The sequence below is a fragment of the Lactobacillus apis genome (assembly GCF_002837055.1).
Lineage (GTDB): Bacteria > Bacillota > Bacilli > Lactobacillales > Lactobacillaceae > Lactobacillus > Lactobacillus apis.
The window spans coordinates 1-57,671 of record NZ_PDKP01000002.1 but is presented as its reverse complement, the minus strand read 5'-3'; the positions used below and the strand labels follow the sequence as shown (position 1 = coordinate 57,671).

General features: G+C 37.0%; 64 protein-coding genes, 1 other RNA gene, 2 pseudogenes and 1 other annotated feature (1 of these 68 running past the window's edge). Of the genes and pseudogenes, 8 read left to right on the top strand and 59 right to left on the bottom strand.

Translation table 11 applies throughout. The annotated features are described in order from the left end of the window. Positions 1-201, top strand: the end of a protein-coding gene (locus tag CRG87_RS04155) for a GNAT family N-acetyltransferase (protein WP_074426272.1). Its footprint begins 204 nt before the window's first position; only the last 201 of its 405 coding nucleotides appear in the window; the start codon falls outside the window, past its left edge; the stop codon is at positions 199-201. Positions 202-245: 44 nt separating this feature from the next. Here the strand turns inward: CRG87_RS04155 and tsaD are convergent, their stop codons facing one another. From tsaD to CRG87_RS03950, 41 genes and pseudogenes are all read right to left on the bottom strand, one after another. Continuing rightward, entirely contained in the window at positions 246-1,295 is a 1,050-nt protein-coding gene (gene tsaD, locus CRG87_RS04150) for a tRNA (adenosine(37)-N6)-threonylcarbamoyltransferase complex transferase subunit TsaD (RefSeq protein WP_074426273.1), read from the bottom strand. Further along, entirely contained in the window at positions 1,288-1,860 is a 573-nt protein-coding gene (rimI, locus tag CRG87_RS04145; RefSeq protein ID WP_074426274.1) for a ribosomal protein S18-alanine N-acetyltransferase, read from the bottom strand. Before rimI ends, tsaD begins: the two co-directional genes overlap by 8 nt. Then, positions 1,844-2,584: a tRNA (adenosine(37)-N6)-threonylcarbamoyltransferase complex dimerization subunit type 1 TsaB gene (gene tsaB, locus CRG87_RS04140; RefSeq protein WP_074426275.1), complete on the bottom strand. Its 741-nt coding sequence runs from the start codon at positions 2,582-2,584 to the stop codon at positions 1,844-1,846. Before tsaB ends, rimI begins: the two co-directional genes overlap by 17 nt. Positions 2,585-2,610: 26 nt before the next feature. After that, positions 2,611-3,129, bottom strand: a complete 519-nt coding sequence (locus CRG87_RS04135) for a folate family ECF transporter S component (RefSeq protein WP_074426276.1) — start codon at positions 3,127-3,129, stop codon at positions 2,611-2,613. Between the two features lie 53 nt (positions 3,130-3,182). Then, positions 3,183-3,920 carry an acyl-[acyl-carrier-protein] thioesterase gene (locus tag CRG87_RS04130; RefSeq protein ID WP_074426277.1) on the bottom strand — a complete coding sequence of 246 codons (738 nt, stop codon included), beginning with the start codon at positions 3,918-3,920 and terminating at the stop codon, positions 3,183-3,185. Positions 3,921-3,929: 9 nt separating this feature from the next. After that, positions 3,930-4,784 carry a 16S rRNA (cytidine(1402)-2'-O)-methyltransferase gene (gene rsmI / locus CRG87_RS04125; RefSeq protein WP_074426278.1) on the bottom strand — a complete coding sequence of 285 codons (855 nt, stop codon included), beginning with the start codon at positions 4,782-4,784 and terminating at the stop codon, positions 3,930-3,932. A 13-nt stretch (positions 4,785-4,797) separates the two neighbouring features. Further along, on the bottom strand, positions 4,798-5,136 hold the full coding sequence (gene yabA, locus CRG87_RS04120; RefSeq protein WP_046307404.1) for a DNA replication initiation control protein YabA: 339 nt from the start codon (positions 5,134-5,136) through the stop codon (positions 4,798-4,800). An 8-nt stretch (positions 5,137-5,144) separates the two neighbouring features. Further along, a complete protein-coding gene (locus tag CRG87_RS04115; RefSeq protein ID WP_074426279.1) occupies positions 5,145-6,005 on the bottom strand; it encodes a DNA polymerase III subunit delta' in 861 nt (286 codons plus the stop codon). Continuing rightward, positions 6,005-6,328 carry a cyclic-di-AMP receptor gene (locus CRG87_RS04110; RefSeq protein ID WP_046307408.1) on the bottom strand — a complete coding sequence of 108 codons (324 nt, stop codon included), beginning with the start codon at positions 6,326-6,328 and terminating at the stop codon, positions 6,005-6,007. Before CRG87_RS04110 ends, CRG87_RS04115 begins: the two co-directional genes overlap by 1 nt. A 5-nt stretch (positions 6,329-6,333) precedes the next feature. Further along, a complete protein-coding gene (gene tmk / locus CRG87_RS04105; RefSeq protein WP_074426280.1) occupies positions 6,334-6,981 on the bottom strand; it encodes a dTMP kinase in 648 nt (215 codons plus the stop codon). Between the two features lie 102 nt (positions 6,982-7,083). Next, on the bottom strand, positions 7,084-7,314 hold the full coding sequence (locus CRG87_RS04100; RefSeq protein ID WP_074426281.1) for a YaaL family protein: 231 nt from the start codon (positions 7,312-7,314) through the stop codon (positions 7,084-7,086). Further along, positions 7,314-7,913: a recombination mediator RecR gene (gene recR, locus CRG87_RS04095; RefSeq protein WP_074426282.1), complete on the bottom strand. Its 600-nt coding sequence runs from the start codon at positions 7,911-7,913 to the stop codon at positions 7,314-7,316. Before recR ends, CRG87_RS04100 begins: the two co-directional genes overlap by 1 nt. After that, on the bottom strand, positions 7,914-8,243 hold the full coding sequence (locus CRG87_RS04090) for a YbaB/EbfC family nucleoid-associated protein (protein WP_074426283.1): 330 nt from the start codon (positions 8,241-8,243) through the stop codon (positions 7,914-7,916). A 19-nt stretch (positions 8,244-8,262) separates the two neighbouring features. Then, the gene (gene dnaX / locus CRG87_RS04085) at positions 8,263-10,086 is read right to left on the bottom strand and encodes a DNA polymerase III subunit gamma/tau (RefSeq protein ID WP_074426284.1); all 1,824 of its coding nucleotides are present in this window, start codon (positions 10,084-10,086) and stop codon (positions 8,263-8,265) included. Between the two features lie 57 nt (positions 10,087-10,143). Beyond that, positions 10,144-10,237: signal recognition particle sRNA small type (gene ffs / locus CRG87_RS04080), an RNA gene on the bottom strand. A gap of 28 nt (positions 10,238-10,265) precedes the next feature. Continuing rightward, positions 10,266-10,784: a tRNA adenosine(34) deaminase TadA gene (tadA, locus tag CRG87_RS04075; protein WP_074426285.1), complete on the bottom strand. Its 519-nt coding sequence runs from the start codon at positions 10,782-10,784 to the stop codon at positions 10,266-10,268. Next, on the bottom strand, positions 10,784-11,404 hold the full coding sequence (locus CRG87_RS04070; RefSeq protein ID WP_074426286.1) for a class I SAM-dependent methyltransferase: 621 nt from the start codon (positions 11,402-11,404) through the stop codon (positions 10,784-10,786). The genes tadA and CRG87_RS04070 overlap by 1 nt, the downstream gene beginning before the upstream one ends. A 107-nt stretch (positions 11,405-11,511) precedes the next feature. Then, a complete protein-coding gene (locus CRG87_RS04065; RefSeq protein ID WP_074426287.1) occupies positions 11,512-12,399 on the bottom strand; it encodes an SLAP domain-containing protein in 888 nt (295 codons plus the stop codon). Positions 12,400-12,649: 250 nt separating this feature from the next. Next, positions 12,650-13,015: a 50S ribosomal protein L7/L12 gene (gene rplL / locus CRG87_RS04060; protein WP_046307428.1), complete on the bottom strand. Its 366-nt coding sequence runs from the start codon at positions 13,013-13,015 to the stop codon at positions 12,650-12,652. 48 nt (positions 13,016-13,063) lie between these two features. Next, positions 13,064-13,573 carry a 50S ribosomal protein L10 gene (rplJ, locus tag CRG87_RS04055; RefSeq protein WP_074426288.1) on the bottom strand — a complete coding sequence of 170 codons (510 nt, stop codon included), beginning with the start codon at positions 13,571-13,573 and terminating at the stop codon, positions 13,064-13,066. A 35-nt stretch (positions 13,574-13,608) separates the two neighbouring features. Beyond that, positions 13,609-13,733 (bottom strand) — a sequence feature (ribosomal protein L10 leader region). 80 nt (positions 13,734-13,813) lie between these two features. After that, a complete protein-coding gene (gene phoU, locus CRG87_RS04050; RefSeq protein ID WP_074426289.1) occupies positions 13,814-14,545 on the bottom strand; it encodes a phosphate signaling complex protein PhoU in 732 nt (243 codons plus the stop codon). A 15-nt stretch (positions 14,546-14,560) separates the two neighbouring features. Beyond that, positions 14,561-15,316, bottom strand: coding sequence for a phosphate ABC transporter ATP-binding protein PstB (gene pstB / locus CRG87_RS04045; RefSeq protein WP_074426290.1), 756 nt, complete (start codon positions 15,314-15,316; stop codon positions 14,561-14,563). Between the two features lie 12 nt (positions 15,317-15,328). Next, complete coding sequence (gene pstB, locus CRG87_RS04040) at positions 15,329-16,129, bottom strand: phosphate ABC transporter ATP-binding protein PstB (protein WP_074426291.1); 801 nt, start codon at positions 16,127-16,129, stop codon at positions 15,329-15,331. Between the two features lie 10 nt (positions 16,130-16,139). Beyond that, positions 16,140-17,033 (bottom strand): phosphate ABC transporter permease PstA, encoded by an 894-nt coding sequence (pstA, locus tag CRG87_RS04035; protein ID WP_046307436.1) that lies wholly within the window; start codon positions 17,031-17,033, stop codon positions 16,140-16,142. A 7-nt stretch (positions 17,034-17,040) separates the two neighbouring features. Beyond that, positions 17,041-18,033, bottom strand: a complete 993-nt coding sequence (gene pstC / locus CRG87_RS04030) for a phosphate ABC transporter permease subunit PstC (RefSeq protein ID WP_074426292.1) — start codon at positions 18,031-18,033, stop codon at positions 17,041-17,043. 1 nt (position 18,034) lies between these two features. Next, positions 18,035-18,901 carry a phosphate ABC transporter substrate-binding protein gene (locus CRG87_RS04025; protein ID WP_074426293.1) on the bottom strand — a complete coding sequence of 289 codons (867 nt, stop codon included), beginning with the start codon at positions 18,899-18,901 and terminating at the stop codon, positions 18,035-18,037. Positions 18,902-19,045: 144 nt separating this feature from the next. Next, positions 19,046-19,738, bottom strand: a complete 693-nt coding sequence (gene rplA / locus CRG87_RS04020; protein WP_046307439.1) for a 50S ribosomal protein L1 — start codon at positions 19,736-19,738, stop codon at positions 19,046-19,048. A 71-nt stretch (positions 19,739-19,809) separates the two neighbouring features. Further along, a pseudogene (locus CRG87_RS04015) lies at positions 19,810-19,938 on the bottom strand (50S ribosomal protein L11); the annotation flags it as partial. Position 19,939: 1 nt separating this feature from the next. Beyond that, a pseudogene (locus CRG87_RS04010) lies at positions 19,940-20,158 on the bottom strand (50S ribosomal protein L1); the annotation flags it as partial. Positions 20,159-20,229: 71 nt separating this feature from the next. Beyond that, complete coding sequence (gene rplK, locus CRG87_RS04005) at positions 20,230-20,655, bottom strand: 50S ribosomal protein L11 (protein WP_046307440.1); 426 nt, start codon at positions 20,653-20,655, stop codon at positions 20,230-20,232. Positions 20,656-20,781: 126 nt separating this feature from the next. Continuing rightward, positions 20,782-21,330 carry a transcription termination/antitermination protein NusG gene (gene nusG, locus CRG87_RS04000; RefSeq protein WP_046307441.1) on the bottom strand — a complete coding sequence of 183 codons (549 nt, stop codon included), beginning with the start codon at positions 21,328-21,330 and terminating at the stop codon, positions 20,782-20,784. A gap of 100 nt (positions 21,331-21,430) precedes the next feature. Continuing rightward, entirely contained in the window at positions 21,431-21,601 is a 171-nt protein-coding gene (secE, locus tag CRG87_RS03995; RefSeq protein WP_046307442.1) for a preprotein translocase subunit SecE, read from the bottom strand. A gap of 5 nt (positions 21,602-21,606) precedes the next feature. Then, positions 21,607-21,756: a 50S ribosomal protein L33 gene (gene rpmG, locus CRG87_RS03990; RefSeq protein ID WP_074426294.1), complete on the bottom strand. Its 150-nt coding sequence runs from the start codon at positions 21,754-21,756 to the stop codon at positions 21,607-21,609. A gap of 183 nt (positions 21,757-21,939) precedes the next feature. Then, positions 21,940-22,158, bottom strand: coding sequence for a P8 family protein (locus CRG87_RS03985; protein WP_046307443.1), 219 nt, complete (start codon positions 22,156-22,158; stop codon positions 21,940-21,942). 67 nt (positions 22,159-22,225) lie between these two features. Continuing rightward, complete coding sequence (locus tag CRG87_RS03980; protein WP_074426295.1) at positions 22,226-22,804, bottom strand: sigma factor; 579 nt, start codon at positions 22,802-22,804, stop codon at positions 22,226-22,228. Positions 22,805-23,001: 197 nt separating this feature from the next. Then, on the bottom strand, positions 23,002-23,757 hold the full coding sequence (rlmB, locus tag CRG87_RS03975) for a 23S rRNA (guanosine(2251)-2'-O)-methyltransferase RlmB (protein ID WP_074426323.1): 756 nt from the start codon (positions 23,755-23,757) through the stop codon (positions 23,002-23,004). Then, complete coding sequence (locus tag CRG87_RS03970) at positions 23,744-24,187, bottom strand: Mini-ribonuclease 3 (RefSeq protein WP_074426296.1); 444 nt, start codon at positions 24,185-24,187, stop codon at positions 23,744-23,746. Before CRG87_RS03970 ends, rlmB begins: the two co-directional genes overlap by 14 nt. Beyond that, entirely contained in the window at positions 24,180-25,604 is a 1,425-nt protein-coding gene (cysS, locus tag CRG87_RS03965; protein WP_074426297.1) for a cysteine--tRNA ligase, read from the bottom strand. Before cysS ends, CRG87_RS03970 begins: the two co-directional genes overlap by 8 nt. A 146-nt stretch (positions 25,605-25,750) precedes the next feature. Further along, complete coding sequence (gene gltX / locus CRG87_RS03960) at positions 25,751-27,256, bottom strand: glutamate--tRNA ligase (protein WP_074426298.1); 1,506 nt, start codon at positions 27,254-27,256, stop codon at positions 25,751-25,753. A 75-nt stretch (positions 27,257-27,331) separates the two neighbouring features. Continuing rightward, positions 27,332-28,708, bottom strand: a complete 1,377-nt coding sequence (radA, locus tag CRG87_RS03955; protein ID WP_046307452.1) for a DNA repair protein RadA — start codon at positions 28,706-28,708, stop codon at positions 27,332-27,334. Continuing rightward, on the bottom strand, positions 28,709-29,257 hold the full coding sequence (locus tag CRG87_RS03950; RefSeq protein ID WP_074426299.1) for a dCTP deaminase/dUTPase family protein: 549 nt from the start codon (positions 29,255-29,257) through the stop codon (positions 28,709-28,711). A 198-nt stretch (positions 29,258-29,455) separates the two neighbouring features. Between CRG87_RS03950 and CRG87_RS03945 the strand changes: the two genes are divergently transcribed. After that, the gene (locus CRG87_RS03945; protein ID WP_074426300.1) at positions 29,456-29,764 is read left to right on the top strand and encodes a hypothetical protein; all 309 of its coding nucleotides are present in this window, start codon (positions 29,456-29,458) and stop codon (positions 29,762-29,764) included. A 145-nt stretch (positions 29,765-29,909) separates the two neighbouring features. Continuing rightward, positions 29,910-31,256: an aminopeptidase C gene (pepC, locus tag CRG87_RS03940; protein ID WP_046307458.1), complete on the top strand. Its 1,347-nt coding sequence runs from the start codon at positions 29,910-29,912 to the stop codon at positions 31,254-31,256. An 86-nt stretch (positions 31,257-31,342) separates the two neighbouring features. Here the strand turns inward: pepC and CRG87_RS03935 are convergent, their stop codons facing one another. The 8 genes from CRG87_RS03935 to CRG87_RS03900 all read right to left on the bottom strand — a co-directional run bounded on the left by CRG87_RS03935 (position 31,343) and on the right by CRG87_RS03900 (position 38,614). After that, positions 31,343-32,956, bottom strand: a complete 1,614-nt coding sequence (locus CRG87_RS03935; RefSeq protein WP_101138674.1) for a UDP-glucose--hexose-1-phosphate uridylyltransferase — start codon at positions 32,954-32,956, stop codon at positions 31,343-31,345. Positions 32,957-32,969: 13 nt separating this feature from the next. After that, complete coding sequence (locus CRG87_RS03930; RefSeq protein ID WP_074426302.1) at positions 32,970-34,136, bottom strand: galactokinase; 1,167 nt, start codon at positions 34,134-34,136, stop codon at positions 32,970-32,972. Between the two features lie 146 nt (positions 34,137-34,282). Further along, complete coding sequence (locus CRG87_RS03925; protein ID WP_074426303.1) at positions 34,283-35,218, bottom strand: AAA family ATPase; 936 nt, start codon at positions 35,216-35,218, stop codon at positions 34,283-34,285. Positions 35,219-35,323: 105 nt separating this feature from the next. Next, positions 35,324-35,998 (bottom strand): 2,3-bisphosphoglycerate-dependent phosphoglycerate mutase, encoded by a 675-nt coding sequence (locus CRG87_RS03920; protein ID WP_074426304.1) that lies wholly within the window; start codon positions 35,996-35,998, stop codon positions 35,324-35,326. Positions 35,999-36,000: 2 nt separating this feature from the next. Further along, on the bottom strand, positions 36,001-36,183 hold the full coding sequence (locus tag CRG87_RS03915; RefSeq protein ID WP_074426305.1) for a DUF308 domain-containing protein: 183 nt from the start codon (positions 36,181-36,183) through the stop codon (positions 36,001-36,003). 1 nt (position 36,184) lies between these two features. Then, a complete protein-coding gene (locus CRG87_RS03910; RefSeq protein ID WP_074426306.1) occupies positions 36,185-37,081 on the bottom strand; it encodes a cation diffusion facilitator family transporter in 897 nt (298 codons plus the stop codon). 54 nt (positions 37,082-37,135) lie between these two features. Beyond that, positions 37,136-37,816 carry a histidine phosphatase family protein gene (locus CRG87_RS03905; protein WP_074426307.1) on the bottom strand — a complete coding sequence of 227 codons (681 nt, stop codon included), beginning with the start codon at positions 37,814-37,816 and terminating at the stop codon, positions 37,136-37,138. 36 nt (positions 37,817-37,852) lie between these two features. Continuing rightward, complete coding sequence (locus CRG87_RS03900; protein WP_046307464.1) at positions 37,853-38,614, bottom strand: sulfite exporter TauE/SafE family protein; 762 nt, start codon at positions 38,612-38,614, stop codon at positions 37,853-37,855. A 73-nt stretch (positions 38,615-38,687) separates the two neighbouring features. On the opposite strand from CRG87_RS03900, the gene CRG87_RS03895 reads away from it, so the two are divergent. Together CRG87_RS03895 and CRG87_RS03890 are read left to right on the top strand one after the other, a co-directional pair. Beyond that, positions 38,688-39,344 (top strand): HAD family hydrolase, encoded by a 657-nt coding sequence (locus CRG87_RS03895; RefSeq protein WP_074426308.1) that lies wholly within the window; start codon positions 38,688-38,690, stop codon positions 39,342-39,344. Between the two features lie 36 nt (positions 39,345-39,380). Then, positions 39,381-39,965: a DJ-1 family glyoxalase III gene (locus CRG87_RS03890; RefSeq protein WP_074426309.1), complete on the top strand. Its 585-nt coding sequence runs from the start codon at positions 39,381-39,383 to the stop codon at positions 39,963-39,965. A gap of 44 nt (positions 39,966-40,009) precedes the next feature. On the opposite strand, the gene CRG87_RS03885 is transcribed toward CRG87_RS03890, so the two are convergent. From CRG87_RS03885 to CRG87_RS03860, 6 genes are all read right to left on the bottom strand, one after another. Beyond that, on the bottom strand, positions 40,010-41,146 hold the full coding sequence (locus CRG87_RS03885) for a hypothetical protein (protein ID WP_165775962.1): 1,137 nt from the start codon (positions 41,144-41,146) through the stop codon (positions 40,010-40,012). Positions 41,147-41,436: 290 nt separating this feature from the next. Beyond that, positions 41,437-41,907 (bottom strand): nucleotidyl transferase AbiEii/AbiGii toxin family protein, encoded by a 471-nt coding sequence (locus CRG87_RS03880; RefSeq protein WP_074426311.1) that lies wholly within the window; start codon positions 41,905-41,907, stop codon positions 41,437-41,439. Then, complete coding sequence (locus tag CRG87_RS03875; protein WP_074426312.1) at positions 41,904-42,494, bottom strand: type IV toxin-antitoxin system AbiEi family antitoxin domain-containing protein; 591 nt, start codon at positions 42,492-42,494, stop codon at positions 41,904-41,906. Before CRG87_RS03875 ends, CRG87_RS03880 begins: the two co-directional genes overlap by 4 nt. Before the next feature lie 350 nt (positions 42,495-42,844). Further along, positions 42,845-43,888 carry a hypothetical protein gene (locus tag CRG87_RS03870; RefSeq protein ID WP_074426313.1) on the bottom strand — a complete coding sequence of 348 codons (1,044 nt, stop codon included), beginning with the start codon at positions 43,886-43,888 and terminating at the stop codon, positions 42,845-42,847. A 4-nt stretch (positions 43,889-43,892) separates the two neighbouring features. Further along, positions 43,893-45,056, bottom strand: coding sequence for a hypothetical protein (locus CRG87_RS03865; protein ID WP_074426314.1), 1,164 nt, complete (start codon positions 45,054-45,056; stop codon positions 43,893-43,895). 2 nt (positions 45,057-45,058) lie between these two features. Beyond that, positions 45,059-45,673, bottom strand: a complete 615-nt coding sequence (locus tag CRG87_RS03860) for an ABC transporter ATP-binding protein (RefSeq protein ID WP_074426315.1) — start codon at positions 45,671-45,673, stop codon at positions 45,059-45,061. Between the two features lie 601 nt (positions 45,674-46,274). Here CRG87_RS03860 and CRG87_RS03855 point away from each other — a divergent pair. Both CRG87_RS03855 and CRG87_RS03850 read left to right on the top strand, forming a co-directional pair. After that, a complete protein-coding gene (locus tag CRG87_RS03855) occupies positions 46,275-46,469 on the top strand; it encodes a P-loop NTPase family protein (RefSeq protein ID WP_101138673.1) in 195 nt (64 codons plus the stop codon). A gap of 163 nt (positions 46,470-46,632) precedes the next feature. Continuing rightward, positions 46,633-47,634: an SLAP domain-containing protein gene (locus CRG87_RS03850; RefSeq protein WP_165775961.1), complete on the top strand. Its 1,002-nt coding sequence runs from the start codon at positions 46,633-46,635 to the stop codon at positions 47,632-47,634. A 781-nt stretch (positions 47,635-48,415) separates the two neighbouring features. On the opposite strand, the gene CRG87_RS03845 is transcribed toward CRG87_RS03850, so the two are convergent. The 3 genes from CRG87_RS03845 to CRG87_RS03835 all read right to left on the bottom strand — a co-directional run bounded on the left by CRG87_RS03845 (position 48,416) and on the right by CRG87_RS03835 (position 51,886). Next, positions 48,416-49,045, bottom strand: coding sequence for a hypothetical protein (locus CRG87_RS03845; protein WP_074426318.1), 630 nt, complete (start codon positions 49,043-49,045; stop codon positions 48,416-48,418). Between the two features lie 129 nt (positions 49,046-49,174). Then, positions 49,175-50,506, bottom strand: coding sequence for a PTS sugar transporter subunit IIC (locus tag CRG87_RS03840; RefSeq protein ID WP_074426319.1), 1,332 nt, complete (start codon positions 50,504-50,506; stop codon positions 49,175-49,177). Between the two features lie 18 nt (positions 50,507-50,524). Beyond that, entirely contained in the window at positions 50,525-51,886 is a 1,362-nt protein-coding gene (locus tag CRG87_RS03835; RefSeq protein ID WP_074426320.1) for a glycoside hydrolase family 1 protein, read from the bottom strand. Positions 51,887-52,009: 123 nt separating this feature from the next. Here CRG87_RS03835 and CRG87_RS03830 point away from each other — a divergent pair, with 123 nt between their 5' ends. Continuing rightward, positions 52,010-52,726, top strand: coding sequence for a GntR family transcriptional regulator (locus CRG87_RS03830; protein ID WP_228150051.1), 717 nt, complete (start codon positions 52,010-52,012; stop codon positions 52,724-52,726). Between the two features lie 99 nt (positions 52,727-52,825). Here the strand turns inward: CRG87_RS03830 and CRG87_RS03825 are convergent, their stop codons facing one another. Beyond that, entirely contained in the window at positions 52,826-57,439 is a 4,614-nt protein-coding gene (locus CRG87_RS03825) for an SLAP domain-containing protein (protein WP_074426322.1), read from the bottom strand. Positions 57,440-57,671 lie beyond the last annotated feature (232 nt).

Sequence of the window (57,671 nt, the reverse complement as noted above, 5' to 3'; positions counted from 1 at the left end):
CAAGACTTACTGGTTTTACCTGCGTATCAAAACAAGGGAATTGGCTCAACATTGATTAATAAAGTACGTAAAGAATTTCGTCACGTGCGCCAACAAGTGCTTTTGACAATGGAAGAACCTGAGACACGTGCCTTTTATGAAAAAAATGGCTTTTCATCTTGTGATCAAGGTGAATTAGTTGCTTTTTATCACGAATATTAACCATAACAAAAAGACTCAACCTTAAAAGTTGAGTCTTTTTGTTTTTACTTTAACATTTCTGCTGCGTAAGGTAATTCGAGCGAAGGATCTGCATTTAAAGTTAAATCTGAAAATTCACCTTCGTTATACAGATTATAGGCAGCAGCACCTATCATTGCTGCATTGTCACCACATAATTTTAGACTTGGCAAAATAACTTTAGGAGTTAAATTCTCTGGTAGATTAGCAATTTCAGCTTCCATTCGATCACGTAAACCTAAATTAGCAGCAACACCCCCACCCATAATGAAGGTTTTCGGTTGATACTGCTTGATTGCCCTGATTGTTTTATGAGCTAAAACATCAACCACCGCAGCTTGAAAACTAGCCGCCAAATCATATTTATTTAATTCTTGATGAATCTGATCCGCATGGTGACAGGTGTTAATAAACGCACTCTTTAGTCCAGAAAAAGAAAAATCATAATCGTCGTCTTCCATCATTGCACGTGGAAAATTGAATGTATCTTTACCCTGATGTGCCCATTCATCAATAGTTTTACCAGCCGGATAATTAACACCAAGAACGCGTCCAATCTTGTCGTATGCTTCCCCTGCAGCGTCATCTCTTGTGTCACCAACAATTTCAAAATGAGTTGGGTCTTTCAAAAGAACAATTTCAGTATGACCGCCAGAGACTTGAAGTGCCAATGCAGGATAAATAATTTCATCTGTTAATTGGGCTGCCATAATATGACCCATGATATGGTCGACACCAATCAAAGGTAACCCTGTTGCCATTGAAGCAGCTTTAGCAGCACTAAGACCAATTAGCAATGCACCAACCAGTCCAGGACCATAAGTTACAGCAATGGCATCAATATCATTCCAAGTAGCATTAGCTTCAGCCAAAGCTTCTTTAGTAATTTGACTAATTACTTCAATATGATGGCGACTTGCCACTTCAGGCACAACACCACCAAAACGCTGGTGGCTCTTAATTTGTGTAGCAACAATTAAACTTTCAATTTCGCGACCATTTTTGACAACTGAAGTTGAAGTCTCATCACATGAGCTTTCATATGCCAAAATACGGATATCTTTTTTACTATCCAAAGTCAATCCCTTTCTTTTGTGTTGTTAAATCCAGCACCATATTCAATCCATCTTTATGCACGTCTTGATAATAATTTGGGCGAACTAACTTAACTGTAAATCCCAAAGCCTGATAGAGTTTTTTGGCATTTTCATTGTCAATTCGCACTTCTAAACTAATAAAACTGCAGTTAGCTTTTTGCGCGTAGTCAATCATTAGTTTCATCAAGTAAGTACCTAACCCTTGGTGTTGCCACTCCGGATCAACCATTATGTTGGTAACATGGGCTTCAGTATTCATCTTGCGCATCCCAATCATTGCCACTAATCTCGAACCGTGATAAACCACTAAATACAGTGAATCCTCTTTAATCAGTTCAACTTGCAAAATTGCGGCTGACCATGGTGTTGCCCCACTATAAACTTTTTCTTCGAGAAATAGCAGATTAGTAATTTCATCAGTTTTTGCCTTCATTACTTGAAGCGTTTCTTGCTGCAATTTAAAGGCAAATGGCCTGAAGTGAAAATCACTTGAATCATTTGTTAAATGCGGAAACGTAACTAGCTGTTTAAACTTCTTCCACATAATTACTATCTGGACCAAACGGATTACCCGTCTTTTTATGCCAATCTACTTCAGCTTGTGTCCGTCTCAAATAGTTTGGTAACAATAAATCAGGATCAACTGGTTCCTTGTTGAGTGCAAGCTTGCCAATTAAACCTGCATGAATTGCATTTTGCTCAGCAGAGCCAAATGAATATGGCAGTTCAAGCGTATCAAGTTGCTCGATCTGCTTATCAAAACCAGATCCAATAAAAAGAAGCTTTTTCGGCTTATGATCATTTAAATACTCGTTGATTGCAGTAAGTAAAACATCGATGTGGTAATGTCCATCGGGAATGACATTAACTGGCTGCCCATTTTCATTAAGGTATGCTCCTGCAAAGAAGTTGTCATTTCTGGCATCAATTCCAGCCACCACTAAAGTATCTTCTTCAGAGTAGCTGGCTGCTAAAGCTTGTAAAGTAGAAACGCCAACTACTTCTTTATTTAAAATGCTGGCAAACATTTTCACTGTTGTGACACCGATACGTAGACCTGTGTATGAACCTGGACCAATTGCGACTGCAAAACGGTCAATATCCTTTAACTTAAGCTTATTTTTGTTCAGAATTTCATCAATAATTGGATCGAGATGTTCACTGTGGTTCCGCTCATCCAATTCATTCTTTTCTACTATTAAGCGTTCATCTTCATTTAAAGCCACACTCAACTCATTAGTTGCCGTTGATATGCTTAAAATTTTCATTTCAGATTACTTCTACCTTTTTAAAACTATCTTCTAATTTTTACCCGCGAAATTGCTTGTAAAACAAAGTAAGTAACAACCATTTCGATCCAAGGCACAATCGTCTCTTTAGGGATGCGCTGAATTAAAGCTGCCTTGAGATCCATGCCATACATCAGATGAACCCATAGTGTATTCAATCCAATATTGACTATAACTGTAACCAAAATCGTTGCAAGAATAATGCGCCAAATTTTAACTGGTTTCTTGTAAAAAAGCAAACCATAAATAAGTGGCCCGATCATTGTACTCAATGTGAAGCCAATAAAAAAGCCCCCTTGGTTGCCAAATAACGCTGAGGACACAAAGTCACTTATTCCTCCGCCAATTGCACCCCAAACTGGGCCAAATAAATAGCCAAGCATGACGCTTCCAATAAAACCTAAACTAACATGAACAACTGTTGTTCCAAGACTAAAGCGACTAAGAACAACTTTGATGGCAACAACAAAGCCTAAAAGGACTAGATCGCGCAATTCAACCTTAAACATTTCCTTTGTAGTCATTTTGCAGCACTTCTTTCATAATAAACTTGGTTTAATAACCTCGTCTAATTATATTATAATTTACGCCAAGTTAGTTCACAAACGGCTTTATCATTCCGTTCTTCATCAGCAATTGTGTGATATGACTTAATTTCATCTTCATTTTCAACCAATTTTACACAAGCAAATGGCGTCTGCGAATAGCGTACTTCAAGGTTAAACTTGATGTCAATCCCACTAATAACATGAGTCTTAAGAAAATCACGATCCAAAGTATCAATAAACCAATTAAAGTAGTGTCCGTTTGTCATATGATGATTAGTATCTAAATCGTCATAGCGAACGCGGTACTGACGCTTATCTTGATATTCATCTTGTGGCTTCAAACGTGGAAAGCGTGGCAACTTTTTCAATAAAGGAATGCCTAAATCATCCATCATTTCTTTATCGGTTGAAACCAATTTACGTTTACTTAAATCAAATAAAACCCATTCGCTTTTACCAGTAATCAGGGGATTGCCCTTTTCATCAGTAAATTGGTAATCACGATACTCCAGGAACCGGTTATAACCAATTGGTTCAGTCGTTAGAGTAATTACTTCACCAGGCTCAGGCCATCTATTAACATCTAAATGATACTGTGTTACTACCCAGCCCAGGCCGCGACGTGTCAACTCTTCGGTGCTACCAGAGCTATCGGCTAGTTGATTCTCAGAAACACACATCATCAAGTTAATCATTGCTGGTAATCTTAAATGCCGGTTTTCATCACATTCATAATAATTTACTGTATGTTGTTCACTATATTTCATATTACTTGCCTACTTTTGATGATATCGATCATATAACTCATTCTTCGAGACATTATTTGCCTGAGCAACTTCTTTGATTGCAACTTTCTTACTATCGCCAAGCTGTACACGCTGATCAACTAATGCAATTAATTCATCCCAGGAGAGTTGCTCTTGCTTCTTGGCATTTGGTGATACCAATATTACAAATTCGCCTCGTGGAGCATTCTCCTCAAAATAATCATTTAATTCAGTAATCGTACCGCGAACAAATTCTTCATGAATTTTGGTTAATTCTCTAGCAGCAACAATTTGTCGGTTAGAATCAAAAACTGTTGCCATGTTTTTAAGCGTTTTAACCAAGCGATGAGGTGCTTCATAAAAAATTGACGTTGCTCTTGCCTCATTCATTTGTTCAAAAAACGGCTTCTGCTCGCTAGCTTTTCGTGGTAAAAAGCCGTAGTAAGTGAAAGGTTGCGCATCAAAACCTGAAGCAATCAGGGCTGTCGTAAAGGCAGAAGCTCCTGGAAGTGGTACAACTGGAATATCGTTTTTGATACATTCTTGCACCAATTCATAACCAGGATCAGAAATAACTGGCATACCAGCATCACTGATTTCAGCAATTACAGCTCCTTCTTGCATTAGTTTAATTAGTTCCGGAGCACGTTGTTTAGAATTATATTTATGAAAAGACAGCATATGATTATGAACGCCAATCTTTTCCAATAAAATTCCACTTGTTCGTGTGTCTTCGGCTGCAATATAATCCGCGCTCTGTAAAACTTTTTTGGCCCGAATGGTTATATCTTCTAAATTACCAATCGGAGTTGGTACTAAATAAAGTTTACCCTTGTCTGTCGCATAGCTACTTTGCCGCTGCATCTATCTCAAGTCCTTAATGTTTTTTCTTCTTCTCACCAAAATTGTCTAAAATATCTAAGCAAAACATGCAATCCGAACTAGGGTCACGATGAGAACCATAGTACATATTGCAGATGTGATAACCTGAATTGTATATTTTGCGTAAAGATTCAAGACCACTTTGCGTCTTAATCGTGTTGTTATGGGCATTGCTCATCTTATCCATTTTTTCACGCAACAACTGATTTTCGACTTTAAGTTCTGTATTTTCTCTAAGTGTATCCAAGATACTATTTTCCAAGCTTTCAATGGTTTTAGTCATACTAACCATCGATTCATGGAGCTGCTCTAATTTTGAATAAGAATCAACCATAAAAACACCTACCTTTTCCACTGCAAAGCAAGATAATCAAGAAGATTACGAAAACTAACATTGCTATATTGCATTTTGTCAATTTCCACTAAGTACTTCAGCATTCTTGCACCAGCCTGTTGATTACCACTATTTAAATCTTTTTGCGCCATTTGTTTTAGCATAACCAGCAAGTAATTTTGCTCGGACTTGCCTTTAGCCAATTCAGCCAATTTATGCGCACTTACCAATGCCAATGAATTGTGCTCTAGCATTTCTTGATAAAAATACTTGATTGCCTGATCAAGACTACTAGTATTACCTAATTCATCAATCTCATCTTGGCTAAAACCATTTTCCAACAAAAGTGTCGTTTTATTATCAGGTTTCTTGCCATCAGTAAAATTAACAATCTGGGTACGCGATCGAATTGTTGGTAAAATTTGATCCGTATTATTAGTAATCAAAATTGTAACCACTGGAGCGACTGGTTCCTCTAACAAGTTAAGAAGAGCATTAGCTGCAGCTAGAGTCAGCTTTTGTGCCTCATCAATGATGAAAAAGCGCGTGCTACTTTGAACTGGGCTCTTTGCTAATTCTTCTTTTAGTATTCGAACCTGATCGATTCCTAAACTCTGTTTATTTTCAGGTGTAACTAACAACACATCTGGATTATTTTCAGAGATAATTTGGCGACAATTTTGACAAGTACCGTCCGGTTTTTGCTCACCTGTACAATTGAATAAACACGCTAGCCAATATGCCGTATTTAAGGCTTGCTTTTCATTTGCATCAACAAATAAATAGCTATGAGCCAACTTGTTTTCTTCATAAGCATGTTGTAAAAACTGAGCTTGTTTCTTGTCCCTTTTTGCTAGTTCGATTTTCATTAAAATTGCTTAAATTCTTCTACAGGTAGTACAAAGCATGTTGCACCGCCAACTGTAATTTTTACTGGTTGACTGCTAACATCAAATCCAGTCATTGATAAATTAGGATTCATGTACTCTTCACGTCCTTGTGATTCGCCTTGAATTAAGCGCATCACTTTCTTGACGTGTTTTTCATCAATTCCGATTAAGAAAGTTGTATTACCTTCACTTAAAAAGCCACCAGTTGTCGCCAACTTAGTTGCACGAATGTTTTCTTTAGCAAAAGCATGTTGCAGCCGGCTAGCATCTTCTCTTTGAACAATTGCAATTATTAATTTCATTCAAATCAGTCCTTTAGCAAATCTTTTGGTATCCGTTTTTTAATAATATTAACACAGTCTTCTACTACTCGATTAACCGGTCGATCTCCATCGACAATGGCAATTCGCTCTGGATGTTTACGGTTAATTTCAAGATAACCTTCATAAACCTTTTGATGAAAGGCTAATTTTTCCTGTTCCAAACGGTCTTCCTGACCCGCGCGAGCACGTTCAATTCGTGCAAGACCAACTTCAGGCTTAACATCTAAGAAAAGAGTTAGATTCGGTTCGATGCCACTAGTTGCAAAATTATTAATTTGCTTAACTGCATCGATTCCAAGATCACGTCCTGCACCCTGGTATGCCAATGAACTATCAACAAAGCGATCAGAAAAAATCACCTTACCTGCTTTAAGTGCTGGAATTACTGTTTCACTCATATGCTGGCTACGAGCAGCTGCATATAATAGTGCTTCAGTTTTTGCACCCATTTTTTCATTAGTCGGATCCAAAATAAGCTGCCGAATTTTTTCAGCAATTATTGAACCGCCTGGTTCGCGCGTTACTAGATATTGTGTTTTGAGCAGCGGCGCAATTTGGGCAACCACTTGTTCTAAAACCGTGCTTTTACCGGACCCATCAGGCCCTTCGAAATTGATAAAATAGCTATTCATAAAACTCTCCATGAGTCTATTTTACAAGAGATTGTCTTATATTAACACCCCAAGGTCCTTTAATTTTAGTAAAAATAAAAAAGCCCTTAAATTAGAGCTTTTTTATTCTGAAATTGCATTTGTAAAACCACTAAATCTTGTATGTCGGTGACGTGCTTCATCATATAAAAAAGAATACTTGGCCTGCAGTATTTTACCTACAATGATATTGTCCTCTGACATGTCAAGGGTAGTTGGATCTAAACTCTTTTGAATTGCAATTTCTTCTTGTAGTTCTTCAATTGTAGCGATCAGACGTTGATCGCCTAGTTTTTTAATCTTATCGTGTGCCATTAGATTGAGGTTCTCCCTTGCACCGCTCTTTTTAGAGTAATTGCATTTGCATATTCAATATCACTACCAACTGCCAAACCGGCTGCTAAGCGCGTAACTTTGATACCAGATGGCTTAATTAATTTACTAATATACATTGCGGTAGACTCGCCTTCCGGCGTTGAGTTTAGTGCCAAAATCACTTCTTTAACCTGCTCCTGTTTTTGCAATCGAACAATCAAGGATTTGATGTTGATTTCTTCAGGTCCAATGCCATCCATTGGCGACAAAATCCCATGCAGAACATGGTACAAACCGTTATATTCACCCATTTCTTCAAATGCCATTACATCTTTGGGTTGTTCAACCACCATAATTGTTGATTGCTCACGGTTTGGATCACTACAAATTGTACATGGATCTTGCTCGGTAATATTGCCACAAATTGAACAGCGATGAAGTTTTTCTTTTACTTCATTTAAAGCAGTACTAAAGTCATGAACATCTTCATCAGGCATATCTAAGGTATAAAAAGCTAACCTGGTTGCTGTTTTTTCACCAATTCCAGGTAATTTCATATAAGAATCTATCAAATGTGCAATTGGTGCTGGATATTGCAATTAAATCATACCCTTCGTATATTTACCTAAACTTTGTTGTGTCGCTTCATCAATTTCTGATAAGCCTTTATTAACAGCATCAATAATCAAATCCTGCAACATATCCGGATCATCAGGATCAATTGCATCCTTATTAATGCTAATATCCTTCAATTTACGGTCACCACTAAAGGTTGCAACTACCATATCATCTGCAGATTTTCCAACGAATTCTTGGGCAGTGATAGTTTGTTGCTCTTGGGCCATCTGCTCTTGCAACTTTTTAGCTTGTTTCATCATTTGTTGCATGTTCATGCCGCCCATACCACCAAAATTAGGTCTTTTACTCATTATTTTTCTCCTTTAAATTTTAATCCTTAATATTAACAGCGTCACCAAATAAGTCTTTCGCTTTTTGAACAACTTCATCGTTATTCTCTTGCACTGGTTCCTCTGCTTCCGGCTCTTCAATACCAGATTTTTTCTGCCGTTTAAGTAGTTCATCCCTGTGCGATTGTAAAAATTCCTTCCGAACTGTGAACCAGTCCTTATCCGGAACAAGCACAATTTGGTACTCGTGCTTAGTAAATTTCGCAATCTGATCAGTCAAAATATCGAGCAGATCATCATCAGAGCTAGCTTTTTCAAACCAAAGCGCATATTTGCATTTCATCACTACCTGATCCTGACTAGCCGCCACAGGCTCAAGCACATCAAGAAGTGCTCGCTGAGAAACAGCTAAAACAGATTGCAAATCTGGCCATACATCTTTGATTGCTTGTAGATCTTTTTTAGTAGCATTTTCCAAAACATGATAGACCTGTTTGCGATTCTGCTCGTCTGCGTGTTGATCGTTGCGAACCTTCTTTTTATGATTTTTAGGTTTAGCAGCTTCTTCAGAAGGTTGGGACATTTTACCTACATTTGATATTTCAGTATCAAGGTGGAAAATGCGGTCGCTGTTTACGTTTTGCGTTTTACCAAGCTTAGCAATTTTTTCAGTTAATTCAACCACTTGCTTTTTAAGCGCAGTTACTTCAGCTTGCAGTTCTTGACCATCAGCTGCCTGCTTTTCTACTACTGGAGAAGTAGCTGGCGCGGCTGCAGTGGTTGGCGCTACTTCCTGATTGGTACTTTCAACCAAGAAGACCTCTAAGGGAATTTGCTGCTGATTAGTATACCGCAAATCATTTAGCGCAGTGTTGGCAGATGCAATTAAATTAAAGTAGCGTTGTTCAGGAATATCCTTAATCTGCTCAACGAAATCCTGACTTAAAAAGTTACTTTTATTTTCACCACCAGCTTTTAGCAAAATCAAAGCGTTCGTGGCCATATCAATTAACTCATCTAATATATTTTTTGAGCTCGCACCATTCTGCAATTCTGTCTGGGCTAAAGCAAGAGCTTGGCTTGCATCTTTATTTAAAATTGCTAATAAAATCTGTTCAATTTTTTCTTTAGCAGCAAAGCCTGTGATTTCAAGTGCCGCATCGTACTCAACCGAATCATTTTCATAACTGAGCAATTGATCAAGGATACTAAGAGCATCCCTCATCCCACCGTCAGCTACTTCGGCGATTACAGCAAGTGCTTTATCATCATATTTGATATTTTCTTGATCAAGGATATACTTCATTCTCTTTTCAAGGTCAGCTTGCGAAATTCGCTTAAAGTTATAGCGCTGCGTTCTAGAAATAATTGTAGCTGGGACTTTTTGTAATTCAGTAGTCGCTAAAATAAAGACAACATGCTCAGGTGGCTCTTCCAAAGTCTTCAATAGAGCATTAAATGCTCCCATTGAAAGCATATGAACCTCATCGATAATGTAGACTTTGTATTTCCCCTGAGTCGGAGCGTATTTAACCTTATCACGTATCTCACGGATTTCATCGACCCCATTATTCGAGGCCGCATCAATTTCCATGATATCAGCCATTGCGCCCTTATCAGCAGCAAGACAATTTTCACACTCATTGCATGGTTCACCATCTTGAAGGTTAGTACAGTTAAGTGCCTTGGCAAAAATCTTGGCACACGAAGTCTTACCTGTACCGCGCGGTCCTGCAAATAAAAAAGCATGTGAAATCGTGCCGCGCTTAATCGCATTTTTTAAAGTATTTGTAATATCTTCTTGACCGATAACACTGTCAAAAGTGCGTGGTCGCCATTTGCGGTATAACGCTTGATAAGCCATTGATTTATCTTTCTCTAGTAAAAAACTCTTAACTCTTTGAAAGAGTTAAGAGTTTGTTAATGTCTAATAAAAGGCACATGCCTGAACGACCTTAGTGCTGCTACCTTCCGGTCCTGACACGCTTTGGAAGCCAAACATTGCCCAATAGATATACTAACGTACTTTGAGATTTTTTTCCACTAATTTACAGAATTTTTGCTATTTTCCATTCCCTTTTTAGCTTCTTTTTGCTTGTTTCTGATCTCCCTGAAAAAGGACTTGAGCATCTGACTTGCTTCATCTCGGTATAAGCCTCGAATTACATTGGGATGATGATTAAACTTGTTCACTTCAAACAAGTTAACCACGCTCCCAGCAGCACCTGCCTTAGGATCAAGCGCACCATAGAAGACGTTTTTTATTCTAGAATTAATGATTGCCCCTGCACACATTGGGCATGGTTCCAAAGTTATAAAAAGACTGCAATCAAGCAGACGCCAAGTTTTTAGTTTTTCACATCCCTGCCGGATTGCCATCATTTCAGCATGCTGGGTTGCATCTTGATCAAGCTCTCTACGATTATAACCCTCACCAATTACCTGTCCTTCAGGGTCAACCAAAATTGCACCAATCGGAACTTCTCCTTTTGCCTCAGCTTTTCGAGCCTGTTCAAAAGCTAACTGCATGTATTTTTTCTTTTCTTCACTTGAAAAAGACATTAGGGATTCACCGCCTGCAAAACGTAGTAACCCTTATCACGAATTAGAATTGTGCAGTTGCCAAAAGTTTCTTTCAGCAATTTACGTACGCTTGGTTCTCCCTGCTTTTTCTGGATAACGACCAGTAAAACACCATCTTCAACTAAATGGTCCTTTGCACCAGCTAAAATACTTGAAACAACCTTTTTCCCTGCCCGAATTGGAGGGTTGGTAACAATCAAACCAAATTTCCGTTCACTGGGAACTTCATCATACACATCCGATTTGTAGATATTAACATTAGTAATGCCATTCAGTTCAGCATTTTGGGCTGCCAAGTTAAGACCACGTTCATTTACATCAACTAAATCAACAGTTTGCTCAGGCCAAAACTTGGCTGCAAAGAGGCCAATCGGACCATAGCCAGCACCAACGTCTAAGATGTTACTACTTGGGAAATCAACTTCGGCCATTTGTTTGATTAAAACACCTGAGCCATAATCTACACGCATTTTTGAAAAAACGCCTGCATCTGTTGTAAATTTTAGATCAATATTGTTTATCTGATAATCAATTATATGCTCGTCATGTTTAGCTGTAGGATTAGCAGCATAATACATTTGATTTTCTTGGTCACTCATTATTTACTCGTTTCTTTTTTAAACAGTTTTACTGTAAATAATTTTAACGAACCATTTTACTTTTGCAAATTAGAAAGAACAAAAAGCCTATTTCACTATTGACTTATTTAATAAGTAACTCCTACAGATGAATAAATTTTATCACTTTGTCCGATAACTGCACCCAAACCAATCGTCTTGTCTTTTGGATTTAGCAAGATATCACGGTGACCCCAATTTGAAGCTGCATCGTTATAAATATATTCGTAAAGCATCCCCTGAGCAACTAAAGCACTTGAAGCATTCTTTTCTTGGACTAGCTCATTAGTAGAATGGTCAACACTTGCGCCCCATGGGAACATTGCGATACATTCTGCAACACTTGCACTTTTAATATTTGCATCTTCAAAGCACTTTTCAAGAATGAACTTATTGTTTGAGTCAAAGTGAGAAAAATTATTTGGCAACAGCTTTGTTCGTTCCTGAACTACTTCATCGTAGTGAGAATCCTCTGTTACCGGTGAAAGGCCGCGATCTGCCCTTTCAGCATTTAAACCATCCAAAAATGCTTTTCTAAAATCAGAAATTGAAAAATTGCTTACCGCATCATCCCTAGACTTACTTGGTGTCTTCGGTGTAGTTGGTGTTATAGGTGTGCTTGTACTTGGGTTGGTAGTATCTTGTTGTGGTGTTGGCTTGATAATAGTTACATACTTAGCTAAAACATATTTATTGTAGCCAACCCTATAGTACTTCTTCTTATTAATCTTTACTTTACCAACTAATGCTAATTTTCCACCCTTTTTTAAGGTTGATTTTTTTATTTTGCGGCCTTTTCCATTATACAAACTTGTCTTTTTGGTAATACGGCCTATCTTTGCGGCCGGAACAGTTAGCTCAGTTATACCAGTTACCGTTTTAGCTTCTGAAAGCTCTGCATTTAATGCTAGGCAGCTTCCCAAACTTGTAATTGCCACAAGTGCTGTTAAAGCTTGGCGACATTTGCTTTTTCTCATTAGTTTTCTCCATTCTTGATTATTTTTAATAAAAAAACTCCTAGTAAATACAAATACACTAACTGTTTTGTATACTTTTACTATAAATCCAATTATATTACAAACTAATGATTATGATTAATTATTTTAAAAATTAAGCTGACTAGATTATCCTAATTATAAAAGTTTATATTTTTACAAACAAAAAAGCGCAACCCCAAACATATTGGGATTACGCTTTTTCTATTTAGCTTGTCCAGTTGGACTGTAACTATTTCAAAGTTACTGAAGCACCAACTTCTTCAAGCTTAGCCTTGATGTCGTTAGCTTCATCTTCAGAAACGCCTTCTTTAACGTTCTTAGGAGCACCATCAACAAGGTCCTTTGAGTCCTTAAGGCCAAGTCCAGTAAGGTCACGAACAACCTTAATAACTTTAACCTTTTCTTGACCAGCTTCTGTTAATTCAACATCGTAGCTTGACTTAGCAGCAGCTTCACCACCGGCAGCACCTGCAGCAGCAACTGGTGCAGCAGCAGAAACGCCAAATTCATCTTCAATAGCCTTTACAAGGTCGTTTAATTCAAGAATTGAAGCATTTTTTAAATCTTCAATAATCTTTTCAGTATCTAAAGCCATATTTATATATCCTCCGAAATATTTTTATTAGATATAAATTACATTATATTATTCAGCAGATTCATCTTTTGAATCTGCAACAGCGTTAATAGCATATGCGACGTTACGTACAGGTGCTTGTAATACAGAAACAAGCATTGATAGTAATCCTTCGCGTCCTGGAATAGCAGCAAGAGCTTTGATATCTTCTTTAGAAGTTACCTTACCTTCAAGCACACCACCCTTAATGTCAATAACTTCAAAGTCATCTTCGTATTTTGAAACAATACGAGCTGGTTCAGTGATGTCATCAGCATTATCAGTATAAACAACAGCTGTAGGTCCAACAAAAGTATCTTCAAGGCCTTCAATGCCAGCCTTAACAGCAGCACGTCTTAGATAAGTGTTCTTGACAACCTTCATCTTAACACCGTTATCACGAAGTTCCTTACGCATGTTAGTAACTTCTTCAACAGTTAAACCAAGATAGTTAATTACCAAGACAGCTTTTGCAGCTTTAAGCTCTTCAGCAAACGCATCAACGAACTTTTCTTTTTCAGCAATAGCAGCTTTACTCAATCGAATTCACCTCCGTTAATTTTTTTGATAAATTCTATAAGGCCTAAAAAACTCCATGCCAACAAAGACATGGAGCATTTGAAATCTTCATAATCTTCTGGCCTCGGCGGGATATTAAGGCGTTAACCACCCGAGTCTTAGGTAGAATTCACTTTAATAACTATAGCAGGGTTACTTTTTAAATGCAAGCAATAATTCTGCTAATAAAAAGGAACTACTGTAAATAGTTCCTTTTAAGCTTTATTTCTTTTTAGTCTTTTTGCTCTTCTTTGGGACCTCTTCCTTGATTTCCTTTTCAGAAGAAGTTTCCTTCTCTGAATTGATTAATTCAAATAAATCACCGGAAGACTTGTAAATAACCCAACTTGCTAAGTTAACAATGTGATCACTGATTCGTTCTAACAAACGAATGATGACAAAGTAACTTGCTGAAGCAACAGCAACATTAGGATCTTTTTTGACACCATCAATAATCATTTTTCTGGCCTTACGATAGTCATAGTGAACATCTGCATGCCCATCAAGCATTTCACGAGCAGTCTTCTCATCGTCTTGAACATATGCTGTCAATACTTTGATTAACATGGTCCGCACTTGGTGTGTCATTCGTGAAATGATTTCCTCAACATCAGGAATACGAGGATTACCCTTCACTCTAACTGTTTCAACGGCAATACTATTGGCATTCTCACCAATTCGTTCTAAGTCGGTAGTTGCTTTTAAAATACTGATTACCACACGGAAGTCAGTCGCAACTGGCTGTTGCAATGCCATCAGGTCAAGTGCCTTTTTTTCGATTGTAATTGCTTCTTTAGCAACAATCTTATCTTGTTCAATCATTTCTTGAGCCATCTTTTTATTATGATCGACAAAAGAACGCGTACCCTTGTCAATTAATTCATTGACTTGGACTCCCATTTCCATAAATTGTGTATTTAACTTTTTCAGCTCATCCAAAAATATTTCGTGCATAATCCACCTCCAAATTTAGCCAAAACGACCATTAAGATAATTACTAGTTATTTCCTTCTTAGGGGCCAAAAACATTTGCTCGGTTGGCCCAGACTCAATCAACTCACCATCCATTAGAAAAGCAACCTGATCAGAAACACGACTCGCTTGTTGCAAGTTGTGTGTAACCATAATGAATGTATATTTCTTTTTTAAGCCCATCAAAGTTTCTTCAATTTCAGCACTTGAGATTGGATCAAGCGCTGAGGTCGGCTCATCGAGTAAAACCACTTCTGGTCTAACAGCTAACGCACGTGCGATACAGATTCGTTGCTGTTGTCCTCCAGAAAATTCCTGAGCATTCCGCTGCAAGTTATCCTTGGTTTCATCCCAAATCGCCGCCTGCTTCAAGCTCTCTTCAACTCGTTGATCAATTAATTGCTTATCCTTAACTCCTGCAACTCTCAAGCCATAGGCAACATTGTCGTAGACAGGAAAAGGAAAGGGGGTAGGTTGTTGAAAAACCATTCCCACTTTTTTACGTAATGCAACTAAATCGAGTTTGGCACGATAAATATCTTTACCTTCAAGCAAAATCTTACCTGTAATGTTGATATTATCAATGTCATCATTCATGCGGTTCAAGCATCTTAAAAAGGTTGATTTTCCGCATCCTGACGGACCAATCAAAGCTGTTAACTGCTTTTCTGGAAAGTTAAGACTGATGCCATGCAACGCCTCAAATTTGCCATAACTTAATTTGACGTTTTGGGCCTCCATAATATTTGTCATATGATCGCTCCTTTAGCCAAAACTACCTTGAATGTACTTTTCAGTAATCTCACCTTGTGGATTAGTGAAAATATTTGTAGTCGTATCATATTCAAGTGCATGCCCCAAATGAAAGAAAGCAGTGTACTCACTGATTCTGGATGCTTGCTGCATATTGTGCGTAACCATTACCATCGTGTACTTCTTGCGCAATTGCTTTAAAGTATCCTCCAACTTAGCAGTTGAAACTGGATCTAGCGCACTTGCTGGCTCATCTAAGAGCAGAATTTCGGGTTTGAGTGCAATTGCCCGTGCAATACACAAACGCTGCTGCTGCCCGCCAGAAAGAGCTAAGGCACTTTTATCAAGTTTATCTTTAACTTCATCCCACAATGCAGCAGCTCGCAAACTCTCTTCAACAATTTGATCAAGCTTTTGTTTGTCCTGTTGACCATTAGCCTTTAGCGCATATGTTATATTTTCCCTGATTGACTTAGGAAACGGGTTAGGCTTTTGAAAGACCATCCCAATCGCCTTGCGCAATTCATAAACATTGATTTTCTGCTGATTTACATCAAGATCATGAAACATAATCTTGCCATCTACACGCGCTACACGGTCATTCATGCGATTTAACGATCGTAAAAAAGTTGATTTCCCTGAACCTGAAGCACCAATTAGTGCTGTAATCGTGTTTTTCTTAAATCCTAGACTTACATCAAATAATTTTTGAATTGTACCGCCATAAAAAACACTTAAGTCCTCAGTGTAAATAGCACAATCTTCGTCTTTAAAAGTCTTAATGTAAGTCTTTTGAGTTTGCCAATTTTCCATAGAATTTTCCTTATTTAATTTTAGCGGCGGTCAAGCGATTGTATAACCAATTACCCAACGCACGAGCGCCAAAATTAAAGATAATGACTACAATAACCAATAAGGCAGAAGTAGCAGCTGAAACGACTGTAACATCGGGAATGATTCCTTCAGTATTAACTTTCCAGATATGGACAGCCAAAGTCTCAGCCGGACGCATCACGTTTAAAAAGCTGGTTGGACTGAACATATTCCAATTAGAATAATCAACAGTTGAACCACTTTGTCCTGCAGTATAAATTAAAGCAGCTGCCTCACCGAAAACGCGTCCAGCACTTAGGATGATACCCGTGATAATGCCTGGAAGTGCCGCAGGCAAAACAATGCCGCGGATTGTTTTCCAGTTAGATAAGCCAAGTGCCCAACCAGCTTCACGCTGGGTTTGTGGCACACCTTTAATTGCTTCTTCAATGTTACTGGTCAAAATTGGCAAATTAAAAAAGGTTAGCGCTAACGCACCGGCAATAATTGAAAAGCCGAGACCAAATTGAACAACAAACAGTAAATAGCCAAAAAGCCCAACAACGATTGAAGGAAGTGAACTAAGAATTTCTATCGTAGTTCTAATTAATTGGGTTACCCAATTGTCCTTTGCATATTCAGCTAAGTAGATTGCTGCACCCAAAGCAATTGGTAGTGAGATCAATAAAGTTAAAATCAACAAATAGAGTGAATTAAACAGTTGATCTCTTATTCCCCCGCCAGCTTCAAATGAAGAAGAAGCAGAGGTCAAAAAGTGCCATGATAAGTGTGGTACACCGGAAATCAAGATGTTTCCAATAATACCAACCAAAAGTAGGATTACGATGCCAACTAGCAAATAGATTACGCCAGTAGCGATACGATCATTTCTCTTTGAATTCATTTTGCTACTAACTCTTCTTTCCAATTAAGTGTACTAAGAAGTTGAACACTAACGACATTATTAATAGTAGTAATGCCAAACTCCATAATGCATTGTTAGGCAATGTGCCCATAACTGTATTACCCATTTGACTAGTTAATTGACTAGTTAAGGTTGCTGCTGGACTAACCAAGTTGTAAGGCATTAAGACTGCATTACCAATCGCCATCTGAACAGCTAAGGCTTCACCAAAGGCACGCGCCATTCCGAAAATAATCGCTGTCATAATACGTGCTCGAGCAGCTCTTAGAACGACATGGTAAATAGTTTGCCATTGCGTTGCTCCTAGCGCAGCAGAAGATTTACGTAGCTCCTTTGGAACTGCCTTAAAGGCGTCAACTGTTAAAGAAGTGATTGTTGGTAACACCATAACAAAAAGAATTAAGGTGGCCGTCAAAATACCAAAACCTGTTCCACCAAAGACAGTTCTAACAGCGGGAACAACAACAGTTAAACCCAAGAACCCATATACAACTGATGGAATACCAACAAGTAGTTCCATAACTGATTGCAGAAGGTTTGCTTTCTTGCCTGATTCGTATTCAGTCATAAAGAGTGCTACTGCGATTGCAAATGGAGTAGCAATAAGGGCTGCAAGCAACGTAACTGCAAAAGAAGTAACAATCATTGCCGCAGCACCAACGTGATTAGGACCAGCACTTGGATTCCAATCAGTTGAGAACAGAAAATGAAAGATGTTAACTTTATCAGTAAAAAAGGTTGCTAAACCATGACTACCAACAAAACCAATAATGGAGACAATCAAAATACCGATTAGTAAAATTGCTAAAGCAGTTAAACCTTTGCCCCAGCGTTCTTGTCTGGTTTCCTTAGAAGGTTTAGTTAACCGCGCAATATCAATACTATGCGGATCAATCCCCTTAATTTTGACGTGAGGAACTTTTTGTTGAGCAATTGCTTGTTCAACAACTTCCTGCAAGTCTTGTTCTTTTTTTGACATACTAATTACCTATTTTCGTAACTTTATTTTCACTATCGCGCGAAACTTTCATTTCATGAATACTTAGATAGCCAATTTTAGGTACTAAATCTCTTTGTACCTTTTTACTTAAGACATAGTTAATAAACTTAGCAGTTGCCTTGTTAGGCTTACCTTTAGTGTACATGTGTTCATATGACCAAAGTGACCACTTATTAGTTGGTATGTTCTTATTGATTGGTTGAACATGATCTATACTGATTTTCTGAATGTTCTCATCATTTGCATACGGAAATGAAATATATGAAATTGTTCCTGGTGTAGAATTAACAATCTTTTTAACCGTTCCGTTAGAATCCTGTTCCTGCGAATTGACAGCATCCTTACCATTTAAAATCAGATCTTCAAAGGTTGTTCTTGTACCACTACCACGAGAACGGTTAATCACAATGATTGGCAAGTTTTTACCACCAACTTGTCGCCAATTAGTTATTTTTCCCGTAAAAATGGCAGCTAGTTGCTTCTTGGATAAGTTCTTAACACCGACACCTTTATTGGCAATTGGAACAATTCCAACAATCGCAACAGGATAGTCCTGCAGCTTCTTTTCATCAATTCCTTTTTGGGTTTCAGCAAAAACATCGGATGTTCCTACTTGAACTGCACCCGCTTGAACTTGGCTAAGTCCTGTTCCTGAACCACCGCCTTGAACAACGATATTACTATCAAGATGAGCCAGATGATAGTCATTACCAGCTTGCTCAATCAATGGTTGCAAAGCACTGGATCCAACAATGGTAATCTTTTCCTTACTTTGACCGCAACCCACTAAAAACAGCGGCACAACCAAAAGGACTACCAGCAATTTGCTCACATTCTCTTTACGCATTGTATTTTCCTCAATTTGACAATAGGATTATGCTTAGTTTAACAAATATCTTGCAATTGATAAATATTTAAGGTCAAAAAGTCGATAAAAAAAGCAACTCGCGCGTGTAGCAGAGTTGCTTTCCTATTTTCTTCGAATTAATCCTTAATCCAAGTTTAATGGGTCAAGCTTGATCCCAGGACCAAAGGTTGCAGCAACTGCAACGCTCTTGATGTATTGGCCCTTAGCAGCTGATGGACGTGCACGTAAAATCACGTCACGTAGAGCATCAAAGTTCTCAATTAATTGTTCATCAGTAAATGATACCTTGCCGATAGCAGTATGAATAGCTGCTTGACGGTCAACACGGTATTCAACTTGACCAGCCTTAACGTTCTTAACGGCTTTTTCGATGTCCATTGTTACAGTACCGGTCTTAGGGTTTGGCATTAAACCTTTAGGTCCAAGCACACGACCCAAACGACCAACTTTAGCCATCATTGTTGGTGTTGCAACAACAACGTCAAAGTCTAAGTAACCGTTTTGAACTTTTTCTACTAAGTCGTCAGAACCAACTTCGTCAGCACCAGCAGCCTTAGCTTGTTCAGCTTGAGCACCTTCGGCAAAGACAATAACCTTTTGGGTCTTACCAGTACCGTTTGGTAAAACAAGTGAGCCACGAATTTGTTGGTCTGCTTGCTTAGGGTCAACGCCTAAGTTGTATGAAACTTCAACTGATGCATCAAAACCAGCATATGAAGTTTCTTTAACTAACTTAATTGCTTCAGCAACTGAATATAATTTCTTTGAATCTACTTTTTTAGCAGCTTCTAAATATTTTTTACCATGCTTTGGCATGTGATTTCCTCCTTAATATGTGGTCAAACGAGCCTCAAACTCTCCCACCTAAATTGTTATAAATAACAGGATTAGTCTTCGACTTCGATACCCATGCTTCTAGCAGTACCTTCGATCATTCGCATAGCAGCTTCAACATCTGCAGCGTTAAGGTCCTTCATCTTTGTTTCAGCGATTTCCTTAACTTGATCCTTAGTTACNTTGGGTCTTACCAGTACCGTTTGGTAAAACAAGTGAGCCACGAATTTGTTGGTCTGCTTGCTTAGGGTCAACGCCTAAGTTGTATGAAACTTCAACTGATGCATCAAAACCAGCATATGAAGTTTCTTTAACTAACTTAATTGCTTCAGCAACTGAATATAATTTCTTTGAATCTACTTTTTTAGCAGCTTCTAAATATTTTTTACCATGCTTTGGCATGTGATTTCCTCCTTAATATGTGGTCAAACGAGCCTCAAACTCTCCCACCTAAATTGTTATAAATAACAGGATTAGTCTTCGACTTCGATACCCATGCTTCTAGCAGTACCTTCGATCATTCGCATAGCAGCTTCAACATCTGCAGCGTTAAGGTCCTTCATCTTTGTTTCAGCGATTTCCTTAACTTGATCCTTAGTTACCTTACCAACTTTCTTGGTGTTAGGTTCACCGGATGCCTTGTCGATCTTAGCAGCTTGCTTCAAAAGAACTGGAGCTGGTGGAGTCTTAGTTATGAATTCGAATGAACGGTCTTCATAAACTGTGATGACTACAGGAATAATCATGCCTTTTTGGTCAGCAGTTCTAGCATTGAAGTCCTTAGTAAAACCTACAATGTTAATTCCTGCTTGACCTAAAGCAGGACCAACTGGAGGAGCGGGTGTTGCAGCACCAGCTGGTATTTGTAATTTGACAACGTTAATAACTTTTTTTGCCACGGTCAAAACCTCCTTGATTCCGTGCGTGGTTAAAATGGAAAAGTTACCTACTTTTCCTCCCACAATAATAAAAGTACTTTAATATGGTACCATCGTTTTTTTAAATTTGCAATCTCTCGTAAAAGTTTAGCTAATTTTTTCTACTTGATCGTAGTCAAGCTCGGTTGTAGTTGCACGGCCAAACATATCAACTGAAACAAATAACTTGTATTTATCAGGTTGAATTTCAGTAATCTTACCTTCAACGCCGTTAAATGCACCATCAATAATAGTGACAGTTTCTCCAACTTCGTAATCAACTTGAGGACGTTTTGCAGGTTCCCCTTGTTGACGCAACAGACGATTAACTTCTTCTTCAAGAAGTGGCGATGGCTTAGAACCACCACCGTGTGAACCAACAAATCCAGTTACGTTAGGTGTATTTCGAACAACGAACCAACTTTCGTCAGTCATGACCATTTCAACTAATACGTAACCAGGGAAGATTTTTTCTTCAACTTCTTTTTTCTTGTCGTTGACCTTCTCGATTTTTTCTTGTTCAGGAACCATTACCCGAAAGATATAATCTTGCATCCCCATGCTTTGTGCACGCGATAACAAGTCAGATCTAACCTTATCTTCGTATCCTGAATAAGTATGAAGCACGTACCATTGCTTCTTTGTTGTTTCAACCATTACAAATTTCTCCTTTTATTTTGGCAAACAAAAAAACCTCCACTCAGAGGTTTTTTCTTTAACTTTATTTATTATATCACGAATAGAATTTCATTTCTATTTACATGAACATTTGTGTTAAAACGCTGAATAAGTAGTCTAACACTCCTAGAAACAAGGCGAATAAAACTGAAGTAGTAATGACTGTTCCAGTATCATGACGGTTTTGTTTAGCTGTTGGCCATGTTACCAAGTGCATTTCGTGTGCTACGCTCTTAAAAAACTTAATCATTCAATTTACCTCGTTTCCTTGTGTAATGTCATTTTGCCACAATGTTTACAAAATTTATTCAATTCAAGCCGCTTCGTGCGATTCTTGCCTGCGGTGATTGAGTAGTTACGCGAGCCGCATACGCTGCAAGCTAATGATGCTTTTTTCACTGCCATAATCTCACTTCCAAACTATTGTATTTTAGCAAAAAATACAGGTATAAGCAATTCATTTAATAATTGCCCTAAAATTCAAGTCAATTTTTCTCTTTAAATAAAAAGCAGCTACTTATAAGCAGCTGTTTTTGGTGGTCAAACAAAAGCGTAACCACCGGGCGTAGAACATTGTAATAGTCGGATTTACTTCTTAAGATTTTCATTTACGAAGGATTCGATTTTATCGTCAGAATAATCAAGGAACGGAAGCATATCTTCTTCCGTCTTCATGGTATCTCTACCATTCTTTTCCATGAAATAGTCCCAAAGAGCATCCCTAACTGGCATGTCTGAATCACTCCAGTCAAAAACCTCTTTCATGTGACGATCTAACAATGCAGTCTTGATAACATCTTCTGCCATCTTAATCTACCTCCTATAAAATAATTCTACAGTTATTAATTATACGCTAAATTCTCATCATTTTCTATTAAACAGAGTCTAATAAAATTAACCGTGCTTTTTGCAGCAGACGCGAGCGTGCCCTTACTAAGGTCATTGGCAAAATTTGCCAATCTTTAATTATCTGTTCTTGTTGACAAAGTCCGAGAATAATTAATAAAGCCGTAACTTCTAAAATCGATAGCTTGTTGACTAATTCAGCTAGTTTTATGCTTAGCGGCACTTCTGGTAAAAAAGTTTCTGGCCGCCGAATAGGATTCATTCCTTTAGTAGCTGCTGCTTCAAAAGAAATTGCTTTGGCCCAAGCCTTTCTGCGGTATGCCATTTCACGTCTAAGAAGCGTATTGGCATGATTTACCAGCCGAACTTTGTAATAGCTAGCGAAATTTCCCTTTTTTGGGTCAAAATCTTTCACAGCTAAATAACAAATGATCATCGCATCCTGATCCCAATCCTGATTATCGTAAGAGCGAAGATGATATTTTTTCTTAATATTCGTAATTAGTGGACGATACAAAAAGCAAAGCTTACGTAGTGCATCAGTCTGTCCACTTTTGATTTGCATAATTAACTCTGTTTCTTCCCTTGCTACTTCTATTTTAGCCATATTGCTATTCTCCTTTAGTTGATATCTGAGCTAAAGAATACTGAGAAGCAAAATTCAATTTAAACGAACCAATGTTTAAATTTTTCACTAACAGGTAAATGTAACGGTTAATAACAGCAAAATTCACTTTAGGTTGTCAGAACAAAATTTGCAAAAAAAAATGAGCGCACATTTTGTATGGGCACCCATTTAACTTTTTATTTATGATGATTTCTAGTATCCAGCATTTGATATAGCAAAACACCAGTTGCAACACTTGCATTGAGAGATTGCACATGGCCAACCATTGGCAAAGTAATCATTTGATCCATTTGCTCTTTCAGTAAGCGAGAAATGCCTTTACCCTCATTTCCGATTACAAGAACAGTTTTACCATTGCTATCCCACTGACGATAGTCTGTTCCGTCCATATCTGTGCCAAAAAGCCAGTAACCGCGTTTTTTCAACATTTGACTAGTTTGTACAAGGTTATTAACGCGGGCAACCGGAACGTAATCAATCGCACCAGTTGAGGTTTTAGCCACAACAGACGTCAAACCCGTTGCGTGTCTTTTCGGGATAATGATTGCATCGACCCCAGTTGCATCAGCTGTTCTCAAAATCGAGCCCAGGTTGTGCGGATCTTCAATTGAATCAAGCATTAACAAAAATGGTTGTTTCTCCTCTTGATCAAATTGATCAAGCAAATCATCCAAATCCGCATATTCAAAACTAGCAACAGTCAGAACAAGTCCCTGATGATTGCCGCCTTGAACTAGGCGATCAAGCTTATTTTTAGGAACAGTTTGAACAACAATTCCTTTTTCCCTTGCCAAACCGAACACTTCATCTGCAAAGCTTTCCTGCACACCTTGTTGCAAAAAAACCTTATTGATTCTGCCAGCATCCTGCGTTTTTAAAAAATCAATTCCAGCATGTCTACCGAAAACAAAATCACTATCATTTGAAGTCATATTCATCAATGCCACCATTCTCCACTGTTTCAATGCACCAAGAAGTTAATTCTTGAAGCCGCTTTCTTTTACCAAGTAATTCCAAATAGCCCCAAACTGCTTCAAATCCTGTCGACAATTGGTATGTGGCTAAACTAGTATTCTTGGCCTTGCTATAAGTTTTGGAATTACGACCGCGACGAAAAGTTGCTAGTTCATCCTCACTCAATAAGCCATCTTCCTGCATCTTAGTAATCAAAGCCGCTTGAGCCTTGGCTGACACATAATGTGTTGCTCTTAGCTGCAAGGCTTGTGGCTTAACAATGCCACATTTAACTAAATGCCGCCGAATATCAACTTCATAAACAGCATCCCCTAAATAGGCTAACGTCTGCCCGTTTAATGTATCTGGATTAATTTCGTTTTCGACCAACTTTTTACTATTACTCACGAATCCACCTTGTTCCTTGTGGAGTATCTTCAATGATTACTCCCATTTGTTTTAATTGATCACGCAACTGATCACTTTTAGCCCAGTCTTTGTTCTTTCTTGCTTCATCACGCTGCTCAACCAAGGCAACAATTTCATCATCACCTTGCGTCTCATTTTGCTTAATCAACTTGGCGGTATCAATACCAAAGATACCCAACCATTCTGTTAATAAAACTTGCGCTTTTGTTAATGCTTCTTTATCGACACTTTCAGCCGCAATATTGGCATTTAACACTGGTAATAAATCATAAATTGCTGTTAAAGCGTTTTGAACGTTAAAGTCATCATCCATTGCGGTAACAAAATCTGCTTCCGTTTTAGCCAAAATTTCACGTAAATTAGCGTCTTCAACATTAGAAGTGTCGTCTTTTAAACGATAATTTAAGTTGATCAACGTGTTCTTAAAACGCTGCAAAATAATCTGTGCTTGCTTAAGGTTTTCTTCTGAATAGTTAATCTGACGCCGATACTGAACACTGGCCATGAAGAAACGAAGAACCTGCGGATCAACTTCCTTCAAAATTTCATGAACCGTTACAAAATTATGTAACGACTTCGACATTTTTTCCTGATCAGCACCTACAGTAACAAAACCGTTATGCATCCAATAATGAACAAATTTTTTACCTGTAGCGGCTTCACTCTGAGCAATTTCATTTTCATGATGTGGAAATTCAAGATCTTGTCCACCACCATGAATGTCAATTGTATCGCCCAAGTATTTGGTTGACATGACGGAACATTCGATATGCCAGCCTGGCCGTCCCTTGCCCCAAGGAGACTCCCAGGCAATTTCATCAGGCTGTTTTTGCTTTTTCCAAAGGGCAAAATCAATTGGATCTTCTTTACGATTCTGTTCTTCCTCGTTAACGTGTTCCGAAGCGCCCTCTTCTAATTCAGCAATGTTCTTACTACTTAATTCACCATAGTGCGCAAATTTCTTTGCTCGATAATAAACATCACCAGCAGATTCATAAGCATAACCTTTTTTAATTAGCTTTTCAATAAAACTGATAATTGAGGCAATTTCACTAGTTGCACGGGGATTCTTAGTTGCGGGCTCGATATTTAAAGCGGCCGTATCCTCTTCATAAGCTTCAATGTAGCGATCAGCTAATTCGGGCACAGTAATGCCTTCGGCACGTGCTTCATTAATCATTTTATCGTCAACGTCAGTAAAGTTAGACACATAATTAACTTTATACCCGCGGTATTCAAAATAGCGTCTAATGGTGTCAAAAGCGATTGCACTTCGTGCATTACCGATGTGAATGTAATTGTAAACCGTTGGGCCACAGACATACATCGTAATCTGCCCAGGGTTAATTGGTTGAAATTCTTCTTTAGTTTTCGTCAGAGTATTATATATTTTCACGACGGCTAACTTGCCTTTCTAAAACTTTATCTCCATTCTAACAGAAACAATAGTAGTTTCTAGCTTTTAAAAAATAATTTATCGGAAAACGGCAAAACAAAAGAGCGCCTATCAATCAAAAATAGGTGCTCTTTTATTGCATTAAATTATAAGCCGTTTTCGCTCATTTGTTTCAAGGTTAAGTCAAGGTGCTCATGAACTTTTTCTTTACCCAAAAGCTCCATTGCTTCGCCAATTCCAGGGCCAACCATTGATCTAGTAGTTGCGATTCTGATTGGCATGAATAGGCGTCTACCCTTAATGCCAGTTTCCTGACGAGTTGCCTGAACCGCCTTCATAATTTGTGGTGAAGTAAACCGAGGAATTAAATCAATTTGCTTCTTGAATTCTTCAATAACAGGTCTTGCTTCATCCTTGCGGATTTCGTCAATTTCTTCATCGCTCAAATCTTTTGGTGCGTCAAAGAAAATCTTAGCTAAATCAACAATTTGCTTAGTATATGACATTTGCACAGAGTAAATGTTAACTAATTGACGTACCCATTCCATCTTTTCAGGGTTTGGATCTTTTTCAACTAAACCAGCTTCTTGTAAATTGTTAAGTGCTAAGTCTAGTAAAGTATCACGATCTGCCTTCTTGATGTATTGGTTGTTAATCCACTCTAACTTTCTTCTGTCAAAAGCCGCAGGTGAATTTGATAAACGAGCAGGATCAAATTGCTTAATCAATTCGCGTTGAGTAAAGATTTCGTTTTCACCAACAGGTGACCAACCAAGAAGTGTAATGAAGTTAAACATTGCATCTGGTAGGTAGCCTAAATCACGGTATTGCTCAATAAACTGCAATACTGACTTGTCTTCTTCACGCTTAGATAACTTCTTACCAGTTTCCGCATTGATAATTAAAGTCATGTGACCAAACTTAGGTGGCTCCCAGCCTAATGCCTCATAAACAGCAAGCTGTTTAGGTGTGTTAGAAACGTGATCATCCCCACGTAAAACGTGAGTTATTTCCATTAAATGATCATCGACAACAACTGCAAAGTTGTAAGTTGGCATGCCATCACGTTTTTGGATAACAAAATCGCCACCAATTGTGTCAGACTCAAAGCTTAAGTGACCCTTAACGATATCTTCCCAAGAATATGTTTCCATTTCAGGAATGTGAATTCGCACAACTGGCTTTAAGCCCTTTGCCTTTGCCTCTTCTTGCTTTTGCGCAATTTCATCGGCAGTCAGGCCTTCATACTCGTAAGTATAGTGTGGAGCAATTCCCATTGCCCGTTGCTCTTCACGTTGTTCTTCAAGCTCTTCTTCTGTTTTGTATGAATAGTAAGCTTTACCTTCATCTAACAGTTGTTGAATGTACTTATTATAGATATCTTTACGTTCAGATTGACGATATGGGCCAAAATCGCCGCCCTTGTCAGGACCTTCATCCCAGTCAATACCTAACCAACGTAAGTTTTCCATTTGTGATTTAGAACCACCTTCGACATTACGTTTTTGGTCAGTATCTTCAATTCTTAAAACAAAAGTACCTTTATTATGACGCGCAAACAAGTAGTTGAATAGTGCAGTTCGCGCATTACCTATATGTAAGTGCCCTGTTGGACTTGGGGCATATCTTACCCGAATTTTTTGTTTTGCCAAAATTCATGCCTCTTTCAAAAAGTAAATATAAACATTTTTAGTTTACCCGTAATAACGGAAAAGTTCAATCTTTCCTTAAGCCAAAACCAATTTTAACGCTTGGGGGATGCTTGAAACAGGAATTACTTCTATTCCCATATTTTGCAAGCTTGAGCGCATATTATGCTTAGGAATAAAAATTCGCTTAAAACCTGTTTTAGCTGCTTCTTTAATCCGCGCATCAATTTGGTTAACTCGTCTAACTTCACCAGTTAAACCAACCTCACCCACGAAGCAATCAGTTGGTAAAATTTCTTGGTTTTTATAGCTTGAAGCAATCGCCATCACTACCGCCAAATCAACTGCAGGTTCATTCAAGCGAATACCACCGGTAGCAGTTAGATAAACATCTTGATTTTGTAGCATCAAGTTGCCACGCTTTTCCAAAACGGCTAACAAAAGTCCTGCTCGGTTGAAATCAATACCAGCAGTAGTTCTTTTGGCGTAGCCAAATGCGGTCGGTGTAACTAATGCTTGGATTTCCGCTAGAATCGGCCTTGTTCCCTCAAGCGAGACGACAATCGCAGATCCCGTTGAGTTAGGTAATCGCTCATCAAGAAAAATTGCAGATGGATTGGTGACTTCCTGCAACCCTTTGTTGACCATTTCAAACATACCGATTTCGTTAGCAGCTCCAAACCGATTTTTTACGGAATGCAAGATTCGGTATGCATGGTGTTCATCACCTTCAAAATAAAGAACTGTATCCACCATGTGTTCCAAAATCTTAGGCCCAGCAATTGCACCTTCCTTAGTAACATGACCGATCACGAAAACCGTAATTGCATCCATCTTAGCAATTTTCATTAACTCGCTGGTTACTTCACGAACCTGTGATGCGGAACCCGTCATTGAATCAAGACTAGGTTCATTCATTGTTTGAATTGAGTCAATTACGACAAAATCAGGCTTGATTGTGTCAATCTGCTGGCGAATGTCTTCCATGTCTGTTTCTGGATAAAGCAACATATCATTCGCAGCAAGTCCTAGACGATCTGCGCGCAACTTGATTTGATTAGCCGATTCTTCTCCCGAAACGTATAGGACTTTGAACTTTTGGGATAGCTCACTCATGATTTGTAACATTAAAGTAGACTTACCAATTCCAGGGTCTCCACCAATTAACACAAGCGAGCCAGGAACTATTCCACCACCAAGAACACGGTTAAGTTCACCCATACTTGTTTGGATTCGTTCCTCTTTTTCAGCCTTTACGGCTTCAATTTTAACTGGTTCATTAATTCCAGTTTTCTTAATTAGTCTACTTGGACTACCTTTTGCAGAATGTGCTTGGACAGTTTCGGTTTCTTTTTCAAACTGATTCCAGGCACCGCAATTAGGACACCTTCCTAAGTAGCTAGCCGAAATATAGCCACAGGAATGACACTTATATTTCGTTTTAATTTTGGCCATTTACTCCTCCTTGTTAGTTGAGCCAAAGCCATTAGCGCGTTGGCGGCTGACTGGCTCATCATCATCTGTTCTCAAATAATGAATAAAAATTCCTTGAGCAATTCGCTCACCCTTTTTAATCTTTATTGGTCGAACACCATAATTAAGTACCTGAACAAAAATCTCACCCTCATTAGCATCATTATTATAGTAGTCTGCATCAATAACACCGATCCCGTTGGGTAAGCTCAAGTTTCTTTTAAAAGTATTTGACGACCGGTTAGCCAAAATCAGCACTTCATCTTCTGGCATATAGACCTTGACTCCAGTAGGAATTAAAAATGGCTTAATTATTTTATCTGCCATTTCGTAATCAGGTTCATAGAGCTGATGCCCATTTCTAATCAGGCGGAAAATACGGACAAAGTTTAACCGCCAAATGCTCGGAATCACCATGTCTTGAGCCGCTTCAATGTCATATCCTGCGCTAGCAGTTGTCTGTCGTCTCGGTAGCGTAATATCTTTATCCTGGTATTTAGATACGATTTCAAAGCCGCGTGTTCTGTTCATTTTTTCTCCTTTGGCTGGTAAAGACTTTTTGTTTCAGTTAAAGTATCATAAACATTATAACTTGTAAGTAGGAAAAATTTGTAGCGCTAATTTATATTATTGGCTAAAAGAAATATGTTCCTCTAGTTTCACATTGCAAAACTAGTTATATAATTAAATTTGGAAAAAGCAGTCCATTTTTTAGCAGGAGAAAAAGTAATGTTTACCTTCTATGATCCACACCAATTTTTTAAAGAATACGATGATAACGAGCAATTAATCTATCACTGGTCAATGGACAAGATTGAGCGAAATGACGGAAAAGTTTGGGTAATTAACCACATGTTTATTGCCCCAAACCAAAACAAAGAAGCAGTTCTGGACAAAAATATGGCCTTAGTAATGGAATTTGCCAAGAATACCAAATTACCAATTTGGCCTCTTGATCCGCTAGTAATTGACTATTTCCAGCAACACCCTGAGTTTCATAAAATTTGGTATCATCGTCCCGCTCAAGCAACTAATTAGTATAATTGCTTCTTTTTGTTTTTCAAAATTTAACACTCAGCAGCAATTAATTAACAATTTATTCATAAAATCATTTAGCCTATAATAGACTAGTTAATCTAGATGGGATAAAATGGTAGTTATTAACTTAAGGAGGATAACATTAATGACAAAAGAAATTACAAATGATGCTATTGCCAATTATACTGATGATCTAGCAAAGCACCCTGGTATTAACATTGCTAGCCATGCTGCTCAACAAAACGGCATTTTCAAGGCTAGTCAAAATTTACAATCTCAAATTGACCTTACCCCAACATTTTCAGTTGAAATTGATACTGGTAAGCCAGCTGATCAAAAGCAATCAGGTCGCTGCTGGATGTTCTCAGCATTGAACACCATGCGTCACCCATTGCAAAAGGAATACAAGGTTAAGGATTTTGAATTATCGCAAAATTACACTAACTTCTGGGACAAGTTTGAAAAATCAAACTGGTTCTTCGAAAATGTAATTGCTTCAGCAGATAAGCCACTTGGTGACCGTAAGGTAAGCTTCTTATTCGCAACACCACAACAAGATGGTGGTCAATGGGATATGCTTTGCGGCTTAATTGAAAAGTATGGTATCGTACCAAAATCTGTTTACCCAGAAACTGCTAATGCAACTAATTCAAGTGCTTTAAACGACACTTTAAACACTTTACTACGTAAGGACGGTTTGGAATTACGTGAATTAGTCAACAGTGGTAAATCAGAAGATGAAGTACAACAACGTAAGAACGAATTCTTAAATGATGTTTTCCGCGTTTTGGCTGTTTCTCTTGGCGTTCCACCAAAGAAATTTGATTTCGAATATAAAGATGATGACGGTAATTACCACCGTGATGCAGATCTTACTCCTAAGGCATTCTTTGACAAGTACGTTGGCATGAACTTAGAAGATCACGTTTCAATTATCAACTCACCTACTGATGACAAACCTTACCACAAAGTATTTTCAGTTGAATACCTTGGTAACGTTGTTGGCGGTCGTCAAGTTCGTCACCTTAACTTAGAAATTGACGAAATGAAAGACTTAATCATTAAGCAACTTGAATCAGGAGAAGTTGTTTGGTTTGGTTCTAACGTCAGCAAAGATTCTGAAAGACAACTTGGTCTTCTTGATACCAACATTTACAAACGCGATGAATTATTTGACGTTGATTTATCAATGTCAAAAGCTGAAAAGCTTGATTCAGGTGAAAGCATGATGGACCACGCTATGGTTATCACTGGTGTTGATCTAGTAAACGGCAAACCAACTAAGTGGAAGATTGAAAACTCATGGGGTGATAAGCCTGGCTTTAAGGGTTACTTCATTATGAGTGACGCTTGGTTTGATTCATTTGTTTACCAAGCAGTTATTAACAAGAAATTCTTGTCAGATGACGTGAAAAAAGAATTTGACGAAGGCGCTAAGGACCCAATCGAATTACTTCCATGGGATCCAATGGGAGCTCTTGCTTTTAAATAAAAACAAAGTTTGAAAACGAAAAACGCTACTTTTAAAAAGTAGCGTTTTTTTGTATTTTCAATTAATTCAAAAGATGTGGCAATTTCTTAAGCCAATCCAACTTCAGCAATAAATCTCATAAAGGCTGCTTTACCGGCAGCAGTTTGCTTAAACACTCCTGTATCTTCAAGAACGCGCTCAAAAACTAACCCTAATTCCTCTTGCAAAACCTGATTAACATTTTCAGCGGTTATGTTGTGTTTTTCTTTTATCGCAGACGCCCACTCTAAGTGGATTTTGGAAATTTGATTTGGCCGCTTAAGCAAAAACTTTTTAACTTCTGTCATTTCACCTACCAATCGTGGTGGCAGAATTGCCAAGCCCATAACTTCAATCAAGCCAATATTCTCCCTTTTAATGTGCTGAACATCGGGATGAGGGTGAAAAATACCATCTGGATATTCTTCTGAAGTCTGGTTATCTCGTAAAACTAGGTCAAGTTCATATTCATTATCATGCATGCGCGCAATCGGTGTAATGGTATGATGCTGCGTATTGTTTGAAAAAGCACGAATACTTACTTGCTCATCACTATAATTTTGCCATTTAGCTAGAATTTTCCCCGCAAGCTCAACCAAAAGCATACTATTCGAACTACGTAAACGAATAACCGACATCGGCCATTTAACAATNTTTGAAAAAGCACGAATACTTACTTGCTCATCACTATAATTTTGCCATTTAGCTAGAATTTTCCCCGCAAGCTCAACCAAAAGCATACTATTCGAACTACGTAAACGAATAACCGACATCGGCCATTTAACAATTCCTGCTTCCACATCAGGAAAACCTGCAAAGCGAAACTTATGAATCAGTGGTGCCTTCTCCATCGGAAACTGATGGCGCCCACCTTGATAATGCTCATGGGTTAAAATCGAACCACCAACAATTGGTAAATCCGCATTACTTCCAACAAAATAGCCAGGAAATTTATCAACAATTGTCAGTAAATTAGAAAACGTCTGAACATCTATTTTCATTTTCTCATGCTTGGAAGATAAAAAAATACAATGCTCATTAAAATAAGCATAAGGTGAATATTGAAAGCCCCATTCTTCTTGACCCAAACTAAAGCGGATGATGCGATGATTGCTACGAGCAGGATAATTTAGACGTCCTTGATAGCCCTCGTTTTCCATGCATAATTGGCACTTCGGATAATCACTTGCGACTGCATCTTTAGCGGCAGCTATTTCTTTGGGGTCTTTTTCAGGTTTCGACAAATTAATCGTTATTTCTAAATCGCCATAATTACTTTTGGCAATGAAATAAATATTTTTTGCAATTGCCCTAGTTTTTATATAGTCACTGGTTTTACTCATATGATAAAAACTACTAATCGCAGCTGTTGGAGAGGTTTCATAGGATTGCCAGAAGCGTTGATTAACGATACTAGGTGCAGGCAAAATTAAGCTCATAAGTTCTGCTCCCAAAATATCTTGGGCAGAATTATTCCTAGCACATTTACCATTTTGTTGAGCAAGTGCAACTAATTCATTTTTTAAATCTAATAAGTTGGTACTTTCAGATTCTGCCGTCATTGCGGCATCGCCAACCAATGCTAAGACCCGATTGTATAAATAGATACGATCAAGTTCAGTGAAATCACTTTCAGCAATCACTTGAGTAACAAACTTATCGACTAAATTGGTTTTATTCATCTCAATAATCCCGTCATTCTATAATCTTTGTACCATCAGCGGTTGCTGCCAAGTAAAATGACGGTTGATACCCAATCATTTGTTCATATGCGGCTGCGACCTTTTCTTGAAAGTCTTCTACATGCTTCTTAGCGACCAAAGCTATTGCACAACCACCAAAACCAGCGCCAGTCATCCTGGCACCTAGAACACCTGGCTGTTGCCAAGCAGTATGTACTAAAGTATCAAGTTCTTTGCCAGTAACTTCATAATCATTTTCAAGCGAAACATGAGAAGCATTCATTAGATGGCCAAATTCATTCAAATCGCCTTTTCCAAGAGCTGTTTTTGCATTCAAGGTGCGTTCATTTTCCCAAACAGCGTGTCGGCAGCGCTTCAGCAATTTTTCATCAGTAAAAAGATAACTATATTCATCAAAGGTTAAACTATTTAATTCACCTAATGAGTTAATTGCAAGTTTTTCTTGTAATATTTTTAGACCCTTCTCGCACTCACTCCTACGCTCATTATATTTGGAATCAGCTAAGGTGCGTTTCTTATTTGTATTCATAATTACGATTACATTGTCTTTTAAATCAAGCGGCACATATTCATATTTTATCTTTTCCGTATCCAGTAAAATCGCATAGTTTTGCTTGCTCATTGCAACCGCAAACTGATCCATTATTCCTGAATTTACGCCAATAAAATCATTTTCCGTTTTTACGCCCATTTTTACTAATTCGAGTTGATCTATAGTTAATTTAAATTGATCTTGCACAATCACTCCAATCAGCATTTCCAAAGCTGCCGAAGAAGATAAGCCTGCTCCATCAGGAATATTGCCATTTATATAGATATTTAAGCCATGCGTGATTTTTGCCCCACTTTTTAGTAAAAAGAGGAGCATTCCCTTAGCGTAATTTGCCCAGGAATCTTCCGCAACAAAACTAAGCTCCTTTAAATCTGCTTCAATTATGCCTTGTTTTTCAAAATTAGCCGAATAAAAACAGAATTTTTGATCCGTACGCGGACTCGCAGCACCATAGATGCCCAAAGAAATGGCACATGGAAAAACGTGACCACCATTATAATCAGTGTGCTCGCCAATTAAATTAATCCGACCAGGTGAAAAATAACATCCAGTTGGCTTCTCATGATAAACTTTTGAAAATGCTTGTTTTAATGCTTCAACTTTCATTTTTCTTCCTTTAAATAAAGCGCTATCAATAATTCTAACAAGTTAATTATACTGCTTTTAAGTTGGACGGCAATCTTTCCATCAGGGTTCTTTACTAGCAAAAAAATACGATTTCGCTGTAACGCAAAATCGTATTTTTAATTCATTTACCAAATATGTAATAACTTATCATGACGCAATTTACTCAAATTAAATTGGTGCACATGCTCAGGTTCACTTTCCGGGTATTCTTCAACAAAGTCAGCCAAGTTAACGAGGCCAGTTGAATAAGTCCAGGTTCCCTTATTCTTTTTAATCGGATCAAGCATTTCATTTCTAATGGGAACAGCAGAAATTAAAAAGTGCTTGTGATGAAACTTAAACACAAAATATGGCAAGCGGAAATCATTAATAATTTCATCTCTTGTTTTACCAATGGTAATCACATTTCGATATGTGCCATATTTCTTTGTAAATTGATCATTAAATGAAAAATAAAAATTAGAGATGTGAACATGAGGAAAGTCTTCCTCAGCGACCTGATCAGGAACTGCAACCACATGAGAGAAGTGATCTAAATTACTCTCCTTTTGTGATAAGGCCTTAGGCATCTGCGTCGGACTAATAACGTGTGCCCACTCAGGGACATGTAAATTATCCTGATAGGTCAAATACATCTCTTTAACTACTTCTGGCTTAACCCAGTCATATTGCCTGCGAACCTCGTTGCGATTAAGCAACCCCCGCAAGTTCTTATGATGCATTAAGTCAACGACAAACAACTCATAGCGATAGCACTCAACCCACTTTTTATAGTGCTCGATGCTTTCTTGAACAATGTGGGTACTATCGACAATTACGGTTTCGCCACGCTTCATCTTCTCTTCTACGAGGTAATCCACCATTTTTTCCGTTTGCTCATTTGCATATCGCGGAATTACTTGATGTAAGCAATCGGAATCTTCTTCATAATAGTAAGTCAAATTCGCCAATAATAGCCTTATTTGATCACGGCTAATCGCATAAGGCTGTAAGTGATGACGAGCAATAAATGAAGATTTACCGGAGCCGGGTGCGCCTCGTAATAAAAATATTTTACGCATACCAATTCTCCAAACTAAGAATGTAAAAAAATCTATTTAGTATCGTATTAGATTTTAACATATATCAAGGAGAATACTTACACTTAACTGAAAAGCGCTGAAAATTTAATGTAATATTTCTTTCTTAATGATATTTAATTGATCATCCAAAGTATAAATAATTGGCTCCGCATTGGGAACTTCAAGCTTAACAATGTCATAATCGTCAATTTCTTCAAGTTTTTTAATTAAAGCACGCAAACTTGAGCCGTGGGCTACAACCAATTGGTCCTCGCCTAGCCGCAGTCTACTCGCAATTTGATCATAATAATAAGGCATTAAACGTTTTTGAGTCTGATAAAGACTTTCAGCCCTCGGCAAGCGTTGCCGATCACACGATGCGTAACAAGCGGCAGTGACTTCACCACCTTCTGGTGGAACTGCATAAAAACCACGCCGCCATTCATTGATTTGTTCATCCCCAAAAATCTCGCGTGATTGATCCTTATTTATGCCACGCAATTTCCCGTAGTGCCGTTCGTTCAAACGCCAGGTCTTGGTAATTGGTAAGTAGAGCCAACCGCAAACTTCTGCGACGATATTAGCAGTAACAATTGCCCGCAATAAAACTGACGTATGCAAGTGGGTTGGATTAAAATTAGGAATTTGCTTAATTAACTGACCAGCATTTTCAGCCTGTTTGCGTCCTTTTTCAGTTAGTTCAACATCATTCCAACCGGTATAAACATTAGCATAGTTGGCTGTGCTTTCCCCATGCCTCAACAACACTAATTTGACCATTTTTATCCCATCCAGTGTCTAATTAGTAAATAAATTCCAAAAATAGTGAATATGATGCCCAAAACCATAAAGGGCCCAAAACCACCCTTTTTCGATTTATATCTTCTGTTAAAGGCATAAGCCATGTCATATAAGCCAACAATTAAAACAATAACCGCTGTAAAAAGATTAACTTCTAATGACATATTATTCAGCCCCCCTCTTGTCCTGATCTGATGCAATCATCTGATCATTTTTACCACGTTCGCACTCAACCTGAAAATTGGTATGATTGATGCCCAACACAGCTAGTCTTTGACTTATTTCATCTGTCAATTCTTCAAACCGTCCCGCTGTTAGATCTCGATCTACGTTAACATGTGCATCGAGCATAATGTAACGATCACTGTAACGCCAAACATGCACATGATGGATATTCTTTATTTCTGGAAATGATAAAACGATGCGATTAACTTCGTCAAGATCAATATCTGGATTAGATTCCATCAAAACGTTAGCTGCCTTTTTCGTTAAACTACATGCTTCATGAAATACAAACACGGAGACAAGAAGTGTCATCAAAGGATCAAGCCAAGTAATCTTCCAAAAGTAAATAAAAATTGCCCCAATAACGACAGCTACACTCGAAAGTGCATCACTCATCATATGGATAAAGGTTGAACGGACATTAAGGTTCTTTTCGCCATCCTCGTGCATTGCAAGCATTGAAACAATATTAGCAACTAAGCCAATGATTGAGACAATTAACATAACGCCACCGCTAATCTGTGTTGGCTGCCAGAAGCGTTCAATTGCTTCTACGAATAGAACAATACTAATTAAAATTAATACCACACCATTTGTAAAAGCCGCTAAGGTCTCAGCGCGCTCATAGCCAAAAGTCTTTTGCTTATTACTACGCCGATTACTGATTAGATGGGCGACAAAAGAAATAACTATTGCGCCAACATCGCTCAAATTATGCACAGCGTCTGAAAGCAGTGATAAAGATCCAGAAACGAATCCACCAATAAATTCCGCAACTGTAATAATTACGTTCAGTGCCGTTACGTAGGCATAGCGCTTAGTTGTTTGATCCTTCATTAATTTACCTCATTGTCTTAACTTAATAAAAAGTCCTACCTTTACAGTAGGACTCTACATATCTTCTGCATTAACATTATAATCCACAATTTCAAAGCGACCGTTATCGTGGAGTATCCCCCGTGTAACGCTACCGTTATTAGGAAAAACAATGTCATGTAAGCCATCACTCTGATTCCAGTATTTGATGGCCAGCGTTTTGATAAAATCACCATGCGAAACAATTAGCACACGTTGTTCATTTTTGGTCAATTCACCCAGAACGGATACAGCTCGCTCCATCCGCTCATCAAGTTCACGTTTATTTTCCGCCAAATGACGTGGATCAGCCTTTTTTGTTGCTTCACGGAATTCATAAATGCCAACCTGATTGATGATTTTAGTAACATCATCTTCAGGTCCAATTCCGGCTGCTTCACTGACTTGCTCCCAAGTCGTAGCGATATCATCGCCTTCAAATGAACCAAAAAAGACTTCACGAAATTCCGGAAGTTTTTTGATTTTGCCAATTTCAGAAACTTGATTGGCATCTTTCATTAAGTGTACTGTGTCAATTGCTCTTTTTAAATCAGAAGAATACATGTTATCAAAGTGAACCTGACTAAGCGCCTGCGCGGTTGACTTAAGATCATCAATTCCCTTGATTGTCAGAGGGGAGTCACACCATCCCTGTACTTTATCCAACTGGTTAAACATTGTTTCGCCATGACGTACTAGATAAACTTCTGTTGCCATTTTGTATTCTCCCTTCATTCAAATAGTGTTGGTAAACTATAACATATATGCTTTATAAAAGAAATAGCCCGCCTGTAAAAATGCTAATACAGCAATAAAAATGCGCACATATTTAGCAGGAACAACACGCAAAATATCCATACCAAAGTAGCCACCAATAAACATGCCAATTGCAAGTGGGATTGCCTGTATCCAATAGATATGCGAAGTGAAAGCAAAAACTATTAAGGCAACTAAGTTTGCCAACCCGCAAATTACGTTTTTGATTGCATTGACTACAATGAATTTTTCATCTGTTACATAGGTTAACAAAACTATCACAATCACGCCAGCCGCAGCACCAAAATAGCCCGTATAAACACCCATAAATAAAAGAGCTGCAATAGAAAGCAGTTCTTGCCATAGTGGTCTTTTGTGTGGTTCCAAGCTATGATGCTTAGCCGATACAATTACCATGATTCCTGATCCGGCAATGAAAAACGGCACAACTTTTTCAAAAACAGCTGAGGGAAAAGCTAGTAATAGGTGGCACCCCACTAGTGACCCGATAACTGTAAAGGTGCCGTAAAAAGCAACCTGCTTCCAATGTCCTTTTAGTTCCTTGAGTGACGAAATAGTCGATCCTATTCCAGTCCAAATCAAAGCAGCATCATTTGTCACATTAGCATATACCGGTGGAATTCCCACTGCAAGTAGTACCGGATATGACGCTAAGGATGCCATTGATGCAACTGAGGACAGTAATCCACCTGCTATTCCCCCGATTAGTAGGAAAACAAGTGTTAAAATTGATGGCATAAAACTTCACTTCCTTTTTAGCATTAATATCTATTATAATGCAGTTAAGAGTAAATTAAGAGGGTAATTTCAAGTGACTAAATATCAAACGTTAATTTTTGTTCCTGAAGGTAGTTTATTAAATGAAAAAACGGCTGAACAAGTCGCACTCAGGCAAACTTTAAAAGAACTCGGACATGATTTTGGACCAGCTGAACGCCTAAAATATTCTAGCTTACAAGGACAAGTTAAAATGATGGGTTTCAGCGAGCGCATTGCACTAACCCTGCAAAATTTTTGTACCGACGATTTGGCTGAGGCCGAAAAAATTTTCAAAACAAAATTAGGAGGTCAGCGACAACTAGTCAAAGATGCTATTCCATTTCTTGACCAAATAACAAACCAAGTTAAGCTAATTCTCCTTGCCAAAGAAGAACGTGAACTAATCTCAGCTCGCCTATCTGATAGCGAACTACTTAACTATTTTTCTGCTTCCTATTTTAAAGAAGATTTTGCTGATCCTTTGCCAAATAAAAATGTCCTGTTTCAAATTATAAAAGAGCAAGAATTAGATCCAGATAATTGCCTAGTTATCGGCACAGATTTAGTTGAAGAAATTCAAGGAGCAGAAAACGCTGGCTTGCAATCATTATGGATTGCACCAAAAAAGGTTAAAATGCCAATTAGTCCTCGACCTACTCTGCATTTAACTAAACTCAATGACTTGCTTTTTTATCTTGAATTAAACTAGTTTATAATAAAAGAAATAGATTGGAGGTCTTTTAAAATGTGTAAAGTTGCAGTAGTTTTTGCTGACGGATGTGAAGAAGTTGAAGGTCTTAGCACAGTTGATGTTTTGCGCCGCTTGGGTGTTCAAACGGACATGGTTGGTCTGAACAAGAAGGATATCAATGGTGACCATCAAATCAAATTGACCTGTGACAAAGTAGTTGATGACAGTTTGCTAGATTATGATCTCGTCGCTTTTCCTGGTGGAAAAACCGGTGCGGAGAACCTTCGTGATAGTTCCAAATTGGCTGAATTAATGAATAAACGCCATAATGAAGGAAAATGGGACGCTGCAATGTGTGCTGCTCCAATCGCATTAGCGCGTTATGGCGTTTTAAATGATACAGATTATACCTGCTATCCTGGCTTTGATGAGCAAACAAAAACAGATGCACCTAGTGGTCATTTTAAGGAAACAATCACAGTAACCGATAATGAACACAAAATCATCACTAGTCGTGGTCCAGCCACTGCCTGGGCATTTGCCTACGCAATTGCGGATGCTTTAGGCATTGATACTAAACCACTAAAAGAAGGTATGCTATATAACTTCTTGGCTGACAATATTAAGGACAGCTTATAAAAAACACCAAACTAAAAAAGAAACATCACTATGATGTTTCTTTTTTAGTTGCTTATATTTGCTTGTCTTATTCTAGACTCGCTTCGATAATCAAAGATAAGGGTTAAAACCAACATCAGCAAGGAACTAATTACTAAGGTCAACACACCGTGCTCAAAATTAATCGAAAGATTGTTCATATAATAAGAAATTGAGCCTGTATTTATCCTTAATGAACTAAGATAAGTAGTTGGCAGCCACTGCGCAATTTGATGGAAAGGTGTTAGAAACATTGTTGCCAAAATAAGAGAAGCAATAGTTACACTTGAAACTAAAATCGTTGTTAATAATTTATGACATACTTTTGCCATCAAGTTAATAAAAATTACTAATGTTAAAATGTTTAAAAGTTGAAGAGCAACTGTTGTTGGTACTAATTTAACTGCCGGAGCAGTAGTTACTGTTGCTTTATATCCCCATGCTTGGTGAACTATCAGCGGATACCTTAGGCTAGCCTGGCCAAAAAATAGAATAGAACTAGCAAAAAATGAAAAAGCAATTATCAAATACGTAGAGCAGATGACCAGCAGCCCTACACCCAAGTTAGATATTATTTTTCCCATTCGACCAACTGGTAAAATCTGTGTAAGATCTTCGCCATTCTGATATGAACTGGTATAAAACTTAGCCAAAATAAAAATAATTAGTAAGAGGAAAAGTGTGAGCCAATACTTATTATTCAGAGCTAGAAATAGTTGAATGCCAGCCAGAGCATTATCCTTTCGCCTTGGGATTTTCGATTCATGCAGTGCTTTTAAAAATTTATTTGCCCGATTTAACCAACTTCTTTTTGCTGGGGTTTGATAACTAATTTCTAACTTATTGCTATGATGTTTCTTAGACTTAGGTACTTTGCTCCATTGCCTAGCACTATTTTCATTTGCGATTAAGTCTTTACGCTTACTAAATTGCTTATCTTTATGCGGTTTCTTCTTATCAATTAGAAGCTCTCCTTCTTTGCCTTCAGGATGTTCGCTATCCAAAACGACGACACTTCTAGCAGTTACTACACTATTATTTTGATTTTCAATGAAACTACCATTTTTTAAGATATTTAAGTCCAAATCAAGAAAAATAAATAGCGCAACTAATAGAATACAAAAAATAATAGGCTTTAGATTCTGTTTAACAATTTTTTTCAATTGAAATAAAAAATAAGCATGCACGCTATCACCTCACTTATCTTTAGACCCGTTAAACTAATTTTAGGAACATAGCATTAAATTAACAAAAAAATTTCACTAAATCATACAATATGCAGTTTTAGCAATATACCTAAATATCAATCTATTTTCTGTAACATTGTATCATTTAATTAACTAGTCAAGTTAATTTATTCAAGAAAATGAAAAACAAAAGAACTATCTTTTTAAATAGTGGAAAGATAGTCCTTTTTAACTTGGCAAGTGCTAGTCTAATTTATTTAAAGCTCTTATTCATTGCTGACAAGTCTATTAATCCAACTCTTGGCAGCTGAAACAGTTTGATCAAAAGTAATGTTTTCTGCAAAAGGATGCTTTTTCTCATACCTCTGCCATAATCCTTGCATTCTTTGGCTTTTTTCGATTTCACTTAAGGTAATCTCTAACGGATCATTGTCAGGTTTAATATTACAGATTGAGGTAAATACTTTTTCTATTTCATTTTCAGTTAGATCCAAGCCTTTAATTTCACCATCAATATCTTCTGTTGAACGGTTGTTAATTCCAACTACTGCTGATAATAGTAGCCCACCTTTTAAAATAAAGTTGTTTTTATATTCTGATAAAGAGATTCTCTTTAATAAATCATCCAGCATAACTTCTTGCCATAGGCGACCAATCTCATTACCACTTATATGGTGATTTTCTGCATATTTACGTATATCTGCTTTAAATTGCTTTTCGTCTGTATAGTTTTTCACAGTAATATCTCTAGGTAATTATTTACTTTATCTATAACTTTGAATTTCTCTGCAAATTCCATTAATGCATTAATATCCTTTTTATTACTTTTAGCCCATGCCTTGTATGCGTTAGTTATTATTTCAATATCTACTGCATGACAGATGCGCAAAATTTCAGCTAAGGTTCGTTCCGGAGAATATACTTTAATAGTATTGCCATTAAAAGATTTAGTCTCCATAATCCCTAAATGTTGAAATTTTTCCACTTGATAATGTGCTTTAACATCAAAATCTAAATTGGCATGATTGTATCCTCTAGGAAAAGTCATATCTAGACTGAACGGATATTGATCACTTAAATTCCATAGATATAAAGCTGTTTCCAAGGAATAGATTCCTTGTTTGTACTTTTGTTGTAAGCTATAAAAAATATCTTCAGGAGTATCAATTTCTTGGTAAATGCCTGATCGTGTGCGCTCTAAAAGTCCTGATTTTAAAGCTTGGTTAATGCTATAACTTGAAACATTATTAGCAATCAGTTGTTTATGAGTAATAGTTCCGTGATATTTTTTAGCTATTTGTTTAATTAACATTTGCTGATTCATAAAATAACCTCTTTTTACTTATTTTACTACATTTAAGTAAAATCAGTAGTAAAATAAGTAAAACAAAAAATAGTTCTTTTTAAAATTACAACAAAGCCTAACTTATATATTTGCACTTACAATAAATGAAACACAATTTTTATAATAAGAAGTTGCTAAACCAATTCCAATAGCGCGCAGCTTGGGCTTCTTCAAATGTTCCCAGTGAGCGTAATTTGCAGATGCATCATTATATACTAATGCGTCAAACTTTTTTTATTTTCTTGAAAACTACTAATGATTGCCGTTAAAGTTATCATAAGTACTGTGCCAATAAGCAAAACTACCAAACCTGTTTGAAAATTAATCTGTCAGTTTTGATACTGCAAGCCCAATTTACCATTAATAACATCTACTGCATTAAGATAGGTCATTGGTAGCCATGCACTAATTCGTTTTAAAGGATCCGCCACCACTGTCGCAAGGTTAACACCAAGAACCACTAGTAGTGCAACAAGCAAAGTCGGCATTTTATCACGGAAAATACAAGCCAATAATCTGGTCAAAGCAACTATAAAAAATATGTACATAATTTGCAAAATAATGATTGGTAAGATCAAATCACCTGTTGGAACACATTTTATGACAGTTTTTCCCTTAACAAACTGCTGAATAATTGTCGGAAAAGCCAAATTACCCGTACCAGAAAAAACTGATGCAAAAATAAATAGCAATAAGTTAGCAACGGAGAAACTACCAGCAATCAACAAAAAGCCGGCAAAATTTTCACTTGTAGCCCGTTGCCAATTACTGAGTGGTAACAACTTAGCTGTCGCCACTTTTTGACGATAAGAATCTGTTAAAAGTAGGCTGAGCAAAAAGAGTGCTACTATGGCAAAGAGATATGGCAAGTACATTTCATTGACTTGCATCCAAATTTGCCAACCAGTAACTGGCATTTCCTGCGTTTCATACTTTAGTGGGTTATTCTTTAAATAGGCGTAAAGAGCCATTTCCTTCTCTGCACCCACCATATTTTGTTCGTCTGCGGCTATAAATCTCTTACTTTTTTGCCATAATATCTCGTACGCTTTTTTCCAATTCTCAGCTTTGACTGCTTTTATTATGTTCCTATCTTGTTTCTCGCTTCTCTTGTTTTCAGCTAAAGAAAATTTAGCCTGCTCAACTTTTTTACTATCTTTTGGGAAAGTTAACAGTGTCTTTTTTGCTTTAACAATCTCTTTTTCAGAGTATTCAATACTAGTTTTTGCCATTTGCTCGAGTCTAAAATCAGATTCAGTTCGCTTGTTCATTACCAAAACGACTGCTAAAGCACCAATAACTAATAGAAGTGAAATGGGAGTTAGGATATTTTTAAAGACCTTTTTTAATTGAAAAGCTAAATACGTACTCATTCATTTACCTCTTTGACTCATTCTTAGTTTGAATATAATCGACCAAAATCAGTAATACGATTAGAAAACAGGAACTAATAATCAATGTAAGCATCCCGTTTCCAAAATTAACCTGTACATTCTCTAACTCATATGCCAAAGTACCAGAAACTGTCTTAAGTGGATTTAGATAAGTGCTTGGAAGCCATTGAGCAATCGCGTTTAACGGCTGTATCACTATTGTTATTAAGGAGCCACCAATTAACAATAAAATTGTTAGCAGCAATGACGGCAATTGATTACGGAAAATTTTAGCAATAAGTTGCGTAAAAAGTGCAATAAATAGAATTGCAAAAATTTGTAAAATCAATGCGTTGGGTACAATTTGACTTACTGGAACAATTCCCAAGGCAAATTTTCCGTTTACTACCTGATGGATAATGTATGGATAAGCAATATTACCTGTACCAAAAAACAAGGATGCACAGGCAAAAACTAATAAACTCATTCCTAACAAAATTACAATTCCACATATCCAGCCAATGCTTGCGTTAGTTAAAATACTCTGGATTCTACCTATTGGCAAAACCATCGTAATGTCTTTTCCATTGCGATATGAACCAGAATATAGATAGGTCAAAATAAAAATCATGACTAAAGTTAATAAAATCGGCCAATATGTTTCATTTAGATATAGCAAAATTTGAATACCTGAAACTGGCGTATCACTTTCATAAGGCATCGGATGCGCTTTTAAATATTTAAAGCGCAGCTCAATGCCATTCACAAAGTTCTTCGAATTACTTTCGGAATTATTTTTTTTCAACTCTTTTGTTGCCCTTATTTGTTCTTCATATACGGGCACCCAATGATTATTGTTGATATCCTCTAGCAATTTTTGTTTTTTGGCTAACGAAGTCTCGACTTCCTTCAAATCTTTCTTAGTTGATTGGTATCTGTGATCCGTAGGTTTAAGCTCGCTGAGTTTTCGCTTGCTTTCTGCAACCAAATTTTTCTGCAACATAATATTACCTTGTAGCTGGCCTTTAATGGAAGAATTGTTACTATTCAGATCTTTAGAATTTAAGTAAAGTACAGTAAGCGAAATGATGAGCAGTATGACTACAGAGATTACTGTTAACTTAGATTTAGTGATTTTTTTGCGTTGTAAAGAAAAATAAGTACCCATGTCTATACCTCATGCATCATTTGTTTTTCTAGAACAAGCCGATGAAGATTATTAACTTTAACTTCACTGCTATAATGCGAAGTTAAAATAATACACTTATTCCTATTTGTAATCTCATCATTTAGTCGCTGATATAATTTATTACGACTTTCTTCATCCAAGCCATTAGTTATTTCATCCATCAGATAGTAATCAGCATCACTTGTAAAGTACATTGCTACAATTAACTTTTGTTTCATCCCTAAGGAGTATTTCTTAATTGGAACCTTAGCAAACTCATTAACACCCAAAAAGGCCATCTCTCGATCAAGGTCTGCATTCGAGTGCCATAGCTTTTTAACAAAATTAAGATAATCCAAGCTGTTGAGGTTATCATTAAACCAATCATTACTTTCAAAGAAAAAGAAGTTTTGCTTTTTCTTCGCATATGGCTCTCCATCTAGCAAAATGGTTCCTGCCGAAATTGGAATTAAATTTGTGATTGCACGAAGAAAGCTTGTTTTTCCTGAACCATTTTCCGCAGCAATTTGATAAAATTCTCCTGGCTTAAACTGATAAGTAAAGTCATATAAAATTGGTTGGCGTGTTTTAATTGATAGATTGTTAATTGTTAGCATATGTGGTCTCCTTAAATACAAACAAAATTTCAAACTAATAATTTAAGTTTAACAAAACTACTCATAAAACCTGTTTGATTTAAATATTTTTTAATGAATTAACTTTATAGTTAAAATTTTGCCAAAAAAATAGGATGTAAAATATCTTATCTTTTAAGCACTAGCTTAATAGCGGAGTGCAGCTCTCTTTTAATTGCTAACCGCTATTACTATTTTGCACTATGACACTTGAAAAGGAGCCATACCCTACTTTAAACTGCATAATCTCTTCTAAATAAAGCAAATATTTTAAAGCTAATATTAAAAACAGGCATTAAACTAATAATAATGCCATTTTTAGCTATTAGAAATACTATTTTAGTTCCTATTTATAAATAAGTTCTAGGAGATATAACGCTATTCAAATATTTTAAACAAAGTGGCAATTTAGTTTGGTAATTGCATTAACAGTCGTTAATGCTGGTTCTACAACCCTGGCGGAAATTGCTAGTGCCAATGCTTTAACTCAAATAACTTAAGCTACATGCACAGCAATTTTTAATCTGGATTATAACTATGGCCTTAGCCTATGTAATGCGTGCCATTTTTGGTTACTTGCTTAATGTTAATCAACTCAAAAAGTAGATTAAAGCAAGTAATAAGTGCGTGTGGTCTTGATGAAACAATCGAACATTTGCCTGATGGGTTAAACACTTTATTAACCAACTATGGAGCGAACTTGTCTGGTGGCCAAAAGCAAAAAATTACAGATGCCTGGGCACTTTTGCGGGACACACTAGTTTACTTATTTAATTAAGCATTTTCTACTCAAAAAGAAAAAAGCAACTTTAAATCATAAAACCTATAAATTTTATGATTTAAAGTTCTTTATCGTCTAAAATAATAAGTATCGTAAAGTTCTAATATATTTAAAAAGGTAAATATCCATGTCAAATAAAAAAATATTAGCTACGGCTTCAATGTCGTTTCTATTAGGCCTAAGTACTATTTCCTTGCCTCAAGCCACACAACCTGTTGAAGCAAGTACATCACCAAGAATTCAATTAAGACATAATGCTTATGTGTATTCTGCAAAAGGGAAAAGAAAAAGCAAGTCTTCACTAAAAAGAGGAACTTATTTCCAAACTCTTGGTCAAAAATCCATCAGAGGTAAGAAATATTATAAAATTGGTAAAGGGAAATATATTAAGTTTAACAATGCAGTAGTACCACCCGATGAAACTATAGATAAAGGCCCAGTTTTATTTTCAGTTTATTTGAAACCAGGAATAACTCTTTATTCTAGACCAAACGGAGAATCATCACGGGAAACACTTATTGGTAAACAAAAGGTATATGAAATATATAAGGATGCTAATGGACTAGAATGGTATCGCCTACCATATAAAAACTGGGCCAAAGCCACTGATACTCAAAAGTCAAAGCCAAAAGAAGATGAAGAGATTCCAACTTCTGACAATTGGGACGACCCAGAAGACAATACAAGCACTGTGGTTCAAAAAGAAAAGCAAAACTCTATTCTAACGGGAACTGCACTAGACAGAAATACTATAGAAGAAACAGGCAGAATTTTTGAACGCCTTGTTAATGAATGGCGTATGCAACAAGGCGTTCAAACACGTGTAGTCTACACTACTCAGAATTCCGACTTTAATTTTGATTATGAAGCATCTAGAGCCGCTGAAGTTGCTCAGCACTATGATAAGTATCATCAGTCCGACAAGCACGCTGGTTCAAAGACTCCTGGAGAGTTACTTTGCTTAGTTTCCTATGGCAGCCCTCAGAAGATGGCACAACAAGCATTTGACCAGTTTATAAATAATGATGCTAGTGCAAACTATGCTCACCGGAATCATTTAAAAGATCCTATGCTAAAGTATTTTGGAATCGGCTTAGCAATGACCCACTCCAATGGTTACTATGTAAATGGAGTGACATTTGTTGTAAGTGCTGATTGCTAATTTTTAACTTAAAACAAAATCCAAAAAGAGCCGATATGACGGTTCTTTTTTGTTCATAATGCAAATCATGAACTTCAATCTGCACAACGTCTTTAACCATAAGAAATGGAAAGGTGTTTACCAACAGCTGCACCAGTTTTAGCCAACATTTTAAGTTTGGTACCCACAACTGCTGTTTCTAATTGACAATCATACTAATCAGCAAATCCTTTTAATTCAGAATCATTTTTAGTCAATTCTTCAGTTTTTATCTTTATCGCTTCCTAAAAATTCTGTCCTATTATTTTGTTTGCTTTTTTTCTCAAATCACATTGACCAAATTAACTTTTCAGTCAAAAAATTGGTAAATAAAAAGATAGGACATAAAGTATCCTATCTTTTTACAGCGTACTCTCTCAATACCGGTTTAAATTGCAAGGTGGAATTATACAGCGAAAAATTAAAAATTATTTTGAGGCGAAGGAGGAGAGATTTTCCATAAATCAGCTCAAAACTAGTTCTCCATTCGAGGTAGCAATTTGAGTACATAAATTTTTGAAACATCATGATTATCATGGCGGTATTGAAAGTTATAAGAAAAATGTATGTGTAGCAATCTACTAACAAAGCCGTTTGCGTTCAATTGCTACGTATAGTATATCAGCAAAATAAAAAGTATGCACGGATATATCTAGAAAAGAATACACGTTTCTTTTTCTGTCGACTTATATTAGTACGCTCTTAAAATCTGTTAACTAAAAATCAATTCTCACTTTACCTATTAGGTCCCGTATTAACATAACTAATATCTAGGATATAGTCCGATTAGTAGTGCTGGAATATCCTTGTATTCAAGTTGACCCATCCATTTTTTCAATTCTTTAACGGAGGTTTTAGCAATTGCTCGCTCTTCCGGATCTTTTACTTGGTCTGCTAGTTTAGCTACCTTTTTGAATTGCTTCTTAGCTGATTTCATTTGCATAATATCGCAATAATCCATCACCTTTAGCTCGGCCTTAATTAACTTTTTAAGGCTCTTTTTTTGAGCATTAACATTATATAAGTCACTAACAATGTTAACCCAGCCTTTTGCTTGACCAGTCTGATCAACAACATGAACCTGTACGCCATTTCGTAATGAACTAACCTGATTCACCTTAAAGGGGACCTGATCATTAACCAACTTCTCTACTTCTGCTTTGGGTAGGTGCGCTGCTTGATGTGCTTTTAGGGAAATAGTGGCATCCTGATTTAATCTAAAAACATAAGCTGCTTTAGCTAATCGGATTGACGCCTTTTCATCAGTCTTTGCCTCTTGTTTACTCTCCTCGCTGGTCGATGCGTCAACAACTGATGTTGCGATTGTACCAGTTGCAACTGAAAACAGTGCGATGGCTGCAGAAATTGTAAGTAGCTTTATGCCCTTCTTCATTGGTTAATTATCCTCACTAGTTCTAAAAATATCATTTACTATTGTAACATTGAGAATTCTAATATTTAACCTTTTTCTGTTATGTAACAAGGAAGAAATTAGTTTCTTTCGGTAAGTGCTAGAGACAATTTACTGATTATTTAGCTCAGCCTGCTTCAAAGCAACACGTTCTGAAATCTTGATAAATGGAATATAGAACAAGGTACAGACCACTAAAATAACGATTTGAACTAGCACTACTTTCCAGTCTCCACCACTGGCCAGCAAACCACTTAAAATTGGTGGTGTAGTCCAAGGAACTAAGTATGCCAAAGGTTTTACAAAACCAATTGCAGTTGCAAAGTAGCCGATTAACGAGCCAATAACAGGACTCAAAACAAATGGAATAATCATTGGAATGTTAAAGACAATTGGGAAACCAAAGATAATTGGTTCATTGATTTCAAAAATTCCTGGGATAACTGCTAATTTAACTACATCCTTATATGGTTTATAGTGTGAAACTAGCAAAACGGCAATAATTAGGGCGATTGTTAAACCTGTTCCACCCATTTGTGAATAAACCGTTACAAAGTCTGTGTTAATAATGTGTGTAGCTTGTTTGCCCGCTTGAACAGCAGCCATATTTTCATTCATATTAACCAAGTTCAACGGATCAAGTAAGGAGCCATTAATTACAGTTTGGTGAATTCCTAATGTATATAAGAAATTACCGGTTGAGTAGATTAGCAGGAAGCCTGGCAGTGACGTATTAACTGAACGCAATGGCTCTTGAATTAACCGTGAAATAAGTGATACCAAGTCAGCATTGAAGTATGCCAATACTGCTGCAAATACACCAAATAATCCCAGCGTTAATAAGGATGGTAGTAAAACAGAAAAACTCTGACCTACGGCAGGTGGAACTTGATCCCCCAAGTTAATCTTTAAAGCTTTAACTTTTGAAAGTCGTAAGTATATTTCAGTTGCCAATAAGCCGATAATAATGCCTGCAAACATCCCCGTTGTACCAACTTGAGAATATAGCACTGCTCCTGTAACTTCTACTGCCTTTTTTGCTCCATCTGGAGTCACACTAACGTGGATAGCCAACATGATAAAAACTGCGGAAAGAGCAATTGCCGCTGCTGAAATTGGACTATCGTAAGACTTATTTTTTGCCAAATAGTATGCAATCATTGGCGCAATTAGGATACTTGCAACGTTTAGCGTTCCGTTGGTTAAAGATGTTCCAAATACTTGAAACTTTGCTAACATGTCGCCCTTGAGCACCCAAGTAAATAATACGTTGTTAAAAAATACTGCTACTCCAGCTAAGATAAACATCGGCATCAGTGTGGCAAAGGCATCCCGCAAAGAACGCAAATGAACTTGATTTCCAATTTTTACAGATATGTCCGTAAACTTATCCAAAAACCGTTGCAGTTTTGGATGAGCTTGTGTATTACTAACGTCATTCATATTTAACACCTCACATGTTTAAGATAAGTCTTGTCCGTTAGACTTAATTACTTTTTGGAGCCAATAATAGCTTTTCTTAGGTACGCGCTTCATATCACGCAAGTCATGATTCGTTCGGTTAACATACACCACGCCATAGCGTTTCTCCATATCACCTTGCGAACTCAAAATATCAATTAGTCCCCAGCCAAGGTAGCCGATAACTTCCACGCCATCTTCTTCAATCGCTGCTTTCATTGCTTTAATATGATTGCGGTGATATTCAATTCTGTAGTCATCGTTAATAGGATGTTCTCCATCCCACTTCTCACGCACACCAATCCCATTTTCAATTGGAAATACAGGTAAGTGGTAGCGTAGATAGATCTTGTTTAAAACATCACGGAAACCTAAGGGATCAATTTGCCAACCCCACTCAGTCGTTTTGAGATAAGGATTGTCCTTTTTGCCATAATCCTGGTAGAGATTTGGTGCTGTGCCAGCAGGTATCTTACTTGCATCAATCGTACTGGAAGCATAGTAACTAAAACTCAGGAAATCACTCTTAAGGTGCGAAATTTCTGCTATTTCTTTGTCATTAACATCAAGTTCTAACTTATTCTGTTTAACAAAATTAATTACTGCATCTGAGTACTTACCATAGCTAAACGCATCTAGTAAATCAAAGTTCAGGAATTCGTCTATTTGATGCGCCGCAAAGACATCATCAGGATTTGCAGTTGCACCATAAACTTGGTTGTAAGCTAACATCCCACCAATTTTTGCATCTGTTTGATCATGTAAATAATTAGCAACCGCCGCATGACAGTACATAACATTATGAGCAATTTGGTAGATATCGGTTAAAGTCTTATCACCTTTTAAATAACCAGCAATTTGAAATACACCAGAAGTGTGATACAAGTTTTGTTCATTAAAAGTAATCCAGTACTTAACTCGATCTGCAAAGTGATCGATCACAATCTTGCTATAGCGAATAAAGTCTTCACACACTTTTTTACTAATAAAACCGTTGTAATCTTCTGCTAAGTGTAAAGGCATATCAAAATGATAAAGACATATCATTGGTTCAATATTACGTGCTAGTAGACCGTCTACCAGCTTGTCATAATATTTAAGTCCTTCCTCATTAACTTCACCGTCGCCATCCTTGATGACACGTGACCAAGAAATCTGGAACCGATACATATTCATTCCAAGATCTTTCATGTAATCAAAGTCTTCATCAAAGTGATGGTAGTTATCATTTGCAAAGTGCCAGTCACTAATATGCGGGCCGGACTTACGAACATCATAAACAGATAAACTCTTACCGCCTTCGTTCCACCCGCCTTCTGTTTGCATACTTGAACTGGAATTGCCCCAGAAAAATTTTGTCATTATCATAACTTCTTTCTATTTATTAAAAGCGCTTTCAAAAATAATAATATTTCATCTTGCTTTTTAAGTAAATGATTGGCAAGCTGTAAGTAAAGTAAATAGTTTACTTATAGTTGGAGGTGCATGATGATCACAAGACCTAAATACATAAAAATTGCTAACAAAATTGAAGAAGATATTCTAATGCATAAATATCAAAAAGAGCTACCTCATATCGACCAGCTAGCAACAGATTATGCAACTAGTAAAGTTACAATTGTAAAAGCCATTCGCTTTCTGAGCTATCAAAACGTTGTCAAACCGATTCGTGGCCACGGAACCCTGATTTTGACAGAAAAAGAAGTTGAAATTGCCAAAAAGGATAATGCTAATGAACACGTCGGCTTTACCGAACGAATCAAGAACACGGCTCTATTAACCAATCACATTGTGTCATTTGACCTCCGCGAACCAACTGATAAAGAAGTTGCCCTTTTAAAAATTAGTCGCAGCGATTTAGTATATGACATTATTAGGCAACGCTTGTTAAGCGATTTTCCGGTACGTCTTGAATATACAGTGATGCCTGTAAAGGTTATTCCAGGTATTACTGAAGAAGTTCTTAGGAAGTCAGTTTATGGATATATTGAAAATACGCTTCACTTAAAAGTTGGTAAGGCCAATAGAATTCTTCGTGCTGATAAGCCTGATGCTTATGATCAGCTATATTTAAAGTGCAGCAAAACTGATCCGGTTTTTGAAGTTGAACAAGTTTGTTATTTGACTAATGGTATCCCCTTTGAGTACTCCCAAACGCGAAATCGTTATGACCACGGTGAACTAACTCTAAACCAAGTATAAAGCCTTGATCCCTTTAATTAGTGATACAAAAAAGGAGCTCAAAGGAGCTCCTTTTTACTTTATTATTTTAATTGTCTTTTATCTTACGATTTTGATTAGTTATTCAAAAGCAGTTTCGCTTATGAACTGGCCATTTCCAATTGAAAAGTAAGCTAATCCGTTAATTGCAACAACATCTCCGAAAGTTCTAACCGTTTCACCACTCTTAAATACTTGCTTGCCCGCTTTGTTACCATATTTGTCATAAACACTAGTTTTTGAAGACACAGTTCGCATAGTACCATCAATATTATCACTAACTACATATTGATTTTTACCAATTCTGGTAAATTGATAGCCATTAACTGTTCTAGTTTCTCCCTTAGTTACACGTGAACCTGCTTCCAAAATAACCTTACTAATCTGCTGACCCTCATTATTATAAATAAGTGCATCATGATTCAAAACGGCATTTGAAGTTAGACCGTCCACAAGACTAACATAACCACTTTCTTCGTTTGAACCAAAGTTAATCGTCTTGATATAGTAACCATCATCTACTAGATAGTACTTCTTATCATAAATCAAAACAGGACTTCCATATGTGGAAATCTCAGTCCCTTTTTTCAAAGTTCTATTCCCACTACGCTTACCATCTTCATCATATAAAAAAGATCTCTTTTTCAGAGTCCGCTTTAGCGGATTAAAGTTCTCAGCTGCAATATAGAGATTATTATCAGTTAAATAAAACTCACGGTTTTTAATCATCTCTGAACCAAAAGTATTAATGATAGAGCCTCTCTTTGCAACCAGTAAGTTAGCACGCTTACCTTCTTTGTTATAGAAATATGCACTATGCTTTAGTTTCTTTTCAATGAGTTTTGAATTTCTCATACTATTTGATTCAGGTAAAGTGAAATTATCTGGCGATGAACCATTCAAACTAAAGGCTCTACTTTCTGATCCATTTTTACTGATACGGCTCTTCCTTGAAATCTTGGATTTAGAGTTTTCTTTTCCAGTAAATTTCGAGCTGGCTGCAGTTGTGCTAAGTTCGTCTATGCTATTTTGTGAAGTGCTTATAATTTTCAAAATATCAGATTGGGATTTAACTGTTTCAATATTAGCACTTCCAGTTTGTACTATTCTATCTACTTTTTCCTTGAATGCTTGTTTATCACTATCACTCAAATCAGATATGTACTTAAGATGATTAAAGACCTTTTCACCATGGTCTTTAATCATTCGCTTGGCTTGAACTTTACTTTCTTGAAATTCAATTTCAGCTACAGCTCTATCAATTTGTGAAGTACCTTTTTCTAATGATCTGTTAGCTTCATAAGTACTTATTGCTTGATTAACCTTTTCGATAGATTCATCAACTTCATGATCATCTAGAGTCACATCTATTCTCTCGACAGCTGCTATACCAGCTAAACCATCATTCTTTGCTCTATTTATGTCCTCAGCAAAATAAGATCGATTAATATTCTCTTTTATCGCTATCACAACTGCGCTAACTGCCTGTTTTATCTTTACTTCGTCAACTTCACCCTCATTATTCGTTAAATTATTAGCACTTATATAATCAGTCGAAGAAGCGGCCTCTTCAATTTCTTTAATTGCCTCAGACTTTTGCACACTAATAGACTTGCCTGGAATGTGTTGGTTATCAATCATACTAATACTAGTTGCGACTTGAGTGCTCAACAAATTTGTATTCTCAGCCTGGTCAATTGCCTCCTCAGACATTTTTAGTCTTTGCTCGACATTAGCAACCTGCGAAATTCGATCTCTATCGTATAAAGTAACATCATTTGTGATAATGTCTTTAACTGTTTCGGCTTCTTTTACCAACAAAGTTTTAGCTGAAGTTTTTTGCGAAGCTAAGTCGTTTCCAGTTAAGTGCTGAGCATGAAGAATGTTTACACTTTGTATATACAAATCTTCAATTATTTGTGCACTTTCTACTAAAGCTATTTTATTTATTGCCTCTTGTTTTTGCTGCTGAACGGCCTTAATTTGAGATTCTTTTATTTCAAAATCGATATTTGAATCATTTTTAACCTCATTTTCAATGATTTCGGCTTCTGCAGTAATTAAGGCTATTGCATATTGCTTTTGCTCACTTAAAGAAAAAGGATTAGGTTGGTACTTAGATTCGACAAGTACAGCACCTTTTTCAAATGAGGTTTTTATGCTCTGAGCATTTGTAGCTTTGCTAATGTTTCTTACAACTTCGTTTTCAGCCAGAGTTATAGCTGCAAATTGTAAAGACTTCGCTCTATCATTTAAGGTGAGATCTTTATCAATAAGGTCTGAAATGTTGCCTACCTTATCACTGATTTTTTCCTCAGCTAGATTACGCTGTTTATCCAAATTATCGCTACTTGGCTGATACTCATTGCTGATAGTTAATATAGCAGCTGACACTGCATCAATTATACCTTGGGCAGTATTCGTACCATCAATTTCGTCTTTTGCATCAACTACACTTGAATCTACTCTGGCTCTTTGAGCAGTTTTTTCAAGATCAACTAGTGTCACATCAGCAGTAATTCTAGTTTTTATATCCTTAGCTACTTGAACAATTTTGGCTTTAGCCAATTTCTTTTGTTCGACTATAGCACTACCAGACTGGTAGTCACTACGCACATGGTTAATTCCAGTTGTTTGCGCATCAATAACTCTTTGGGCATCTTTTGCTTCTTCAATACTATCTTTTGCTAGTTTAACACTTTGGTCAACCTTATTCTTCTGATCAAATTTCTCGTCGTTACTTAGAGTTTGATCACTAGTTATTTCGCCTTTAACCTCAACACCAGCTTGATGTACTTTTTCTTTAGCGTTTTGTTTTTGATCCAATAGAGAGAGAGTACTTGTCGAATACTCACTTTTAATTGTTTCTACCCCGTCATTTTGAGCATCAAGAACGCCTTGAGCATTGGTTGCTAAATTAATATCATTTTTTGCGTTTAGCGCATCTGCATCAACCCTGTTCTTTTGATCAGATTTTTCAAAATTCTTAAGGGTCTCATCTTCGTCAATCACACTTTTGACTTCAACTTTAACTTGATCAATAAAATCCATTGCATTTTGTTTTTGATCAGTTAAAGCAATGATGTTAGTCTGATGAGCATCTATAATACGCTTAATGCCCTTTTCTCGTTCATTAACAACTTTTTGTGCATCTTCGGCAGCGTCAATATTATTCCGAGATTCGACAACATCTTTATCTACATCTTGCCTTTGAGCAAATTTTTGCTCATCTGTTAGGGTCACATCTTTATCAATGTCGTCTTTGATTTTAATAGCAATTCGATTAATTAAATCTTTTGCATTTGGTTTTTGATCTGTCAAAGAAAATGCATTAGACTGATGAGTTTCTTTAAGTTGCTTAAGTCCTTTCTCGTTTTCTTCAAATATGCTCTGAGCGCTCGTTCCACTTTCAATGCAGGACTTTGTTTCAACAGCAACTTTATCTACTTTGCGTTTCTGTGCAGTTTTTTCTGTACTTGTTAAGGAATCATCTATATTAATATTGTTTTTAACAGAAACAGCAACTTCATCAATTTTATCTTTCGCATTCTGTTTTTGAATATCCAAATCAACATTCATTTGATGCTGTTTTTTCAGATTAGCTCGATTTTTGTCAACTGAGTACCTAAGCTCGTCCGCATTCTTAGCCAGCTCAATAGCTGATATTGCACTGTCTTCTGCCTTCTTGGTATTGTCCTTCTGTCTATTTTTTTCAGCGTCAACAAGCGTATTATCATTTGAAATACTCCACTCAACATCTGAGGCAGTCTTGTTAATTTGTCGTTTTGCTGTCTGTTTCTGCGTATATAAGTCGATTCCCGTATGATATTGACTGTTTATACTTGTTTCTCCAGTTGTAACAGCTACTTCAATTTCATCTGCACTAGTTGCTATTTCAATTTCGTTCCTAGCTTCAACTACAGAACTGTCAATATCTTCTTTCTGAATATCTCGTTCATCTGTACTTAAACTATTGTCATTTTCAACAGCTTTATAAACTTTTGCGACAATACCATCAATCAAACGAAGTGCATTAGCTTTTTGCGAATATAAATCTATACCAGTTTTATGTTGTTTTTTTATATCACTCTGACCATCAGTCAATGCAATGTCAATTTCATCTGCATTCGCTGCGGTCTCTATGGTGCTCTTAGCATTTGCTATAGCACTATTTAACCCTTGTACTTGAACCCCCTTTTCAGCTTCAGTTATTGAGCGATCCATTTCAATAGAATAAAAAACGCTTTTAGCCGTTTTAGACAACTGCTCATTTGCCACCTGTTTTTGAGTAACTATGTTAACACCGTATTCATGTTGCTTTCTTATGTCACTATTACCATCTTCAAGGGTCTTGATGATTTCATCAACATCTTGTTTACTGTCAATCGACGCTTTTATTTTTGCAGCAACTACATTAACATCTCTATTTTGTTTATTTTTATCAGCTATAGTTAAAGTTACGTCATTTGCAATTTCATTACTAACTTCATAAACAAATTGATTTATGCGTTTATGTGCTATTCTCTTTTTTCCTTTAAGGTCAACCACTACTTGATTGCGATTATTAGTATAATTTGAATTAGTCTTCATGCCCTCGCCAATTTCATTAGTATTCACTCTTACTTTAGTTACATTCTCTTCATTCCCGGCACTAGCCGTACTACCGATCGGATTTAGTTTATTATTGTCCGTCATCGTTCTTATCCCCAACATTTTCAACTTTACTTATATAAACTAAATCGTATCATTTTTGGGTTAAATTATAAAGACGTTTTTGCATTATTTTTATATTGATGTAGCTTTATGTTTGGTATCTATTTTTAAAAACACTTTTTACTAAAAGCATCAAACTCTACTTATTGTGGTCTTAGTGCTTTACTAGGTGCTGTACTGCATAGTTTTTAATTTGCTCCCTTGCTTTTAAATC

Excerpts from the sequence above, each read along its gene's own strand:
- pstC (WP_074426292.1), bottom strand. The coding sequence starts at position 18,033 with ATGTCAAAAAAAGAACAAGACTTGCAGGAAGTTGTTGAACAAGCAATT.
- CRG87_RS03825 (WP_074426322.1), bottom strand. The coding sequence starts at position 57,439 with ATGACGGACAATAATAAACTAAATCCGATCGGTAGTACGGCTAGTGCC.
- CRG87_RS03905 (WP_074426307.1), bottom strand. The coding sequence starts at position 37,816 with ATGGCAACAGAAGTTTATCTAGTACGTCATGGCGAAACAATGTTTAAC.
- CRG87_RS03855 (WP_101138673.1), top strand. The coding sequence starts at position 46,275 with ATGTTAATCAACTCAAAAAGTAGATTAAAGCAAGTAATAAGTGCGTGT.
- pepC (WP_046307458.1), top strand. The coding sequence starts at position 29,910 with ATGACAAAAGAAATTACAAATGATGCTATTGCCAATTATACTGATGAT.
- CRG87_RS03980 (WP_074426295.1), bottom strand. The coding sequence starts at position 22,804 with ATGGCTAAAATAGAAGTAGCAAGGGAAGAAACAGAGTTAATTATGCAA.
- CRG87_RS03950 (WP_074426299.1), bottom strand. The coding sequence starts at position 29,257 with ATGAACAGAACACGCGGCTTTGAAATCGTATCTAAATACCAGGATAAA.
- CRG87_RS03860 (WP_074426315.1), bottom strand. The coding sequence starts at position 45,673 with ATGCTAACAATTAACAATCTATCAATTAAAACACGCCAACCAATTTTA.
- pstA (WP_046307436.1), bottom strand. The coding sequence starts at position 17,033 with ATGAATTCAAAGAGAAATGATCGTATCGCTACTGGCGTAATCTATTTG.
- CRG87_RS03920 (WP_074426304.1), bottom strand. The coding sequence starts at position 35,998 with ATGGTCAAATTAGTGTTGTTGAGGCATGGGGAAAGCACAGCCAACTAT.
- CRG87_RS03910 (WP_074426306.1), bottom strand. The coding sequence starts at position 37,081 with ATGAAGGATCAAACAACTAAGCGCTATGCCTACGTAACGGCACTGAAC.
- CRG87_RS04100 (WP_074426281.1), bottom strand. The coding sequence starts at position 7,314 with ATGGCACACGATAAGATTAAAAAACTAGGCGATCAACGTCTGATCGCT.
- nusG (WP_046307441.1), bottom strand. The coding sequence starts at position 21,330 with ATGGTTGAAACAACAAAGAAGCAATGGTACGTGCTTCATACTTATTCA.
- rplA (WP_046307439.1), bottom strand. The coding sequence starts at position 19,738 with ATGCCAAAGCATGGTAAAAAATATTTAGAAGCTGCTAAAAAAGTAGAT.
- CRG87_RS03830 (WP_228150051.1), top strand. The coding sequence starts at position 52,010 with ATGATGATCACAAGACCTAAATACATAAAAATTGCTAACAAAATTGAA.
- CRG87_RS03930 (WP_074426302.1), bottom strand. The coding sequence starts at position 34,136 with ATGAAAGTTGAAGCATTAAAACAAGCATTTTCAAAAGTTTATCATGAG.
- radA (WP_046307452.1), bottom strand. The coding sequence starts at position 28,708 with ATGGCCAAAATTAAAACGAAATATAAGTGTCATTCCTGTGGCTATATT.
- pstB (WP_074426291.1), bottom strand. The coding sequence starts at position 16,129 with ATGGAAAATTGGCAAACTCAAAAGACTTACATTAAGACTTTTAAAGAC.
- secE (WP_046307442.1), bottom strand. The coding sequence starts at position 21,601 with ATGATTAAGTTTTTTAAGAGCGTAGCACACGAAATGCACTTGGTAACA.
- CRG87_RS03845 (WP_074426318.1), bottom strand. The coding sequence starts at position 49,045 with ATGAAGAAGGGCATAAAGCTACTTACAATTTCTGCAGCCATCGCACTG.
- CRG87_RS04115 (WP_074426279.1), bottom strand. The coding sequence starts at position 6,005 with ATGAAAATCGAACTAGCAAAAAGGGACAAGAAACAAGCTCAGTTTTTA.
- CRG87_RS03840 (WP_074426319.1), bottom strand. The coding sequence starts at position 50,506 with ATGAATGACGTTAGTAATACACAAGCTCATCCAAAACTGCAACGGTTT.
- CRG87_RS04135 (WP_074426276.1), bottom strand. The coding sequence starts at position 3,129 with ATGACTACAAAGGAAATGTTTAAGGTTGAATTGCGCGATCTAGTCCTT.
- phoU (WP_074426289.1), bottom strand. The coding sequence starts at position 14,545 with ATGCACGAAATATTTTTGGATGAGCTGAAAAAGTTAAATACACAATTT.
- CRG87_RS03865 (WP_074426314.1), bottom strand. The coding sequence starts at position 45,056 with ATGGGTACTTATTTTTCTTTACAACGCAAAAAAATCACTAAATCTAAG.
- CRG87_RS03835 (WP_074426320.1), bottom strand. The coding sequence starts at position 51,886 with ATGACAAAATTTTTCTGGGGCAATTCCAGTTCAAGTATGCAAACAGAA.
- CRG87_RS04025 (WP_074426293.1), bottom strand. The coding sequence starts at position 18,901 with ATGCGTAAAGAGAATGTGAGCAAATTGCTGGTAGTCCTTTTGGTTGTG.
- rimI (WP_074426274.1), bottom strand. The coding sequence starts at position 1,860 with ATGTGGAAGAAGTTTAAACAGCTAGTTACGTTTCCGCATTTAACAAAT.
- tsaB (WP_074426275.1), bottom strand. The coding sequence starts at position 2,584 with ATGAAAATTTTAAGCATATCAACGGCAACTAATGAGTTGAGTGTGGCT.
- CRG87_RS03870 (WP_074426313.1), bottom strand. The coding sequence starts at position 43,888 with ATGAGTACGTATTTAGCTTTTCAATTAAAAAAGGTCTTTAAAAATATC.
- rsmI (WP_074426278.1), bottom strand. The coding sequence starts at position 4,784 with ATGCAGCGGCAAAGTAGCTATGCGACAGACAAGGGTAAACTTTATTTA.
- tmk (WP_074426280.1), bottom strand. The coding sequence starts at position 6,981 with ATGAATAGCTATTTTATCAATTTCGAAGGGCCTGATGGGTCCGGTAAA.
- tadA (WP_074426285.1), bottom strand. The coding sequence starts at position 10,784 with ATGTCTTTTTCAAGTGAAGAAAAGAAAAAATACATGCAGTTAGCTTTT.
- rpmG (WP_074426294.1), bottom strand. The coding sequence starts at position 21,756 with ATGGCAGTGAAAAAAGCATCATTAGCTTGCAGCGTATGCGGCTCGCGT.
- CRG87_RS04065 (WP_074426287.1), bottom strand. The coding sequence starts at position 12,399 with ATGAGAAAAAGCAAATGTCGCCAAGCTTTAACAGCACTTGTGGCAATT.
- CRG87_RS03890 (WP_074426309.1), top strand. The coding sequence starts at position 39,381 with ATGTGTAAAGTTGCAGTAGTTTTTGCTGACGGATGTGAAGAAGTTGAA.
- CRG87_RS03925 (WP_074426303.1), bottom strand. The coding sequence starts at position 35,218 with ATGCGTAAAATATTTTTATTACGAGGCGCACCCGGCTCCGGTAAATCT.
- CRG87_RS04070 (WP_074426286.1), bottom strand. The coding sequence starts at position 11,404 with ATGAGTGACCAAGAAAATCAAATGTATTATGCTGCTAATCCTACAGCT.
- CRG87_RS04110 (WP_046307408.1), bottom strand. The coding sequence starts at position 6,328 with ATGAAATTAATAATTGCAATTGTTCAAAGAGAAGATGCTAGCCGGCTG.
- CRG87_RS03900 (WP_046307464.1), bottom strand. The coding sequence starts at position 38,614 with ATGCCATCAATTTTAACACTTGTTTTCCTACTAATCGGGGGAATAGCA.
- CRG87_RS03875 (WP_074426312.1), bottom strand. The coding sequence starts at position 42,494 with ATGAATCAGCAAATGTTAATTAAACAAATAGCTAAAAAATATCACGGA.
- rplL (WP_046307428.1), bottom strand. The coding sequence starts at position 13,015 with ATGGCTTTAGATACTGAAAAGATTATTGAAGATTTAAAAAATGCTTCA.
- CRG87_RS03985 (WP_046307443.1), bottom strand. The coding sequence starts at position 22,158 with ATGGCAGAAGATGTTATCAAGACTGCATTGTTAGATCGTCACATGAAA.
- CRG87_RS04090 (WP_074426283.1), bottom strand. The coding sequence starts at position 8,243 with ATGAGTAAAAGACCTAATTTTGGTGGTATGGGCGGCATGAACATGCAA.
- CRG87_RS04130 (WP_074426277.1), bottom strand. The coding sequence starts at position 3,920 with ATGAAATATAGTGAACAACATACAGTAAATTATTATGAATGTGATGAA.
- pstB (WP_074426290.1), bottom strand. The coding sequence starts at position 15,316 with ATGACAAATATTATGGAGGCCCAAAACGTCAAATTAAGTTATGGCAAA.
- CRG87_RS03945 (WP_074426300.1), top strand. The coding sequence starts at position 29,456 with ATGTTTACCTTCTATGATCCACACCAATTTTTTAAAGAATACGATGAT.
- CRG87_RS03850 (WP_165775961.1), top strand. The coding sequence starts at position 46,633 with ATGTCGTTTCTATTAGGCCTAAGTACTATTTCCTTGCCTCAAGCCACA.
- yabA (WP_046307404.1), bottom strand. The coding sequence starts at position 5,136 with ATGGTTGATTCTTATTCAAAATTAGAGCAGCTCCATGAATCGATGGTT.
- dnaX (WP_074426284.1), bottom strand. The coding sequence starts at position 10,086 with ATGGCTTATCAAGCGTTATACCGCAAATGGCGACCACGCACTTTTGAC.
- rlmB (WP_074426323.1), bottom strand. The coding sequence starts at position 23,757 with ATGACTTCAAATGATAGTGATTTTGTTTTCGGTAGACATGCTGGAATT.
- CRG87_RS03915 (WP_074426305.1), bottom strand. The coding sequence starts at position 36,183 with ATGTCATTAGAAGTTAATCTTTTTACAGCGGTTATTGTTTTAATTGTT.